Origin of the sequence: Variovorax sp. SRS16 (assembly GCF_901827165.1) — a bacterium.
Taxonomy (GTDB): Bacteria; Pseudomonadota; Gammaproteobacteria; order Burkholderiales; family Burkholderiaceae_C; genus Variovorax.
Map to the genome: position 1 here is coordinate 391,516 of NZ_LR594669.1, position 53,953 is coordinate 445,468.

Consider the following 53,953-nt stretch of genomic DNA (forward strand, 5'->3'; position numbering starts at 1 on the left):
CTCGCGGTATTCACGCACCACTATCTGCATGCGAAGAACCAGCAGCCCGTTGCGTGGGACGACACCGCGCACCGGCGATTGCGCGAGCTGTCTCCCGTGCGGCCATTGCGCGCCGGCGCGGAGGAGATGCGCTGATGAATTTCACCCATCGGCCGAAGACTGGCCTTTCAACGGAGCCCTCCTTGTCATCCAAAGCCGCCCGCGTCGCACTTTCTGTTTCGGCCGCTGCCCTCGGGAGCATCGCGGCCTACTGGACGCTTCTTGCGACACGCCAGGGACAGATCCTGTTCGACGCGCGCAAGCATCCCGTCGTCCATCTGTCCGACGACTTCTCCACCTACTCCCACGCGGTGCCGGGCGGGATGGTGCGCGGCTATGTCTACCACCCGCAAGGCGAGGACGCGCTGCAGGACCTCTTCATCTATTTCGCGGGCCGGGGCGAGGACGTGCGCGCCACGGCCCAGGCGCTGCACTGGCTGCCGGAGGGTTTTGGCTTCGCTGCGGTCAACTACCGCGGCGTGGCCGACTCCGAAGGCCATCCCTCCGAGCTGGCCTCCGTCACGGATGCGCGCCAGCTTGCCAGTCACTTGCGCCGGGCCTTCCCGCAGGCGCGGCTGCATGTGGTCGGCCGGAGCCTGGGGACGGGCGTGGCCATCCAGCTCGTCGCGCGACAGGACTTCGCGAGCCTGCAGCTGGTCACGCCCTACGACTCGATGCTGGAGGTCGCCAAGCGGCGCTTTCCGCTGGTCCCGTTGTCCCTTTTGCTGCGGCATCAGTTCAACTCGCTGGCCCACTGCCAGGACGTGGCGGCGAAGACCCAGGTGCTGCTGGCCGAACAGGACGATGTCGTGCTTCCAGAGCGCTCGCAAAAACTGATCGATGCGTGGCCCACGCCGATCTGCGTGCAGACGATCGCCGGCTCCGACCACCGCGGCATCATGGGCCTCGAAGCGACCTGGCTCCATCTCGTCGACTTCGCACTGAGCGCGATCCTGCCCGAGCCGCTGCGCGAGGTGGGCACCTGAGCGCCATGCGCCTCGCCGCAAAGTCATTGAGCCATGGACGCCCGCACGCAGTCGATGAAGGGCGCGAGCAGCGGGCTGTCGAGATCGCTGCGCCAGCAGACCGCGACGTCGAAGCCGTCCTTCACGTCGAGCAGCGGCTTGAACACCAGTCCCGGCGGGCTTCCCAGCGCGGCGCAGGCCGGCAGGATGGCCATCCCTTCGCCCGCCATCACCAGTGCGAGCGCCGAGTGCACGGTCTCGACGCGGTGCGCGATCTGCATCGTGATGTGATGGCGCCTCAGGAGCGTCGCGACGACCGAGCTGTCGGCGCTCTCGGCGAAGGTCGGCAGGCTGATGAGCGTGCCGCCCTGCAGCTTCGCGAGCGGTATGGCGCGCAGCCGCGCCATCGGTGATCGTGCCGGCATCGCGACACGCAAGGGCTGCGTTCCCACCACCGATGCGGCGATGCCGGCGCGCTGGATCGGCGGCATGCACAAGGCCACCGTCACTTTCAGCTCCGCGATCAAGGCCTCGTAGGTGAGCGTGCTCATCTCGACGAACTGAAGCTCGACCTCGGGCATGGCACGCCGCAGTTTCGGCACCAGCTGCGGCAACAGCGCATAACCCAGCGCGAACATGTAGCCCACGGTGAGCCGGCCGCGGCGTCCCGCGGCCACTGCCCGCGCGGCCTCGAAGCCGTCGTGCGCCAGCGCCAGGGCTTCTCTCGCGCGTGCCAGCAAGGCGCTTCCTGCGTCGGTCAGCTGCATGCCGCCGGACACGCGCCGGAACAGCTGCGCGCCGAGCTGCGATTCCAGGTTGCGGATCTGCACCGACAACGGCGGCTGCGCCATGTGAAGGCGCTGCGCCGCCTTGCCCACGCTGCGCGCATCGGCCACGGCGACGAAATAGCGAAGGCTGCGCAGGTCCATCGACCCATACTAGTTTCATATGCGTTTGTTGTATATGAGTATTGGACCGCAGCCATCGCCCGTGCCAATCTGCGATCCGTGCGGACCGATGGTCGGGCCGCAGCAGCAAGGATGAACGCGCATGAGCGAAGAGTTGTGTTTCCTGTCCGCGACCACCCTGCGCGAACGCATCGCGCGCCGCGAGCTCTCGCCGGTCGAGGTGACCCGGGCCGTGCTCGAACGTGCCGAGCGCCTTCAGCCGGTGCTCAATTGCTTCATCACCCTGTGCGGCGACGAGGCCATGGCCCAGGCCCGCAGCGCCGAAAAGGCCGTGATGCGCGGGGACGCTCTCGGTCTTCTGCACGGTGTTCCCTTCACCTGCAAGGACCTGGTCAACACGCGCGGCGTTCGCACCACCTTCGGCTCCCTCCTGTTCGAGCACAACGTGCCGACCCAGGATGCCGAGGCGATCGCGCGCCTGCGGCGGCAAGGCGCGATCCTCGTGGGCAAGACCACCACCTCGGAGTTCGGTGCGAAGTGCCTGACCGACGCGCCGTTGTTCGGCCGCACGCGTAATGCCTGGAGCGCCGCCCACACCAGCGGCGGCTCGAGCGGCGGTGCTGCGGTCGCGGTCGCCGCGGGGATCGCGCCCATCGGCATCGCCACGGACGGCGGCGGCTCGACGCGCATCCCGGCCTCCTGCAACGGCGTGGTCGGCCTGAAGCAGAGCAACGGCATCGTTCCCCACAGCCAGGTCGAGGATGTGTTCGGCAACCTGACCTACGTGACGCCGATGACACGCGATGTCGCCGACACGGCATTGATGCTGCAGGCCATGGCCGGCGAAGACGCATCGGACCCGTGGTCGATCGACGTGCCGGTGCCCGACTACCAGAAAGCGGTCAAGCTCGATGGCGATCTTCGCGGCAAGCGCGTGCTGTTCAGCGCCGCGCCCGAAGGCCGCATCGTCTCGGCCGAGGTCGGCGCGGCCTTCGAGGCCTCGCTGGCGCACCTGCGCGCGCTCGGCGCGGAACTGATCGAGATGCCGCCGACGAATTTCAACGTCGAGCCGCTCTGGCGCACCATCAACCACACGGTATGGCGCGCCAGGTTCACCGAGATGGCCGAGGCCTGCCCCGAGCGGCTCAGCCCGTCGCTGCTGCAGCAGCTGGCGCTCGCCACGGCGGTGAGCGGCGCCGACTACCAGCGCGCGATGTTCGAGCGAACGCAGTTGTTCCGCCGCGTGCAGGCGCTGCTGCGCGACAACGACCTTCTTGCCATGCCGACCCTGTCGCGAACGGCACTGCCGATCGACCAGGACCTGTTCGGCACGATCGACATCGATGGCCGCGTCTTCCCTGAAGTCCGCGCCAACTGGTTCCCGTGGACCATGCCGTTCAACCTCACCGGGCATCCCGCGATCAGCCTGCCCAGCGGCTTCGGCCAGGGCGGGCTGCCGATCGGCATCCAGCTCGTGGGGCGCTTCCGTCGCGAGCCCGAGCTGTTGCGGGCGGCTTCGTTGCTGGAGGCAGCCCAGGGCTTGCTGTCGCGCCGGCCGGATCTGGGGTGACCATGAGACATCGCACCTTCACTGCATTCAGATCCTTCGGCATCGTCTGCATGCTGGCCGCCGCGCTGGCGTCGCCCGGCCCGGCCGAAGCAGCGGCCAACATGCCCGTCAAGCTGGTGGTCGGCTTCCCGCCCGGCGGTGCGCTCGACATCCTGGCGCGGGCGATCGCCGACCAGATGCGCATCGCCAGCGGCGAGCCGGTGCTGGTCGAGAACCGGCCCGGCGCATCGACACGCATCGCCATCGAAGCCGTGAAGCGCGCCAGCCCCGATGGCCGAACCATCCTGCTGGCTTCGAGTGCGCCCTTCGTGATCTTCCCGATGACCTACCGGCATCTGAACTACGACGTCGACCGCGACTTCATTCCGGTCGCGCAGCTGGTGGATGTGCCGACCGTGGTCTCGACGGCCGCGGACCAGCCCTACAAGACGCTGCCCGAGTACGTGGCCTGGGTCCGCAGCCATCCCGGTCAAGGCAGCTTCGGCATGACCTCGCTGGGCGGCGCCCTGCACTTCTCGGTGCTGGGCATGTCCAGGGCGATCGGCGTGCCGCTCGTCGCCGTGCCCTACAAGGGCGGCGCGCCGCTGGCGACCGACATCATCGGCGGCCAGATTCCCATCGGCACCGACGCCCTGGCCAGCCAGCTCGAACTCCACCGCGCGGGCAAGCTCCGCATCCTCGGCGTGTCGGGCCTGCGGCGCAATCGCTGGCTGCCGGAGGTGCCGACGCTGAAGGAGTCGGGCATCGATGCCTTCGACCATGCCAATGCGTCCTACGGCGCCTACGTGCCGGCGGGCACGCCGCGCGAGGTGGTCGAACGCCTCGAGCACCTGTTGATCGCGGCGGTCGGCAACCCGCAGGTCCAGGCGCAGCTCGCGCGCATCGGGCTCGAGCCGGTGGGGCTGCCCGGCGCCGAGCTGGCCAGCTCGATTCGCGCGGAGCGCGTCTTCTGGCGTCCGATCGTCGAATCGTCCGGCTTCAAGAGCGACGACTGACCGGTCCCTTGTCCATCCCCAAAGGAGCTACGCGATGTCGAATGCACACAACCCCATCCGATCGGCGCCGGCGCATGCGCCGCACAACGCGCGCCGGTACCGCGCGACGCGACGCGTCCTTGCAGGCATGGCCGTGTCGTGGCTCTGCATGCTGCAGGCGAGCGCGGCGCCCTATCCGGCGCATGCCGTCACCCTCATCTCCGCCTTCCCGCCCGGCGGCATCGTCGACATCATTGCGCGGCGCGTCGCGCAGAGCCTCTCGGAGCGCCTCGGCCAACCGTTCATCGTCGAGAACAGGACGGGTGCGGCCGGCAGCATCGGCTATGCCTACGCCGCCCGCGCCAACCCCGACGGCTACACCCTCGTGCTCGCCAGCGGACCGACCACCATGGCGCCGCCGAACGACAGCGCGCTGGGCTGGAATCCGCTGACCAGCTTCAGCGCGATCGGCATGATCGGCACCATCCCGCAAGCCATCGTGGCGAGTCCTGCGGTGCCTGCGCACGATCTGCGCGAATTCGTGCCCTACGCCAAACAGCAGGGCGACCGCATCAACTACGGCTCGCCCGGCCTGGGCACCACGCCCTTCTTCACCATGGAGCTGCTCAAGAGCCAGCAGGGTCTTGCGATGACCCACATCGCCTACCGCGGGCAGCCCGACGTGATGGTCGACCTGATGCGCGGCGACCTGGCCCTCACGTCGGTCACCGTGCCGCTGGTGGTGGCGAACGTGCAGAAGGGCAAGATGAAGGCGCTGGCCGTCACCTCCAGGACGCGGGTCCCGGCCTTGCCCGACGTGCCCACCGTCTACGAACAGGGCATGCCGGATCTCGGCATCTCGAACTGGTTCGCCCTGCTCGGGCCGGACCATCTTCCGCCCGATGTCGTGGCGCTGCTGGCGAAGAGCCTGAACGACGCACTGGCCACGCAGCAGATGCAGGCCGGCCTCGCCGAGATCGGCCTGATCACGCAGACCGCATCGCCGGCCGAGACGATGACCTTCGTCAGGAGCGATCTCTCCAGATGGATCGCGATGATGTCGAAGGTCTCGGCGGCGGAAGCCACCTCCAAAGCAAAAGGAATGAAATGAAGAGTGCCAAGCCTCAAGACGAACGCGCGCGCCCTGCCCCGCCCGGCATGTCCGCCGACGAGTGGCGCCTGCGATGCGAGCTGGCGGCCTGCTGCCAGCTGACCGATCTCTATGGCATGTCGGACCTGGCGTCCACGCACATCTCGGTCGCCCTGCCCGGGCCGCAGCACCATTTCCTGGTCAATCCGCTGGGCACTTTCTTCGACGAGATGAGCGCCTCTGCCTTGCTCAAGGTGGACTTCGAAGGACGGGTCGTCGAAGGCGATGCGAGCGCGCTCAACCCGGCCGGCTTCATCATCCACAGCGCGATCCACCGGGCCCAGACCGATCTGGTGTGCGTCATGCATTCGCATACGCGTGCCAACAACGCGGTGGCGATGCAGGCCCAGGGCCTGCGCCCGCTCAGCCAGAAGGCCTGCGTGATGCTCGACTTCCTCGGCTATCACGACTACGAAGGCGCGGCGCTGGACGAAGACGAGCGCGACCGGCTGGTCAGGGATCTGGGGCCCGAGGGCCGGGTGCTGATCCTGCGCAATCACGGCGCGCTGACCGTGGGCCGCAGCGTGGGCGAGGCCTTCTGCTGGATGCACCGGCTGGAGACGGCCTGCAAGTACCAGATCGACGGGCTCGCCGGCGGCGTCGCGCTGCATGAACTGTCGGACGCGACCATCGCACACACGCGCGCACAGGGCCGCAGGATGCTGGCCGGCGGCGGCTTCCTCGAATGCGGCAAGTTCGAATGGCCCGGTCTGCTGCGCAAGCTCGAGCGCGAGCGCGGGAGTTCCTGGCGAAGCTGAAGCGCGGCCCGCACCGCGCGCCGGGCGCTAGGCCTCGCGTGCGCGGTTCAGTGCCGTCAGCCGTTCGGCGGTCGCCGTCGACTGCAGCGAGGCCTCGTAGGCCGCGCGGCCCGCGGCTTCCGACCAGGTGCCGAGCGCCAGCGCGTCGATGTGCTGCTTCATGGATTTCACGGCGTCGCGCTCGCACAGCAGGATCGATTCGACGTAGGCCCGAACCCTGCCGTCCAGCGCTTCGCGCTCGACCAGCTCCGTGAGGTAGCCGATGCGCAGCAGCTCCTCGGCATCGATCGATTGGGCCGTCAGGAAGATCTTCTTCGTCGCCGCAGGTCCGATGCGCTCGACGAAGCGGCGCAGGCCGCCGGGATAGTAGTGCAGGCCGAACTTCGCGGCCGGCATGAAGAGCCGGCTGCCGTGCACGCCGATGCGGAAATCGCAGCTCATCGCCAGGTCCGTGCCGCCGCCATACGCGCTGCCGTTCATGGCGCAGATCGTGGGAATGGGCAGGCGCTCGATCTGGTCCAGCATGTCTTCGAAACGCTGGTCGAGCCGCGAGCTGATCTGCGTGAGCGTGTAGCCGGCGCAGAAGGTCTTCTCGCCGGTGCCGGTGAGGACCAGCACGGCAACGTCGGGATGCTTGCCGATCTCCTGCAGATGCTGCGACACGACTTGCGGATCGTCGGCATCGATGCGGTTGTGTTCGTCGGGACGGCGCAATGTGAGGGTCGCCACCTTGCCCTCGATGGACAGCGTCGGACTGCCGGCACCGCTCATGCCGCCCCCTTGCCGGCGTCTTGCGCGACGACGCCCTCGCGCGCCAGCGCGTCGATCTCGGCCTGGTCGTAACCGTACTCGCGCAGCACCTCGAAGGTGTGCTGTCCCAGCAGCGGCGGCGCGCTGCGGATCGACCGGCCCTGCATCGCCTCCAGCCGGATCGGCGAGCCCACCTGGCGCAACGTGCCGAGCTCGGGATGCTCGACCTCCTCGACGAAGCCGCAATGCTGCACCTGCTCGTCGGCGAACACATCGGACAGGTCGTTGATCGGACCCGCGGGAATGTCGGCATCGATGAGCATCCGCGTCCAGGCCGCGCGGGTGCGGGCCTTGAGCTTGTCTTCGATCAGCCGCTTCAGTTCGTTGCGATGCCCGATCCGGGCCGCGTTGCTGGCAAAGCGCGGGTCGTCGACCAGCGCAGCCAGATCGAGCAGCGCGCAGAGTTTGCGCCACATGTCGGTCGTGGCGGGCGCGATGTTCAGGGGGCCGTCCGCCGCCTCGAACACGCCGTAGGGCGAGATCACCGGATGCGTGTTGCCGGCCAGCCTGGGCACTTCGCCGAGGCTCAGGAAGCGCTGCCCCTGCACGCTCAAGAGGCCGACCAGCCCGGCCAGCAGCGAGGTCTCCACGCGCTGGCCGCGGCCGGTGCGCTGGCGTTCGTTGAGCGCGGCGAGCACGCCCATCGCACACCACATGCCGGCCGTCTGGTCGCCGATGGCCACGCCGACGCGCATCGGGCCGGACTCCTCGGAACCCGTGACGCTCATGAGGCCCGAATAACCCTGCGCGATCTGGTCGAAGCCGGGCCGCTGTCCCGCGGGGCCGGTGCGGCCGAAGCCGGTGATGCCGGCGTAGATGAGGCCGGGGTTGTCTTCGACCAGGCTGTCGTAGTCGAGGCCCATCGACTCCATCGCGCCGACGCGGAAGTTCTCGGCGATGACATCGGACCGGCCGGCCAGCCGGCGCAGCAGCTGCAGCGCGCGAGGGTCGCGGAAATTGAGCGCGATGCCGCGCTTGTTGCGATTGCCGCTCAGGTAGTAGGCGCTCGTGCCGCGATCGAAAGGACCCCAGTTGCGGATCATGTCGCCGGCCAGCGGTTCCACCTTGATGACGTCGGCACCGAGGTCGGCAAGGATCATCGTGCAGAAGGGCCCGGCCAGGGCGCGGGTCAGGTCGAGCACGCGGATGCCGGCGAGCGGAAGTTGGGCTGAAGCCATGCGGGTCTCCTGGAAAAAGACTTGTATTCGAACGCGCTCGAGTCTATATTGCATACAACCGTTATGCAATATTGGAGTCCAATGAAAAAGCCCAACATCCTCATGATCATGGCCGACCAGCTCTCGGCACCGGTCCTCCCCTTCCACGGCAACACGGCCGTCAAGGCACCGCATTTGCAGGCGCTGGCCGAGCGCTCGACCGTGTTCGACAACGCCTACTGCAACTTCCCGCTGTGCGCGCCGGCGCGCTTTTCGCTGCTGGCCGGACAGTTCGCCACGCGCATCGGCGCCTTCGACAATGCGTGCGAGTTCGAGGCCTCGACGCCGACGCTGCCCTACTACCTCGGCGCCCAGGGCTACAAGACGATCCTCGCCGGCAAGATGCACTTCGTCGGGCCGGACCAGAAGCATGGCTTCCAGGAACGGCTGACCACCGACATCTACCCGGCCGACTTCGGCTGGGCGGCCGACTGGAAGGAAGGCGAGTTCAGCTTCTATTCGCCCGGCCACAACCTGAGCACGGTCGACGAGAGCGGCGAATGCTTTCGCAGCCTGCAGCTGGACTACGACGAGGAAGTGGAAGCGAAATCCGTCCAGCGCCTGTACGACCTGGCGCGCGACGACGAGCAGCCCTTCTTCATGTGCGTGTCGTACACGCATCCGCATCCGCCCTTTCACATCCTTCCCGAGTACCTGGCGAGGTACAAGCGCGAGGAGATCAATCTGCCGACGGTCGGCGACATCCCGATGGAAGAGCGCGACATGCTCAGCCGCTGGATCCAGTTTTCCCACGGCCTGGACAAGCAGACCGCGAGCGAGGAACAGATCCTGCGCGCGCGCCATGCCTACTACGCGATGGTCAGCTACATCGACGACAAGGTGGGCAAGCTGCTGGAGACGCTCCAGCGCACCGGCTTCGACGACAACACGATCGTCGTCTTCACCTCCGACCACGGCGACATGCTGGGCGAGCGCGGCATGTGGTTCAAGCGCGTGTTCTTCGACTGGTCGGCCAAGGTGCCGATGATCGTGCGGCAGCCCGGCAACGCCGGCGGCCGCCGCATCGCCGAGCCGGTGTCGCACGTCGACCTGCTGCCGACGCTGATGGACTTCGCCGCGGACGGCAAGACGCCCGAGTGGGTGGAACCCGTCGATGGCAGGAGCCTGCGGCCGCTGGTCGAAGGCGCGAGCGAGCGCGACGATGCGAGCGCCTTCGTCGAGTACACCGCCGAGGGCGTGACCGGCCCCTGCTGCATGCTGCGGCGCGGCCGGTACAAGTACGTCTACACGCATGGCTATCCCGACCAGCTGTACGACATGACGGCCGATCCCAAGGAGCTGCGGAACATCGCCGCGACCTCGCCCGAACTCACCGCGGGCCTGAAGGCCGAGGTCTTCGCGCGCTGGGATGCGGACGACATCAAGCGCCGCGTGCTGGCCAGCCAGGCGCGCCGCCAGTTCATCAAGGACTTGCCCGATGCGATCCAGCCGGTCTGGGACTACCAGGCCAGCGTCGACGACACGAAGCGCTTCGTGCGCCGCGGCAGCGCACGGATCATCAAGGTGAAGAAGCGCTGGCCCGTGGTGACGGACATCGGCAGTTGATCGCCAGCAAGGAGCCCCTCATGGACACAGAGATCCTCCATCCCGACACCGATCCGAAGCAGCTCGCTCACGCGCTCAGCGGATTCAACCTGATCGACGGCAAGCTGGTTCGCGCCTGCTCGGGCCAGACCTTCCCCGTCGTCAATCCGGCGACCGGGCTGCCGATCGGCACGGCCGCTTCGAGCGATGCGAAGGACATCGCCCTCGCCGTCGAGGCGGCGCAGCGCGCGCAACCGGCATGGGCGGCCATCGCCGCGCGCAAGCGCGGCATGCTCGTCGCGGAATGCGCGCGCCTCCTGAATGCCCACGTGGAGGAACTGGGTCGCCTGGTCGCGCTGGAAACCGGCAAGGCCCTTCGCACGGAAAGCCGCGTCGAAGCCTCGGTGGTCGCCGATGCGCTCCAGTTCTATGGCGGGCTCGGCTCGGAACTCAAGGGCGAGTCGGTGCCCTTCAGTCCCGAGATGCTCACCGTGACGACGCGCGAGGCGATCGGCGTGGTCGGCGTCATCATTCCGTGGAACGCGCCGATGATGCTGATGGCGCTCAAGATCGCACCCGCGATCGTGGCCGGCAACTGCGTCGTGGTGAAGTCCGCGGAGGAAGCGCCGCTGGCCGTGCTGCGGGTCTGCCAGATCCTCAATCAGCTGCTGCCCCAGGGCGTGCTCAACATCGTCTCGGGCTTCGGCCCCGAGTGCGGCGCGCCGCTCGTGGCGCATCCCGGCGTGGGCAAGATCACCTTCACCGGCTCGGTCGAAACCGGCCGGCTGATCGCGAAGGCGGCCGGCGACAAGCTCATTCCCGTGACGCTCGAGCTCGGCGGCAAGAGTCCGATGATCGTGATGGACGATGCGGACCTCGACCGCGCCGTGGCGGGTGCGGTGGCCGGCATGCGCTTCACGCGCCAGGGCCAGAGCTGCACCGCGGCCAGCCGCATCTTCGTGCATGAGCGCGTGCACGACGAATTCGTGGCCAAGGTCCGCGCGAAGGTGGACGCCATGAAGATGGGCGATCCGCTCGACGAGGCGACCGACATCGGAACCCTCATCTCCAGGGAGCAGCGCGACAAGGTGCTGGGCTACGTCGAAGCGGGCCGCGTCAGCGCCGGCGCATCGGCCATCGAATGCTCGGCCCTGCCGTCGGACGATGCGCTGCGCGACGGGCTCTTCGTGCGGCCCGTGCTGTTCACCGGCCTCGGCAACGACAGCCGGCTGGCGCGCGAGGAGATCTTCGGACCGGTGACCTGCTTCATCAAGTTCTCGCGCTACGAAGACGCGCTGGCCCAGGCGAACGACAGCGACTTCGGCCTGGCCGCCACGATCTGGACGCGCGACCTGAAGACCGCGCTCGATGCGAGCCGCCGGCTGCAGGCGGGCTTCGTCCAGATCAACCAGAACATCGTCGTGCAGCCCGGCCTGTCCTACGGCGGCGTGAAGCAGTCGGGGCTCGGACGCGAGGCCTCGCTCGAAGCGATGCTGGACCACTTCACCCACAAGAAGACCGTGATCTTCAACATGCAATAGCGCAGCCCCTGCGCCTACAAGGAGACAAGACCATGACGACCATCGGATTCATCGGACTCGGCAACATGGGCATGCCCATGGCGTCGAACTTGCACCGTGCGGGCCATGAGGTCCGCTGCTTCGACACCAGTGCCGCCGCACTTGCCGAGGCGGCCGAACGCGGGATGTCGCCGTGCACCAGCGTCGCCGCGGCGATCGAGGGCGCGCAGTGCGTGGTGTCCATGCTGCCGAGCGGCCGGCATGTGCTCGACGTGCTGGTGACGCCGCAGGATCTGCCCTACGCGCCGGGCTGCGTGGTCATCGACTGCTCGACCATCGACATCGCCTCGTGCGCGGCGTTTCACCAGGCCTTGTCGCGGCGCGGCATCGCCACGCTCGATGCGCCGGTGTCCGGCGGCGTGACGGGCGCTGCCGCGGGCGCGCTCACCTTCATGGTCGGCGGCACCGAGGAGGGCTTCGCACGCGCGCTGCCCCTGCTTCAGGTCATGGGCAAGAACGTGATCCATGCCGGAGACGCCGGCGCGGGACAGGCGGCCAAGATCTGCAACAACATGATCACCGGCATTTCGATGGTGGCGGTCGCGGAGGCGCTGAGTCTGGCCAAGCGGCTGGGACTCGACCTGCGCAAGTTCTTCGACATCGCCTCCACCTCCTCGGGTCAATGCTGGTCCTTGACGAGCTATTCGCCCGAGCCCGGGCTGGTCGCCAGTTCGCCTTCGAACCGCGGCTACGAAGGCGGCTTCGCATCGGAACTCATGCTCAAGGATCTGCGGCTGGCCGAACAGGCCGCGATCGCCAGCGGCGCCCCCGCGCTGCTGGGCGGCGCCGCGGCCTCGCTGTATGCGATGCACTGCCAGGCCGGAAAGCGGCGCCTGGATTTCTCGTCGATCATCCAGATGATGGACGACCGCCCGGCGCGGGCGGCCGTCTGAGCGCAGCGCGAGGAACCATGCCATGAACCGCATCGCACGCGCCTTCTCCAGCTTCGCACTGTGCCTGGGCCTGCTGCACGCAGGCCTTGGCATCGCCCATGCCGCCGGTCCGGGCAAGCTCATCATCGGCTATCCGCCCGGCCAGTCGGTCGACATCATCGGCCGCCTGCTGGCCGACCGCTTGAGCCAGACCACGGAGCGCAAGTGGATCGTCGAAAGCATGCCGGGCCAGTCCGGCAGCATCGCGCTGGCGGCCGTTGCGCGCATGCCCGCGGACGGCAGCGTGATGACGCTGTCGGCATCGGCGGCGCTGGCGGGCAATCCCTTCCTCTACACGAACGTGAGGTACGACCCCATCAAGGATTTCGAGCCGATCGGCCTGATGTACGACGCGCCCCTGCTGCTGCTGGTCAATGCCGCGCTGCCCGTCAAGTCGCTGCCGGAATTGCTGGCCTATCTGCGCGCCCATCCCGGCCAGCTCAGCTACTCGTCGCCGGGCAATGGCTCGGTCTCGCACCTGGCGATGAGCGAGCTGCTTCGGCGCAGCGGAACGTCGATGACGCACGTGCCCTACCAGGGCGCATCGAAGTCGCTGGCCGATCTGGCGGGCGGCCAGGTGCAGGTCTCGTTCGATGCGATCGCGGCGGCCCAACCCTTCCTCGCCTCGGGCAAGATCCGGGCGATCGCGATCAGCTCGAAGGAACGCGTTGCGGTGCTTCCCGACATTCCGACCGTGTCCGAAAGCGGCATCGAAGGCTTCGACATGGTGCCCTGGGTCGGCCTGCTGGCGCCTGCCGGCACGCCCCGGGATGCCGTCGACAAGCTCAGCGTCGAGCTCGGCAAGATCGTGCAATCGGAGGACTTCTCCAGGCGCGTGGTCTCGCTCGGCGGGCGGCCGCGCACCGCACCGGCGGCCGAGTTCCGCAGCTTCCTGCGCAGCGAAGTCACGCGCTGGTCCGGCGTGATCAAGACCTCGGGCGCGAAGCTGGAGTGAGCGAATGATCCTGATCGCTTCCTCCGAGCGGGCGCGCGCGACGCGGCATGCGAGAACGCTGGCCAACGGGTTCTCGTTCCACCGCAGCGAATGGATGGAAGGCGGCGACGATGCGTCGCTGTCGCCGACCGTCTTCCTGGTCGAACAACCCGCCGGCGCGGTGCTCGCCCCGCACTTCCACATGCAGAACCAGTTCCAGATCGTCATGGCGGGCCACGGCAGGCTGGGCGCGCACGAGGTCGCGCAGGGCTCGGTGCACTATGCGGGCGCGTTCACCGGCTACGGGCCGGTGGTGGCCGGTCCCGAAGGGCTGAGCTACTTCACGGTTCGCGCCGTTCTCGAGACCGGCGCGAACTTCATCGAGAACGCGCGCGGCAGGATGGTCCGGGGTCCGAAGCGCCACGTGCAGGGGCCGCCGCTGCCGGCCGCGTCCGACGGCGAACTGGCCGCATTGCCGGCGCCGCGCAGCATGCACCTCATCGCCCCGCAGCCCGACCGGCTCGAAGCATGCGCCTGGTATCTGCCGCCGCACGCCCGCATCGATGCGCCGCCGCCCGCGCCCGGCGGCCAGTTCCACTTTGCGATGGCCGGCAGTCTGCGGCATGGCCCAGCGTGGCTCGGCGGCTGGGAGAGCCGCTACCTCAGCGCGCGCGAGCCTTCGTGCCGGCTCGAGGCCGGCCCGCGAGGCGCCCAGGTCCTCGTCCTGCAGATGCCCGCCAAGGCCGCGGAATACTGTGCTTGAAGAGGACGGCGAGGCCGCGCAGGCCGTGCGGTATAACGATGGCATGCCGACGTCGACCGCCAGAACATCCAAGAAGAGGGACGCCCCCGCACTTTCCGTCGAACAGGTGTGCGACAAGATCCGCAGTGCCATTCTGAGCGGCAAGCTGCGCCCCGGCGACAAGCTGACCGAGCAGGACCTGGCGGCGGAATACCGCGTCAGCCGCACGCCGATCCGCGAGGCCATCCGGCAGCTCGAGGTGGAGCGCCTCGTCTCGCGCACGCCCTTCGTGGGTGTCACCGTGACGCAGCTGCGGCCTTCCGAGATCATCGAGCTGCTCGACATCCGCGAGGTGCTCGAAGGCCTGGTCGCGCGGCTGGCCGCGAAAGAGCTTCAGCCTGAACAGCGCACGCGGCTGCGCAAGACTTTCGACCGGATGACGGCGTCCGCGAAGAGCGGCAACGTGGTGCAGTACCTGGACGAGGCGCTGGCGTTTCGCAGGATCCTCGTCGAATGCTCGCGCAGCGAGACGCTCACCCAGTACGTCATGGGCATCGAGAACCGCCTGCGGCTGGTGGGCAACCGGACCGCATTGATCCCGGGACGGATGCAGGCCGCGATTTCCGAGCACAAGAAACTGCTGCAGGCCATCGAGGCCGGAGAGGCGGAGGCCGCGGAGCAGTTGAACCGGGAGCGGATTCAACACATCCGCGCCGATGTCGAGAAGTCGTTTTCGTTCTCGGTTCTCTGAGGCCGGCGCCGCGGTCCGTCAGGCGACGAATTCCTTCAGCGCCGCATTGAAGGTCGCGCTCGGCCGCATGACGGCCTCGGTCTTCGCCGCGTCCAGCAAGTTGTAGCCGCCGATGTCGACCGGCTTGCCTTGCACGGCATTGAGCTCGCCGACGATCTTCTGCTCGCTGGCGGCCAGCGACCTGGCCAGCGGCGCGAAGCGGTCCTGCAGTTCCTTGTCCTCCGTCTGCTCGGCCAGCGCCTGCGCCCAGTACAGCGCCAGGTAGAAATGGCTGCCGCGGTTGTCGAGCTCGCCGGTGCGCGGCGACGGACCCTTGTTGTTGTCCAGCAGCATGCCGGTGGCGGTGTCCAGCGTGGCCGCCAGGATCTTGGCCTTCCGGTTGCCGGTCTTGATGCCGAGGTCTTCCAGCGACACGGCCAGGGCCAGGAACTCGCCCAGCGAATCCCAGCGCAGGTGGTTCTCCTCGACGAGCTGCTTGACGTGCTTGGGCGCCGAGCCGCCCGCGCCGGTCTCGAACATGGCGCCGCCGGCCATCAGCGGCACGATGGAGAGCATCTTGGCGCTGGTGCCCAGCTCCATGATGGGGAACAGGTCGGTCAGGTAGTCGCGCAGGATGTTGCCGGTGACCGAGATGGTGTCCTTGCCGCGGATCACGCGCTCCAGCGTGTAGCGCATGGCGCGCACCTGCGACATGATCTGGATGTCGAGGCCGCTCAGGTCGTAGTCCTTCAGGTAGGTCTCGACCTTCCTGATCAGCTCGGCCTCGTGCGGGCGGTATTCGTCGAGCCAGAACACCGCCGGCATGCCCGACAGGCGCGCGCGGTTCACGGCCAGCTTGACCCAGTCGCGGATCGGCGCGTCCTTGGTCTGGCACATGCGCCAGATGTCGCCCTGCTCCACGTTCTGCTCGAGCAGCACCTCGCCGGTCGCGAGGTCGACGATGCGGGCCACGCCGGCCTCGGGGATCTCGAAGGTCTTGTCGTGCGAGCCGTATTCCTCGGCCTTCTGCGCCATCAGGCCGACGTTGGGCACGGTGCCCATGGTCACGGGATCGAAGGCGCCGTGGGTCTTGCAGAAGTTGATCATCTCCTGGTAGATGCGGGCGAAGGTGCTTTCGGGCATCACGGCCTTGGTGTCCTTCAGGCGCCCGTCCGCGCCCCACATCTTGCCGCCCTGGCGGATCATTGCGGGCATCGAGGCGTCGACGATCACGTCGTTCGGCGCATTCAGGTTGGTGATGCCTTTGGCCGAATCCACCATCGCGAGTTCGGGGCGGTGCTCGTGGCAGGCGTGCAGGTCCTTGATGATCTCGTCGCGCTTGGACGTCGGCAGGCTCTCGATCTTCTCGTAGATGCTGCTCAGGCCGTTGTTGACGTTGACGCCGAGCTCGTCGAACAGCTTGCCGTGCTTGGCAAAGGCGTCCTTGTAGAAAATCTTCACCGCATGGCCGAAGACGATGGGGTGCGAGACCTTCATCATCGTCGCCTTGACGTGCAGCGAGAACATCACGCCGGTCTCGCGCGCGTCTTCCATCGCTTCTTCGTAGAACTTGCACAGCGCGTCCTTGCTCATGAACATGCTGTCGATGACTTCGGCGTCGAGCAGCGCCACCTTCTTCTTGAGCAGGATGGTCTGGCCGCTCTTGGTGACCAGGTCCATCTTGACGTCGCGTGCACGGTCGAGCGTGATCGACTTCTCGCCGGCATAGAAATCGCCGCCGTGCATGTGCGAGACGTGCGTGCGCGAGGCCGGGCTCCACTTGCTCATCGAGTGCGGGTGCTTGCGCGCATTGCGCTTGACGGCCGCCGGTGCGCGGCGGTCCGAATTGCCCTCGCGCAGCACGGGGTTCACCGCGCTGCCCAGCACCTTGGCGTAGTGCGAGAGGATCTCCCTGTCTTCATCGGTCTTGGGGTCTTCCGGAAAATCGGGCACCTTGTAGCCCTTGCCCTGCAGCTCGCGGATGGCCGTCACCAGCTGCGGCACCGAGGCGCTGATGTTGGGCAGCTTGATGATGTTGGTGTCCGGGAACTGGGTCAGGCGTCCGAGCTCGGCCAGGTTGTCTGGCACGCGCTGCGCCTCGGCGAGGCGCTCGGGAAACTCCGCCAGGATCCGCGCCGCGACGGAGACGTCGCTGGTCACGATGTCGATGCCGGCCGGCGCCGCGAAGGCCTTGATGACGGGGAGCAGCGAGGCGGTCGCCAGCAGCGGCGCTTCGTCGGTGAGGGTGTAGATGATCCTGGATTTCGCGGCAGTCATGGGTGTCCCTTGCGTGTTGAGGTGACGCCGGCGGGAAAAATGCGGCACGGCGCCGGAACCGGAGTGTGCCACCACGCGACAGGATGGGATCTCGGGCGTCCCCCAAGTCCCTGCATGCGCAGGGACTCGGCGGGGCGCGGATCAGGGACGCAGGATCCCCGCGCCCTCAACGCCGGTGATGCGACGGCGCGAGCTCGTACACCGGCGTGTCGGAGCCCAGGCCCCAGCACTTGCCGACCTTGTCGGCGATCTCGGGCGAGATGAGATCGGCCAGCCAGCCGTTCATCGAGCCATAGCCCGTCGCATAGACCAGCAGGTCGGCCTTGTGGTGGTCGATGCCGTTCTTCACCGCCTGCTCCGAATAGAGGCCGCCGAGTGCCAGTTCCATCAGGGAGTTCGGCCGAGCCGGAGGATCGCGGTCAGCCGGCCCCTGTGATCGAACAGCGGCGCCGTGGTGCAGGTCAGCGCGATATGCGTCGCGTCGAAATGCTCGGTCTGGTGGCAGGTCAGCGGCACCTGCTCGATCAGGCAGGTGCCGACACCGCAGGTGCCCGCGTGGGCCTCGCTCCTGGGCAGGAAGGATCCGCGCCGGAGGCGCCGCCGTCAGATGCCGAAGAACGCCTGCGCGTTGCCCCGCAGCAGACGCTGCCGGTCGTCCCCGCCAAGGAAGTCGGCGTCGCGAATCAGCTGGCCGATGCGCTGTTCGCCGAGCGGGAACGGATAGTCCGAGCCCAGCATCACGCGGTCGGTGCCCATCACGTCGGTCAGGAGGCGCAGTGCGCCCGGATCGAACACCGCGCAATCGACATGGAAGCGGCGCGCGTATTCGGACGGCAAGCGCGGGCAATCCTGACGCACGATGTCGCGATGCCGCCATGCGTTGTCGACGCGCCCGAGCAGGAACGCGAACCCGCCGCCGCCGTGCGCGAAGCAGATCCTGAGCGATTCGGGGATGCGCTCCATCGCACCCGACAGGATCAGCGACAGCATGCCCAGCTGCGTCTCCGCGGGCATCGCCACCAGCCACGGCAGCATCCACTTCTTCATGCGGTTGCCGCCCATCATGTCCCATGGATGCACCAGCACCGGGATCGATTGTTCGGCGCAATGGATCAGGAAGTCGACCAGTTGCTCATGGTCCAGGTCCTTGTCGCCGAGGTGGTTGCCGATCTGCACGCCGATGCAGCCCGCGGCCTTGGCACGCGAAGCCTCGGCGCAGGCGAGCGCCAGATCCTGCAAGGGCACCTGGGCCAGCGCCTTGAGGCGCTGCGGATGCGCGGCGCAGAAAGCGATCGCGCGGTCGTTCATGCGCGCCGCCCAATCGGCGGCCTTGCGGGCCTCCCAGGCGTAGCCGAACATCACCGGGGTCGCGCAGACGATCTGCGTCTCGACGCCCTGCTGGTCCAGTTCGGCGACGCGAAAGTCCGGATCCCACAGGGCCTGGTAGACCGGCCTGAAGGGCCGGTCCCCGACCATGATCTGTCCTTCCGAGCGGCCCGCCTCGACGGCGAGCCACGGGGCGCGCTCGGCATCGAAGGCATGGGCCTCTTCCCGCGTGATCGCGGGAAGGAAGTGCGAGTGCATGTCGATCATGACGCGCTTCCCATCGACGGCAGGCCACGGTGCCAGGCCTGGAAATCGCGGCCGGGATGCACCTCGCCGCAATGCGTGCAGCGGCGCGCTTGCTCGCTGCTGGCGTAGAAGCGCTCGTACAGCGGCGGCAGGTCGTCGACGATGCTCTGCAGCAGCACCTCGTGGCGCTGGATCAGGTGCCCGCAGTGCGCGCAGCTCCACTGGAAGGCGTCGACCTCGCCCGCCGGACGCTGGCGCTCGACGACCAGGCACAGGCTGCCGGCCTCGGGCCGCTGCGGCGAATGAAGGGTGTGCGGCGGCATGAGGAAGATGTCGCCTTCCCTGAGATCGACGCGTTCGTAGCGGTCCTGGTCCCAGAGCAGCAGATAGGCGTTGCCCTTGAACTGGTAGAAGAACTCCTCGACCGGATCGTCATGGAAGTCGCTGCGGCCGTTGGGACCGCCGACCACGGTGACCATGAAGTCGCCGTCCTTCCAGATCTGCTGGTTGCCCACCGGCGGCTTCAGCAGGTGTGCGTTGTCGTCCAGCCAGCGCTGGAAGTTGAGTGGGTATCCGTACTTGAGCATGAGGAACTCCTTTGACAGCGGTGATCGTCAATCCCGGGCTTTCTGCGGCTTGTAGGCCACGCCCTTGATCTCGATCAGCAGATGGGGATGCGGCAGCTGATGCACGGCCACCGTGGTGCGGGTCGGGCCGTCGTAGTCGAAGAACTCGGCCCACACTTCGTTGTAGCCGCCGAAGTCGTTCATGTTGACGAGGAAGGCCTGGGTCTCGACCAGATCGGACAGGTCCGCGCCGGCGCTCAGCAGGATGTCGCGGATGTTCTCGATCACGGCGCGCGTCTGCGCCCGGATGTCGAGCGCGGTCACGCCCATCGCGTCGACCGCGACGCCGACAAAGCTGTTGTCGGGCCGGCGCGAACTGGTGCCGGAGACGAACAGGAAATCGCCTGCGCGCTTGAGGTGCGGAAAGCGCCCGCGCGGGGTGGCCTTGCCGGCCACGACACGGGCTTCGCCGGCGGGCTTGTCCTGGGATGTCATGGCGTCTCCTGGGTCAGCGGGTTCACTCTTCGGCCTTGAAGTTGGTCTGGGCCGCCACCGCGCGCCAGCGTGCGATCTCCGACTGCTGGAATGCCGCGAAGTCGCGCCCGCCCTGGTAGGCGGGGCTCAGGTCCTGCTCGGCCATGAACTTGGTCAACTCGGGCGACTTCATCGCCTGGGCAACGGCCTTGTCCAGGCGAGCGACGACGTCGGCCGGCGTCCCCTTGGGAGCGAACAGGCCGTACCAGCCACCGGCGACGACGTTCTCGTATCCCAGCTCCTTCATGGTCGGCACCGACGGCATGCTCGGGTCGCGATGCGCGCCGGTCACCGCGATGATGCGCAGCGTGCCGTTCTTCACGTGCGGCATCGCGACCTGCGGCACCACGAAGCCGAGCTGCACCTGCCCGCCGATGAGGTCGGTCACCAGCGGCGCCGATCCCTTGTAAGGCACGTGCACCATCTTCAGCCCGGCCTTGCGGTTGAACATCTCGCCGGCGAACTGCGACGGCGTGCCGGCACCGAAGGATCCGAAGGCCGACTTGTCCGCGTGGGCCTTCAGCCAGGCCAGCAGCTCGGCCATGTTCGTGGCCGGCACCGATGCCGGCACCGTCAGCGCCAGTTCGAACTCGACCAGCCGCGCGATGGGCACGAAGTCGGCCACCGGGTCGTAGGGCAGCTTCTTGAACACCACCGGATTCATCGCCATGGTCTGGGCAAAGCCCATCAGCAGCGTATAGCCGTCCGGCGCCGCCCGCGCCGCCGCGCTGACGCCGATGTTGCCGCTCGCGCCGGCGCGGTTCTCGACGATGACGCTCTGCCCCAGCGCGCTTCGAAGCTGCTGGCCGACCTGCCGCGCGACGATGTCCGGCGTGCCGCCGGCCGGACCGGGGACGATCAGGGTGAGCGGGCGGGCGGGATAGGTTTCGGCCAGCGCGCTGGTGGCCAGCGCTGCGGCCAGCCCGGCCACCACGAGTGCGCGACGACGCGATATCGAGAACGATGTCATGAGAGAACCTTCAATGAATGGGGGAGAGCAGCCGGCTCAGCCGGCCACCTGGAAAGCCACGCTTGCGAGCGCGCCGGTACCGCTGCCGATGCGGCACTGCACATGAACGCCGGGCCGCAGCGCCTCGGCCGCGGTGGCGGCGCCGGCCATGATCAGCGAGCCTGCGGGCAGGCTCATCTGCGCGCCATGCAGCAGGCGCGAGGCCTGCACGATCGAGCGCAGCGGATGGCCGAGGATGGCGGCGGTCGAACCCACCTGCACGTCGCGGCCGTCGAACTGCATGCGCACGCCTGCGTTGGCCAGGGCGTCGAAGTTGCGCGACCAGGCGCCGACCACGAGGCCGGCCGACGAACAGTTGTCCGCCACCACGTCCTCGAGGCTGAACCTGAAGTTGCGATAGCGCGAGTCGATGATCTCCATCGCCGGCGCGACGGCCTCGATGCAGTCGGCCGCCTCCAGCGCGGTGAGCGGCGCGTCGATGGCCCTGCGGGTGACGAAGCACACTTCGGGTTCGACCCGCGGATGGATGTAGCGGCCGAGGTCCACCACGCCGCCGTCCTCCTCGACCATGGCGTCCGTGAGCAGGCCCCAGATCAGGCTGTCGACGCCCATCTGGATCATCTTGGCGCGGCTCGTGAAGCCGAGCTTGATGCCCTTGTGGCGCTCGCCGCGCTCGATGCGCCGCTGGATCGAGGCGCGCTGGATCTCGTAGGCCTGGGCGAGCGTGAACTGCCCGGACGGGAACTGTTCGACATCGTGCCGCGCATGCGCGGCGCCATCGAGCAACGCGGCCGCTTCCTGGACGGTGGTCATCATGCCGCCTCGCTCATCGTGGGTTCGGCATGCGTGTGCTGGTGCGCGGCCTTGTCGAGCAGGTCCAGCGCCACGTCGACGATCATGTCCTCCTGGCCGCCCACCATGCGGCGCCGACCGAGCTCCACCAGGATGTCGAAGGCCGACAGGCCGTAGCGCTGCGCCGCCGCCTCGCTGTGCAGCAGGAAGCTCGAATACACGCCCGCGTAGCCGAGCGCCAGCGTCTCGCGGTCCACCCGCACCGGCCGCACCTGCAGCGGGCGCACGATGTCTTCGGCCGCGTCGATCAGCCGGCGCACATCGCAGCCGTGGTTCAGGCCCATGCGGTCCACCGCGGCGATGAACACCTCCAGCGGCGCATTGCCCGCGCCCGCGCCCATGCCGGTGAGGCTGGCATCGACGCGGTCGCAGCCGTGCGCCAGCGCCACCATGCTGTTGGCGACGCCCAGGCTCAGGTTGTGGTGCGCATGGATGCCGGTCTGTGTCTCGGGCTTCAGCACGTCCTTGAAGGCCTTGAAGCGCTCGGCGATGTCGTTCATGTTCATCGCGCCGCCGGAGTCGACCACGTACACGCACTGCGCGCCGTAGCTCTCCATCAGCTTGGCCTGCTGCGCGAGGCCGGCCGGCGTGTTCATGTGGCTCATCATCAGGAAGCCGACCGTGTCCATGCCGAGTTCGCGGGCGTAGGCGATGTGCTGCTTCGAGATGTCGGCCTCGGTGCAGTGCGTGGCCACGCGCACGATGCGCGCGCCGGCGTCGTAGGCGGCGCGCAGGTCGTGCAAGGTGCCGATGCCGGGCAGCAGCAGCGTCGCGACCTTCGCATGCCTGAGCACGCCGGCGACCGCCTCGATCCACTCGATGTCGCTGTGGGCGCCGAAGCCGTAGTTGAAGCTCGAGCCGCGCAGGCCGTCGCCGTGCGCCACTTCGATGCTGTCGACGCGGGCTTCGTCGAGCGCGCGCGCGATGCGGCGGACCTGCTCCAGCGAATACTGGTGGCGGATTGCGTGCATGCCGTCGCGCAGCGTGACGTCGGACACGTAGATCTTCTTGTCGGATGTGGTCATGGTGTTCCCCTTCTTCATGCGGCGACGCGTGCAGCCAGCCGGCGGGCCGCCATGCGTTCGGCGGTGGCCAGCGCGGCGCTGGTCATGATGTCCAGGTTGCCGGAATAGGCCGGCAGGTAGTGGGCGGCGCCCTCGACTTCGAGCAGCACCGTGACCTTGAGGCCCTGCGAGAGGCCGAGGCCGGGCACGTTGATGCGGCGATCGCCGTCGATGCGTTCGAACTGCACGTGCTGCTTGAGCCGGTAGCCGGGCACGTAGGCGGCCACGTCGGCCACCATCTGCCGCACCGACGCCGCGATGGCGTCCTCGTCCGCGGCCAGATCGGCCAGGCAGTACACCGTGTCGCGCATCATCAGCGGCGGCTCGGCGGGGTTGAGCACGATGATGGCCTTGCCGTGCGCCGCGCCGCCGACTTCGACGATCGCCCTGGACGTGGTCTCGGTGAACTCGTCGATGTTGGCGCGCGTGCCGGGGCCGGCGGACTTGCTGGCAATGGAAGCGACGATCTCGGCGTAGTGCACGGGCGCGACGCGCGAGACCGCGCGCACCACCGGGATGGTCGCCTGGCCGCCGCAGGTGACCATGTTGACGTTGGGCGCGTCCAGGTGCTGCTCGAGATTGACCACCGGCACGACATAGGGGCCGATGGCGGCGGGCGTGAGGTCGATCACCTGCACGCCGTGCGACTGCAGCGCAGCATCGTGGCGCGCGTGCGCGCCGGCGCTGGTGGCGTCGAAGACGATGCCGATGTCCTTGAAGCCGGGCAGCTTCAGGAGACCATCCAGGCCTTCGGCGGTGGTGGCCACGCCCATGCGCTGCGCACGCGCCAGGCCGTCGGACTGCGGGTCGATGCCGACCATGGCCTGCATGGACAGATGGCGTGCGTTGCGCAGCACCTTGATCATCAGATCGGTGCCGATGTTGCCGGAGCCGATGATGGCGACCGGGATGCGGGAGTCGGGGTTCATGGAAGTGTCCGGAAGTTGCGAATCAGTGGCCGAAGACCGCGCTGACCGCGCCGAGGCCTTCGATCTGCGCCGTGAAGACATCGCCGGGCTGCACGGCCACCATCGGGCCCAGCGCGCCGGTCATCAGCACGTCGCCCGCACGCAGGGGCGTGCCGAGCCGCGCCAGGGTGTCCGCGAGCCAGACGGCGGCGTTCAACGGGTTGCCCAGGCAGGCCGCGCCGGCACCGACCGACACCGGTTCGCCGCGGCGCTCCATCGTCATGCCGCAGCCGGCCAGATCGAGCCGGCCGAGCGACACCGGCCGCGTGCCGAGGACGAACAGGCCCGACGACGCGTTGTCCGCCACGGTGTCGGCCAGCCGGATGTCCCAGTTGGCGATGCGGCTGCCCACCACCTCGATGGCCGGCAGCGCATAGGCCGTGGCGGCGATCAGGTCGGCCACCGTGTGCTTGCCGTGCGGCAGATCGCGTTCGAGCACCAGCGCGATCTCGGCCTCCGCCTTGGGCTGCATCAGCCGCGACGCCGCGATCTCCTCGCCGTCGCCCACCGCCATGTCGGCGAACAGCGCGCCGAAGTCGGGCGAATCGACACCGAGCTGGCGCTGCACCGCGACGGAGGTCAGGCCGATCTTGCGACCCACCAGCCGCGCGCCGCCGTCGATGCGGCGCTGCGTGTTGAATTGCTGGACCTGGTAGGCGGCCGTGAGCAGGTCCGCTCCCGCCGCCAGTTCCGCGAGCCGGTCGCGCACCGGCGCGATGGGTTCGCGGGTGAGTTCCGCCTGCCAGAGCTGGTCGGCGATCGATGTCAGATGCGGGTCCACTGCACAACTCCTCGGGGCATGAATGAAAGAATCTCGATCCGGGCGCGGCTCAGACCGCCACGCAGATGTTGGTCGTCTCGGAATAGAAGTCGAGCGAGTGGCGTCCGCCTTCGCGCCCGATGCCCGACAGCTTGGAGCCGCCGAACGGCGTGCGCAGGTCGCGCGAGAACCAGGTGTTGATCCACACGATGCCGACATGGAACCGGCGCGAGACGCGGTGCGCACGCGACAGGTTGGTGGTCCACACGCAGCCCGCGAGTCCGTACGGCGTGCCGTTGACCCGGCCGATCACCTCGTCCTCGCTGTCGAAGGGCGCGATGTGGCACACCGGCCCGAATACTTCCTCGCGCACGCAGCGCGCGTCGTCGGCCAGGCCGGTCCAGATCGTCGGCTGCACGAAGGCGCCGTTGTCGCGCTCGTCGCCGAACTTCGGCACGCCGCCGCCGGTGACCACCGTCGCGCCTTCCCGCACCGCCAGCGCGTAGTACGACAACACCTTGTCGCGGTGCTCGTGCGAGATCAGCGAGCCCATGAAGACGCCGGGCTCGTCGGGCCAGCCGATCTTCAGCGCCTCGGTCCTGGCCTTCATCGCGGCGACGAACTTGTCGAAGATCGGGCGCTCGACATAGACGCGTTCCGAGCACAGGCACACCTGGCCCGAGTTGGAGAAGCTCGAGCGCACGACGCCTTCCACGGCGGCGTCGAAGTCGGCGTCGGCGAATACCACCGCGGCGTTCTTGCCGCCGAGCTCGAAGGAGATGTCCTTCACGCCATCGGCCACCGCCTTCATGATGGCGGCGCCGGTGCGCGACTCGCCGGTGAAGGTGACGGCATCGACATCCGGATGCCGGGTCATCGCCTCGCCGGCCGAGCCGGGGCCGAAGCCGTGCACGAGATTGAACACGCCGGGCGGCACGCCGGCTTCGTGGAAGGCCTCGGCCAGCAAGGTTGCCGACGAAGGCGTTTCTTCCGATGGCTTGACGACCATGGTGTTGCCGCAGATGAGCGCCGGGCCCGCCTTCCAGGTCATCGACAGCAGCGGCAGGTTCCACGGGCAGATGCTGGCGATCACGCCGAGCGGCTTGCGCACGGTGTAGTTCATCAGGTTCTGGCCGCTGGCGAGACGGGTTTCGAAGTAGTCGCCATGCGCCACCTTGCCGAGGTCGGCGAAGGTGCGCAGGTTGGCGACGCCCCGGTAGACATCCAGCGCCCTGGCCTGCTCGACCGGCCGCCCGGTGTCGGCCACCTCGGCGGCGACGAACTCGTCGAAGCGCCGCTCGATGACATCGGCCACGCGATGCAGCATCCCGGCGCGCTCCTCGACGCTCATGCGGCCCCAGGGGCCGGCCAGCGCCTTGCGCGCGGCCTTGACCGCCCGGTCGACCAGCGCCGCATCGGCCTCGTGCACCTGGGCCAGCACCTTGCCGTGCAGGGGACTGACGTTGTCGAAGCGCTTGTCGGTGGAAACGAATTCGCCATCGACGTAGTTGCGCAGGGAACTCAGCGCAGGTGGCAGGGAAAAGGGTGTGGTCACGACAGACTCCGACAAGCAGGTCGCCGAAGTCTAGGCAGTCGATCTATTCTTGAATAATGATTTCTTCGGCCTGTGATATCGCCAATGGGAATACATCGAACTTCAGCCGAGCCCGCTGGGCTCAGTGCGAGCGATGAAATCGTCGGCTTGCATCGTGCAGCGCCGCCGCCGCGAGAATGCCGCCTGTCTCCACGACCCTTTCGAACAGCACCGACTGCTGCAGGCGAAGCCTGCGCACCCACGACAGGCTCGAATGCATGGTGCCCTGCTGCTTCGATACGCTCTCATCGCGAGAGACTGTGATCGCATTCTTCATGCGCCGCATTCTCGGATATCGGGTTTTCACTAACCTTCTTTTCTAAAAATGATCGCTAGTAATTATTGACATGCCATTTGGAGGGCGTGAAAATACTGAACGACGATCGGTTTTGAAACCTGATCGATGGATCCCCAGTCGGGCCGTCCGAACCTTGTCGGTATGGGCCGATCGCCAACCCCAGCAAACGGAGAACAGATGATGAACAAAGAGGCACTTGCCACAATGAATCCACGCCTGGTCGAGGTATTCGATGCGGCGGCGAACGCGCTGCGCAAAGTGGTGGTCGATCACCACGTCACGCATCAGGAGTACTGCCAGATGGTGGAGTTCCTGAACACCGTTGCCGCAGGCGGCGAGATCAACCTGATCTGCGACCTGATCCTCGAGGCCGCGGTGATGGAAGCGCATTTCGCGTCTTCGCGCGGCACGGCGTTCAACGCCGAAGGCCCGTACTACTTGCCGGATGCGCCCCGGTTGACCCTGCCCTACACCATGCCGATGCGGGCCGATGAGGTGGGACCGCCCATGGTCTTCTCCGGCACGGTCAAGGCGCTGGATGGCGCACCGCTCGCAGGCGCGTCGATCGAGCTCTGGCATTCCACCGTGGATGGGCTGTACAGCAATATCGATCCCGAGGTTCCTGAATGGCTGTTCCGGGGCCAGTTCACTACATCAGAAGACGGCGCATTCGACGTTCGGTCGATCCAGCCGTCACCGTACGAGATCTCTCGCCACGGGCCGGTTGGACGGATGCTGAAGGCGATGGGCCGGCATCAGTTCCGGCCGGCTCATCTGCACTTCAAGGTCAGCCATGCAGGCTTCGAGCCGTTGACCACGCAGATCTATTTCAATACCGATCCATACCTCGATTCCGACGCCGCCAACTGCGTTCACAAGAGCCTGGTGATCGAGCTGAATGAGGTCGCGGACGCGTTGGACATCGAAAAAAGCAGCATCGACGGACCCTTTGTGGCTGGCCACTATGAGTTCGTCCTGAGCCCGTCGGCGTAAGCAAGTCGACAGACATTCACTTTCATCAAGAGGTATCCAATGATCAAGCATATTGCGCTGTGGCGCCTGAAGACGCCGGCCGAAGGACAGTCCAAGGAATCCATATTCGCCATCATCAAGGAGGCGATCGAGTCGCAGCAGGCAAAGATTCCAGGCCTGACCGCTGCTGAGGTCGGCTTGAACTTCAAGGAGTCGGAGAAGGCGTTGGACGTCGCGATCTATACCGCGTTCGTCGATATCGCCGCGCTCAACGCCTATCACGCGCATCCGGTGCATCACCAGACCCGAGCCAAGGTGGACGCCTTTGTGGCATCGAGCGTCTTTGTCGACTACGAGGTGTAAGCCGGGTCGACAGAAAGATATCGGGAACGCAATGAGTACCAGGAAAAAACTACATGCCGAGATCGCCGGCGCCGGTATTGGCGGACTGACCGCCGCGGCGGCCTTGGCGCAACGCGGCTGGTCGGTCAGGGTGCATGAGCGTGCACCGGATCTGCGAGCGTTCGGCGCGGGCATCTATATTTGGGGCAACGGCCTCAAGGTGCTCAAGGCGATCGGCGCCCACGACGAAGCGGTGGTTGGCGCGCATGTCGGTCAGTCCTTCGAGACCCGAGACCATCTGGACGAAACGATGGAACGGATTCCGATCAATTCGGAGGGTGGTGCGCAGCTCGTCACGATCCTGCGCGAAACGCTGATCCGCTCGCTCACCAATGCGTGCCGGCGCGCGGGCGTCGACATCGCCACCGACTCCGCGGCCGTTGCCGCCACGCCCGAAGGCGAGCTGATTCTCGCGGATGGTACGCGCCACGCGGCAGACCTGGTCGTCGCCTCGGATGGGATCAACTCGCAGGTGCGCGACTCGCTCGGCTTGCTCGAATACCGCGTGCCCTTGCAGTACGGCGCGACTCGCATGCTCATCTCGAGAGATGACAACGACCTGCCTTGCGCCGCCGATCGCGACAAGTACATCGAGTATTTTTCTGGCACCCGGCGGATCCTGTACACGCCCTCCAGCAAGACGGATCTCTACGTGGCCCTGTGCTGCGAAGATGCCGACAAGGCGGCACTCGCCGTGCCGATCGACCAGGACCTCTGGAAGAAATCCTTCCCCCACCTGGGCCATCTGATCGAGCGCTTCGCCGATGCCGGACGCTGGGATTCCTTCGACCTCCTGAAACTCAGGAAATGGTCCAGCGGCCGCGTCGCGATTCTCGGCGATGCAGCGCATGCGATGCCGCCCTACCTCGGCCAGGGCGGCGGTTGTGCACTGATGAATGCGCTGAGTGTCGCGGTCGCCGCCAGCGAGAACCCACAGGACATTCCTCGCGCGCTGGCGCAATGGGAAAGCAGGGAACGTCCGCTCACCGAACACACGCAACACACCGCGCACATGATGGGCGCGATGAACAACTGGCCGGATGCGGTTCGATCGGACGTGCTGAAGATCGTGGGCCGATCCGAGCAACTGGCACGTGAACGCATGAGAACCGCAGTGCACATACCCACCGGCACCGAAGCCGAGCCGACCGACCTTCCGGTCGTTGCCTCGGCCTCGGCCGTCTAGATCAACCCAAGAACGGAGACATGACATGGATACGCTCAAGAGAAGATTCCTGGCCGCGCTGACAGGTCTCGCGCTATGTGCCGGAAGCGCCTGCTGGGCGCAGGCGGAAAAGCCGGTGCGAATCGGCTTTTCCATCGCCAAGACCGGCATCTTTGCGAATGCCGCGCCGTCGCAGCTCAATTCCTACGAGTTGTGGAAGGACACCGTGAACGCAGCAGGCGGGCTGGAGATTGGCGGAAAGGGCAAGCGACAGATCGAATTCGTCATGTATGACGACCAAAGCAACCCCGGGCAGGCGGCTCGCATCTACGAGAAGCTGATCACCCAAGACAAGGTCGACCTGTTGCTCGCGCCGTGGGGTACGCCCACGCATGCGGCGGTCGCGCCGGTGTTGGAGCGCTTCAAGTTCCCGATGATCGGCAACTCGGCGGCGTCTACCAAGCTGCGCGACCTCAAGCCGGGGTACATCTGGTTTGTAACGGCAGCTTTCCCCGACCGCGTCGCAAAGGAACTGGCGGTCATGCTGAAATCGAACGGTGTCAAGAGCGTGGCGTTGCTTACCAATGTGCTGCCGTACTCGAAGGAACTGAAGAACTTCCTCGAGCCGGCACTGAAGGAGCAGCAGATCAACGTGGTCGTCAATGTCGAGTATCCGCCCGACATCAAGGATATGACCGTGCAGCTGTCCCAGGTGAAACAGGCCCATCCCGATGCCATCCTGTCCCTGTCGTATCCCGGGGATTCGCCGCTGTATGCGCGCCAGGCGAAGGAACTCGGCCTCGACGCGAAGTTCCAGTTCCTGATGGTCGGCCCGGGCATGGACTTCTTTCCCAAGCTGCTGGGCAGCAGCGTCAACGGCGTGGTGACCATGGGGCACTGGGCGCCGTCGCTCAATGCCCGCAGCATGGATTTCTACCGCGCGTACAGCAAGAAATTCAATGAGAATCCGGACTACCTGGACTCTGCCGAGGCCTATGTGTCTTGCGAAATTCTCCAGCAGGCGGTAGCGAAGGCCGGGCTCGACAAGGCAGCCCTCCACGACGCGATCTCGACCGGCACCTTCGACACGATCTTCGGCGCCATCAAGTTCACCGGCGTGGAAAACCAGTCGACCAAGACCGGCTTTCTGCAACTGCAGAACGGTGTACCGCAACTGGTGTGGCCCCGCTCGGTTGCCGGCAACGCGCAGTTCCAGCCCAAGGTCGGCTGGTAGACCCAGCGCCAGCGGCTGCCCCGCTATCGAAGTCAATCACGGGATGTGCTCATGAACACTGAACAATTGCTCCTTGCGACACTGACGTCCGGCACGATGTACGCGCTGATCGCGTTAGGCTTGAACCTGGTGTATGGCACGACTCGCCTTCTCAATATCGCGCACGGCGAACTGGTCATGCTCGGTGGATATGTGGCCTATCTCGGGTTCGTCTTCGCGGGGTTGAATCCGCTGGTTTCGGTGGTGCTGGCGGCGGCGCTGGGGGCGCTGGCGGGCAGGGTCCTGTACGGCGGCCTGCTTCGCTCCTTGCTGGAAAAATACCCGACGGTCGAGCAGCTCGAAGCCAATTCGCTGCTGATCTTCTTCGGCTTCTCCATCGTCGTCCAGGGCCTTTCCGCCTGGGCCTTCTCCCCGACCGCCAAGGCGTATCCCTATCTCGGCGACGTGGTGCATATCGGCCACGCGGTGATGACGCTCAACCGCTTGGTGGCCACCGTGATCGGCATGCTGTGCTGCCTCGGGATCTGGCTGTTCCTGTGGCGCCATCCCATCGGCCTTGCGATGCGCGGCCTCATCGACCAGCGCCAGGCTGCGCGCGTCGTCGGCGTCAACATAGACCGCGTGCAGTCGATGAGCCTGATGCTCGGCTTCGCCACCGCCGGCGTGGCGGGCGTGTTGATCAGCATGGTGGAGCAGATCACGCCGTACATGGGAGGGCCGCTGCTGATCGGCGCATTCGTGGTGGCGATCATGGGTGGTCTGGGACGCATCGGCGGCGGCATCGTGGCAGCGTTCGTGCTGAGTGCCGTCGAGACCTTCGGCGTCGCGCTGACCTCGTCGAGTTTCAGGTCGATTCTGCTGTACGGGCTGTTTGTCGCGATCCTGCTGCTGCGGCCCAAGGGTTTGTTCGGTCGTTCGGTCGCAGCGCGCTGAGGATGAAGATGTTGTCTCAATCAAATATGCGCCGCGAACTGATCGGCCTGTTGCTTCTGCTGTGCGCACTGGGCGGCGTTCCGTTGCTCGGCAACGACTACTGGACCGGCATCGGTTTCAACTTGCTCATGTGGATTGGACTGGCAAGCGCATGGGCTCTGTTCTCCGCATTGACCGGGTTCATTTCGCTCGGGCACGTCGTCTTCTTCGGTCTGGGCACCTATAGCACGGTACTGCTGTGGGAGCATCTTCCATTGTGGGTTGCGTTGCCGCTGTCCGGGTTGGCGGCAGCCGGATTTGCGCTCGTGATTGGCCTGCCGGTGCTGCGCATACGCGGACCCTACTTTGTGATTCTCACGCTCGGCATCGCCGAGCTGGTTAAAAACGTGGTCTTGATGGGCGAGTCGGCACTCGGGCAGGCTTCCAGGATTCTGCTGGGTGCGCCGTCGATGGACGTCCTGTTCTACTGGATGCTGGCAGGTGCCGCGACGGCGCTGGCCGCCGGGTATTTCGTGCGAAAGCGTCCGCGCTGGTGGCTGGGCCTGCGCGCCTTGCGTGCGAACGAGGAAGCGGCAGAAACGGTGGGCGTCCCGGTTGCGCGCATGAAGCTGATCACACTCGTGATGTCCGCGTTCATCGTGGGTGCGATCGGAGGAGTGGCCGCGCTGCGATCCACTTATTTCGAAGCGGGCCAGGCGTTCGACCCCATGATTTCCTTCACGATGATCGCGATGACCATCATCGGCGGCGGCGATTCGCTCAAAGGCCCGGTGCTCGGGGCCATCGGCCTGACCTTGTTGCAGGAAGTCCTGTGGGTGAACTTGCCGGAGCTCTATACCGTGATCCTGGGCATTCTGTTGGCGTTGTTCGTCTTGTTCGTTCCAGGAGGACTGAGCGGATGGCTGAGCAGGCTCTCGATGAAGCTCGGCCGCAAGGAATGCCCTGGCGCGGTTGCACAGGTCTCCGAGGCGGGAGGCCACCAATGAGTGCCCTGCTGGAATTGCGCAACGTCAGCAAGCGCTATGGCGGCGTTGCCGCGGTCAACAAGGTCTCGTTCAGCGTGTCGCGGGGACAATTTCTCGGGCTGATGGGAGCGAACGGCGCGGGCAAGACCACGCTGTTCAGCCTGATCGCCGGGAATCAAGGCATTTCGGAAGGCGAGATCCTGCTGCGCGGTCAATCCATTGTCGGCAAACGTCCCGACCAGATCTGCGCGCTCGGCGTCGCGCGCACCTTCCAGATCGTGCGTCCGTTCCGCGACATGAGCGCGCTGGAGAACGTGTACACGGCTGCGCTTTTCAACGTGCGCACGTCGTCGCCCGCGCAGGCCAGAAGCGCGGCGGAACGCGCGCTCGAAGTCGCAGGCCTGGCGAGCGTGAAAGAGTGCCTGGCGGGCGACCTGACCTTGTCGAAGCAAAAGCGGCTCGAACTCGCACGTGCGCTGGCCACCGGCGGCGAGCTGCTGTTGCTCGACGAGATCATGGCCGGCCTGACGCCCAGCGAGGTGGAGGAGATGCTGGTGACGCTCAAGGACATACACCGCGAGTTTTCACTCACCGTGATTTGCGTCGAGCATGTGATGCGCGCGCTGATGCGCTTGTCCGACGAGATCGTGGTGCTTCACTATGGCGAAGTCATGGCGCAGGGGCGACCGCAGGAGGTCGCGGACAACCCGGACGTCATTCGCAACTACTTTGGGGCGGCTTGAGACCATGCGCAAGAAAGACGTCATGCTGACGGTGAGTGGATTGCATGCGGGCTACGGCGCCGCACGGATATTGCATGGTGTGTCGATCCGGGTCAACGAAGGCTCGGTGACCGCGCTGATCGGCGCCAACGGCGCCGGAAAGACCACGCTGATGCGCTCGCTGTCCGGGCTGATACTGCCCACCGCCGGGAGCGTTGAGTTCGACGGTGCGGATCTGACCCGCAGCGATTCCTCGGTCCGTGTCGGCGCAGGGATGGCGCTGTCGCCGGAAGGGCGCATGGTCTTTCCTACATTGACCGTCGAAGAGAACTTGCGCCTGGGCGCCATTCACCGCCGCGCATGGACGCGTCACAAGGAACAGATAGAAAAGACCTATGCGATGTTTCCGCGTTTGCTGGAGCGTCGGCGACTGACTGCGGGCTCGTTGTCCGGCGGCGAGCAGCAGATGCTGGCGGTGGCTCGCGCACTGATGTCGCAGCCGCGCCTGCTGCTGCTGGACGAACCCACGCTGGGACTGGCGCCCGTGATTGCACACGAGGTGTTCGACATACTGAAGCAGCTCAGCGCGCAGGGACTGACACTGCTGATCGCGGAGCAGAACGTGCAGCGCACGCTCGAAATGGCGGACTACGCGTATGTGATCGAGCATGGGCAGGTGCACAGCGAAGGCCCTGGCCTGCAGCTTCTCGATGATCCTGCCATCAAGCACGCCTACCTGGGAATGTAGTGCTGCGCCGCCCGCGGGTCGCGCAGCGATTTTTTATCCACAACGGAGACACCATGCAACTCTATCGTCGTCAATGGCTCAAGCTCGTGACTGCTTCGGCAGCGCTGTCCACGCTGGGGGTCGGGCAGGCGCTCGCACAGCCCACGCAGGGAGGAAAGACCCGGTTGATTCTGCTGGGTACGGGCGGTGGCCCGACGCCGCTGCCGACACGCAACCAGCCGGCCAGCGTGCTGATCATCAATGACGAGCCCTATGTGATCGATGCAGGCAATGCCGTCGGGCGACAACTGGCACTCGCTGGCATCGGCTTGCAGCGCGTCGGGAAGATCTTCATCACCCATCACCATGACGATCACAACGCCGACCTGGGTACGTTGATGGGGCTCGCCTGGTCGAACGGTCGGTCCGCTCCGATCGACGCTTACGGGCCGCCCGGGATCAAGGACATGATCCAGGCGTATCTCGAGTATTTCAAGCCAAACACCGAGCTGCGGATGAAATATGACGGCCGCAACGTCGATCCGAAGACGCTTTTTCGCGGTCACGATACGCAGCCCGGCTTTGTGTACCAGGACAAGAATGTCAAGGTGACCTGTGCCGAGAACGCCCACTACCCGAATCACGGCCACGACGGTGCCGAGCATCATCTGTCCTATGGATATCGCTTTGAAAGCGCGGATCGCGTCGTCGTCTTCAGCGGCGATACGGCGGCGAGCGACGCTGTCGTCGCGCTTGCAAAAGACGCGGATGTGCTCGTGCATGAAGTGATCGACGTCGAGCGAACCACCGACCTGTTCACCAAGAAGTTCGCCGAACAAGGGCGGACGCCGGAAGAAACCAAGCGCGTTCTGAAGGCGGTCATCAGCATCCATACCTCGGTGGAAGAGGTGGGCAGGATCGCGAAGGCAGCTGGCGTCAAGACGGTGGTGCTCAACCATTTCGTGCCGGGCTTCGACCCGACGATCACCGACGACATGTGGGCCGAAGGGGTGCGCAAGAATTTCACAGGCAAAATCGTCGTGGGACGCGATCTGATGGAGATCTGAATCTGCCTTGGCTGTCGGGGGCAGGTTGTGCCCATTTGTGCAACTTGCTCCGGCGGACTTTCAACCTGGACCCCTGGCTCCCAAGACATCTTGTGCCTGAAGCCTTTACGCTGCAATCATGCCCCAAGTAAAAAAAGAAGATATTCGCGCCGCCATTCTCGAAGCGACGTTCTCCCTGGTTGCAGACAAGGGCTACGTCGGCGCTTCGATGACGCAGATCGCGCAGCGCGCTGGCATATCCAATGCAAACATCTATATTTACTTCGGCTCGAAGATTGACATCTTTTTCTCGGTATACGAGCGCTGGCTGAAAGAAAAGATCGGCCGGCTCGAAGAGCGAGTCCGGCTCGCGGCTGCGCCCAAAGACAAGTTCCGCACCCTCCTGGAAGGGCTGTTTCAGGAGATACCGAAACTCGACAATGGGTTTGCAAACAATCTGATCCAGGCCATCTCGACGATTGGACCGAACGATCCGTACCATCCGCAACTCCTCGAGTGGCTGAAGAGTCGCATCGAAGAGATGCTCAAATCGGCAATCCCCGATCTGCAAAAGGCAGCCGCAAAACGGCGACGGCTTGCTCACTTCATCATCATGGCATTCGATGGATGTGTCGTTAACTTCCGAGTCAATCCTTCGTCCCTGCCGGAGACAAAGCTGATCCTTGAGTTGACGGATCTCTTTCTGCAATAGAAAGAGGTCACCGAGCCACGAGCTCAGGCGTCGGAACCTCCGACGTCGTCGATGAAGCTGCACCTGGTATAGCCACTCGGCATACATCGACCCTTCGCTGGCGAAGCCAGCCAGGCTCAGTGGGAGCGATGAAGCCGGTGGCCGGCATCGTGCAGCGCCGCCAGGAGGCGCTGCGTGGCCGCGCTCGGGGCACGGTCGGAGCGGATCGTGTAGCCGACTTCGCAGAACGGACCCGGACCCTCCAGCGGCAGGATGCCGAGCAGCCCGGCCTGCGCGAAGCGCTCGGCGGCCGATTGCGGCATCAGCGCGACCACCGAGCTGCTCGCGAGGAGCCCGAGGTTGGTCAGGATCGACACCGACTCGACCACGCGCCGCGGCATGGCCAGCCCTTCTTTCTCGAAGAAGGACCGGACGGACGCATAGGCCACCGACTCCTGCGTCGGCACGATCCATTCGAGCGCATGCAGGTCGGCCAGGCGGAGCTTGCGCCGGCGCATCAGCGCGTTGCCCTTTCCGACCACCACGCACATGGCTTCCTCGTAGAGCGGTACATGCGTGAGTCGCGTGCGTTCGATCTCGTCGCGCAGCAAGGTGGACGCGCCGTCGGGCAGCACGCCGACCACGACGTCCAGCTCGCCGCGCGCCAGCGCCGGGAACAGGGTCGAGTTCGGTCCGACGCGCACCGTGATCACCACGTCGGGCACCGCTTTCCGCAGCCGCGTGATCGCCTCCGGCAGCAGCGTCGCCGAAGCGACGATCAGCGTTCCGACGACGACGTGGCCCGAGCTTCCCGTCTGCCAGCCGTTCAGGTCCTGCGCCATGTGGCGCAGCTCGGCCAGCACGGTCTTCGTGTGGCGCTCGAACAGGCTGCCGAACTCCGTCAGCACCACGCCGCGCTTGCTGCGCACGAACAGAAGCCCGTTCAGCTGCTGCTCGAGCTGATGGAGGGATTTGCTGACGGCCGGCTGCGTCAATGCCAGCTCGCGCGACGCCGCGAGAATGGAGCCTGTCTCCACGACCCTTTCGAACAGCACCAGCTGCTGCAAGCGAAGCCTGCGCGCCAGCGACAGGCTCGAATGCGGAGAACCCGGCGGGCTGGCCGTCGCGTCCGCAAGAGCCGGTGAAGTGGGTTTTTTCATGGCAGGATTCTCGGCGAACGCGGCAGCGGCGGGTTCGTCAACGAGGCCGGGCGTTCAGCCCAATGCCAGCTTTCCGATGCGCGCAACGATCAGGTCGTGCAGTGCCTGCGCCGCCAGCGAGAGGCTGCCATCCCGCCGCCTCACCAGGTGCACGGTGCGGGTGAGCGAGGGCAGCGGAAGCGGCCGCGTCGCCAACGTTTCGCGACGGAAGTGGAACAGCGTCAGGGCCGGCACCACGCTGATGCCGAGGCCCGCTTCGACCAGGCCCATGACCGTCGCCAGATGCTCGACTTCGAACACCGCGTTGAGCCGCAGCGGATGCAGCGCGGCATCCAGCGACTGGCGCACGCTGCTGTGGCGCGCCATCTGGATGAACGGCCAGGGCGCGATCTTCTTCATCGTGAGGCGCGTCTCTTTCGCCAGCGGATGGTCGACCCGGCAAACCAGATGAAAGCGGTCCGAACACAGCTTGCGGCTGCGCAGATCGCTGGCCGCCGCAGTGGCGCCCGACGCGGCCAGCGCAAAGTCCACCTCGCCGTTGCGCACCATGGCGACGCAGGCGTCGGACAGCGCGTCGCGCAGGTCGAGCGTGATGCCCGGCCACGCCGTCATGAACTCGGCGAACACCGCCGGCAGCCAGCCGGCTGCCAGCGAGGGCAAGGCCGCCACCCGCACGCGGCCCTTGCGAAGTTCGACGTGGCTCGCCAGGCTTTCGAATGCGCTTCCCATGTCCTCCAGCAGCCGGCGCGCGGAATCCTCGAACAGGGCACCCTCCGGCGTGAGGTGCACGCTGCGCGTGTCGCGGTCGAACAGGCGGGCGCCCATCGTTTCCTCGAGGGCCCGGATGAGCGCGCTGAACGCAGGCTGCGACAGGTGGCAGGTCTGTGCGGCGCGCGTGAAGCTGCGCTGATCGGCCAGTGCAACGAAGGCGCGAAGCTGCCGGGCGGAGAGGTCGGGATGCTTCATGGCGGTCGTGGTTGCTTATCCGTATTTTGGATCAGTCGATCCGAAGTTTCGATTTTACGGATTGGCCTCGGGCGCCTACAGTCCGCGCATGAACACGCCCCGACGACCCCCGTTGCTCATCGGCTGCGCGGCCGGCTTCTCCGGCGACCGGACCGACGCCGCCGGCCCGGTGGTCGACACGCTGATCGCGCGGCTGGCCCAGGGCCCCGCCGCACAACGCGCCTTTCTCATCTTCGAGACGCTGGCCGAGCGCACGCTGGCGCTGGCGCAGTTGCGCCGGCGCGCCGATCCCGAATCGGGCTACGAGCCCCTGCTCGACGACATGCTGCGGCCGGTGCTCGGGCGCTGCCTGGCGCACGGCATCCGCATCGTGAGCAACTTCGGCGCCGCCCATCCGCGCGCCGCGGCGCGCCACATCGCGCGCATCGCTCGCGAGCTCGGGCATGCCGTGCCCCGGATCGCCGTCGTCGAAGGCGATGACCTCGCGTCGCCGGCGCAGCGCGCACTGCTGCACGAGCAGCTCGGCGATCGGCTCGACGGCTTGCGCATCGTGAGCGCCAACGCGTACATCGGCGCCGAGCCGATCGCGGCCGCACTGGACGCCGGCGCGCAGATCGTGGTGTGCGGCCGCGTGGCCGACCCGTCGCTCACGGTCGGCCCGGCGATGTCGCACTTCGGCTGGCGAAGCGACGACTGGACCTCGCTCGGCCGCGCCACCATGGCGGGCCACCTGCTCGAATGCGGTGTGCAGGTGTGCGGCGGCTATTTCGCGGACCCCGGCTTCAAGGACGTGCCGGGCCTGGCGCGCGTGGGCTTCCCCATCGCCGAGATCGAGGCCGACGGCCAGTGCGTGATCGGCAAGGCCGACGGCACCGGCGGTCTGGTCAGCGCCGCGACGGTCAAGGAACAACTGCTGTACGAGGTGCATGACCCGGCCGCTTACCTGACGCCTGACGTGGTGGCCGACATCAGCGAGGCCGAGGTGCAGACGCAAGGCGACGATCGCGTTCGCCTCGTCGGGGTGCAGGGGCATGCCAGGCCGAGCCACTACAAGGTGAACGTCTGCCACGAAGGCGGCTGGCTCGCGGAGAGCGAGATCTCCTATGCCGGCGCCCGCGCCGAAGCACGCGCGAGGCTCGCGGCCGACATCCTGCGCAGCCGCCTGCCCGGCTTCCGCTTGCGCGTGGACCTGGTCGGCGCGCTCAGCCTCTTCGGCGACGACGCCGGGCGCGCACTGGCCGCGATGCCGGACTCGGGCGCGCGCGACGTGCGGCTGCGCGTTGCCGCGACCCATGCCGACCGCGGCGAGGCCGAGCGGCTCGGGCGCGAAGTCACGGCGCTCTACACCTGCGGGCCCGCCGGCGGCGGCGGTGTGCGCAGCATGCTCACGCCCCGGCTCAGCACGATCTCGTGCCTGCTGCCGCGCGACGCGGTGCCGGTGCGTTTCGAGATGGTGGAGGGATGACCATGGCCCACACCGTCCCGCTCTTTCGCGCCGCGCACGGGCGCACCGGCGACAAGGGCGATCGCTCCAACATCAGTGTGATCGCCTGGCATCCGGCGCTCTATCCGCTGCTGGTCGCGCAACTGACGCCCAACGTCATCGCCGACCAGTTCCGCTACCGCGCGCCCAGCCGGGTGCAACGCTTCCTGCTGCCGAAGCTGCACGCCATGAACTTCGTTCTCGACGCGGTGCTCGACGGCGGCGTCAACGACGCGCTCAACCTCGACACGCACGGCAAGGCGCTGTCCTTCCTGCTGCTCGATCTGCCGATCGATGTGCCGCGCGATCTCGAACACCTGCTCGCCGGACCTGCCGGGCGCTGATTCTTTTCTTGCTTCATTCCATCAGGAGACAACACCATGATCCGCTACCGCTCGCTGGCAATGGCCACCGCCATCCTGGCATCCGCAGCACCCCTGCTGGCGCAGGCACAGGGCTTTCCCGACAAGGCCATCACCTTCGTGGTGCCCTTCGCGGCCGGCACCGCGACCGACCAGATCGCGCGCACCCTGGCCAACGGCGTCGGGGCCGAGACCAGGCAGCCGGTCATCGTCGACAACAAGGCCGGTGCCAGCGGCTTCATCGCCTCGCAGAACGTGGCCAAGGCCGCGCCCGACGGCTACACCGTGCTCATCACGACCAACACCACGCACGCGGCGAACGAGCACCTGTTCAAGAAGCTGCCCTACGATCCGGTGAAGGATTTCGCGCCGATCACCGCGCTCGGCAAGGGCGGGCAGATCATGGTGGTGAGCCCATCGTTTCCGGCAAAGACCGTGGCCGAGTTCGTAGCGCTCGCGAAGAAGGAGCCGGGCAAGTACAGCTTCGGCAGCGGCAGCTCGTCGAGCCGGATGGCGGGCGAACTGCTGCAGCAGATGGCCGGCATCAAGCTGCTGCACGTCCCGTACAAGAGCAACACGCTGGCCGTGACCGACCTGCTGGGCGGCCAGATCAGCATGATGATCACCGACACCGCGACCGGCCTGCCGCAGGTCAAGGCCGGCAAGCTGCGCGCGCTCGGCATGTCCAGCGCCAGGCGATCGCCGCTCGCGCCCGACGTGCCGACGATCTCGGAGGCCGGCGTCAAGGGCTACGAGATGGGCTACTGGTTCGCCGCCTACGCGCCTGCGCGGACGCCGCCCGCGGTGGTGAAGCGGCTGAACGAGCTGCTGGTCAAGGCCGCAAGGAGCGACGCCGCCAGGACCGGCTTCTACGAGCCGACCGGCACCGAGGTGTACACCACTTCGCCCGAAGAACTGGCGAAGTTCCAGACCGCCGAATCGCAGAAGTGGGGCCGCATCGTGACGGCCGCGGGCATCGAAGCCGAGTAGAGGGCGCTAGGCGCGGGTGCGCCCGCCTACGTCGAGACCAGCTCGGACTTGCCGCCCAGGGCCACCCTGAACGCAACGAACGCCGTCAGCGCGGCCGCCAGCAGCACGGTCGTGGCCGAGCGCGCCGGATCGTCCCCCAGCGCGACCAACGACGTGCAGACGGCGCCGGTCGCCATCTGCGCGAAGCCGTAGAGGCCGGCCGCCGATCCCGTCAGCTGCGGGTTCACGCTGATGGCCTTGGTCAATGCAGCCGGGCTGGTGATCCCGGTTCCCAACGTGAACAGGAACATCCACACCAGGGTGCCGGCCACGTCGAGCCGCCCCAGCAGGACGGTGGCCAGCAACCCGGCAGCGCTGACGATGCTCAGCACATTGCCGGCCAGCATCAGGCGCTCGATCCCGATCTTTCCGACCATGCGACCGGTGAACGCGTTGCCGAAGCTCATCCCGAAGATGAGCAGGCCGAGGTACAGGCCGACCTCGTGCACCGGCCGATGCAGATCGGTGACGAAGATGAAAGGTGCCGCAGCGATGAAGGCATAGACGGCCGTCGTCGCGCACCCTCCTCCGAGCGCAAGGCCGACGAAGCGGCGCGAGCGCAGCAGCGCGCGGTAGTCGCTCGCCAGCGTTCCGATGCTCAGCGAGCGCCCGGGCGGCGCAGTTTCCGGCAGCAGCTTCCAGGTGATGACCAGTGTCGCTGCGCCCAGCGCCGCAGTGAGCCAGAAGATGGCGCGCCATCCCAGCGCCGTCGAGACGACGCCGCCGACCATTGGCGACAGTCCGGGACTGACCATGATCATCAGATTCATGAGCGCCAGCTGGCGCACCATGTCCTCCGAGTGTGTCGAATCGCGCACGATCGCCCGGCCCAGCGCCAGGCCCGCGCAGCCGCCGAACGCCTGGACCAGCCGCGCGCCCACCAGCGTGTAGACGCCGGGCGCCAGCGCTGCGGCCAGGCCGCCGGCCGTGTACAGCGCGAGCCCCGCGATCAGCATCGGCCGCCTGCCGAGGCTGTCGGACATCGGGCCGTAGAAGAGCTGTCCGACGGCCAGTCCGATGATGTAGAAGCTCACCGTCATCTGCATCTGGCCGACCGGCGCGCGAAGGTCTGCCGTTGCGTAGGGCAGCGCCGGCACGAACATGTGCATGGCCATCGTCCCGCTGATGGTGATGATGACCAGAAGCCAGAGCGGCGGGCGCTTCGCCGGGGCGAAGGTCATACCGACGCCTCTATCGACTCCGAGACCGCCTCGGAAATCCGCACGATCACCGCGAGCGCCGCTTCGAGTTCCGCAGCCGGAATGACGCTGAGCAGCCGCCGGCGCGCGTCAATGGCGACCTTCTCCACTTGCGCCACCACCACCTTGCCGCGCGGCGTCAGCGTGATCGTCTTGGCACGGCGATCCGCGCCCTCCTGCCGCTCGATGTAGGCGGCCGTCTGCAGGAGATCCAGCAGGCGCACGACCGAGGAACTGTCCAGCCCGAGCGACAGGGCCAGGTCCTTCTGGCGCAGCGGCTCTTTCGCCCGCGAGACATGCAGCAATGCGAGCCAGGTGGCCTCGGTCATGCCGAGCGGCTGCAGCTCGACATCCAGCGCGCGCCGCCACAGGCGTGCCAGTTGAGAGACGGCGGTGGGGAAGGAGTTTCGGACCTGGTCGGGGCGCAGCGCCATGCATTGGATGGTACATCAATTGATGACATGCCATCTTTTTCGGCCCACTACTCTCGGGCACGGCGGCCCGGATTCGCCGTGTCAGCGCAACGAGACGCGCGCCAGGGTTCGGATGAAGTGCGGCAGCTCCGGCGTCGGCCTGCGCGGCACCTTGGCCCCGTCGTCGTAGCGCCGCAGCCGCACCGCCTCGGCGGCAAAGGGCTTCTCGATGAAGCGGACCGCTTCCTCGGCCGAATAGACGCCGCCCTGCAGTTCGAGGCTGCGCTGCGAGGCGGGCGACAGCGTGCCGTGGTAGCCGGGATCCACCGCGCAAAGGTAGCGCTTGGCGTCGACGTGCAGGCCGATCGGCTCCAGCACCGCGGCCGGCAGCAGGTGGCGAAGAAAAGGCAGCGCGATGTACTGGTGCAGGTCGTCGCGCGCCGGCGGCGCGGGCCGGTCCGGCTCGGCCGCCAGCAGATGGCCGAGGTCATGCAGCAAGGCCGCGACGACGGTCTCGGGCGTTTCGCCGTTCGCCTCGGCGAGCTGCGCGCACTGCAGCGCATGGTCGAGCTGGCTGACCGCTTCGCGGCCGTATTGGCGCTGGCCGCGTGTGCCGAGCAGGCTGGCGATTTCGTCGACGGTCAATGGCACGGGCGGATCTCTCTCAGATGAAAAGCTTTCGGATGCGCGCGGACACGAGGTCGATCGCGCTCACGGTGACGACCACGATGATCATCACCGCGCAGGTTTCAGCGTACTGGAAGCCGCGGATGATTTCCCACAGCACGACACCGATGCCGCCCGCGCCGACCATGCCCACCACGGTGGCCGAGCGCACGTTCGACTCGAAGCGGTACAGCGCATACGAGATCCACAGCGGAATCACCTGCGGGATCACGCCGTAGATGATCTCGTGCAGCGCGCTGGCGCCGGTCGAGCGGATGCCCTCGACCGGCTGCGGATCGATCGCCTCCACGGCCTCGGCGAAGAGCTTGGCCAGCACGCCGGTGGTGTGCACCCACAGCGCCAGCACGCCGGCGAACGGGCCCAGGCCGACGGCGACCACGAACAGCATCGCGAACACCATCTCGTTGATGGCGCGGCCGCTGTCCATCAGGCGGCGCATCGGCTGGTAGACCCACCACGGCACGATGTTGGCCGAGGCCAGCAGCGCCATCGGCACCGCGGTGACGACCGCGAGCACCGTGCCCCAGAGCGCGATCTCCAGCGTGACCACCATCTCTTCCACGTACATCCGCCATTGCGTGAAGTTGGGCGGAAAGAACTCGGCCGCGTAGGTCGCCATGTTCCCCGAGTCGCGCCAGAGGTCGAGCGGCCGCATGTCGGCGCCCTTCCACGAGGCGACCAGGAGCGCCAGCAGGACGGCCCAGCCGAACTGCGCGGCCAGGCTGCGCCGCGGCGCCGCCATGACCGCGAGCGCGGGACGCGGGGTGAGAACGGTCGGCTGCATGGCCATGGCTGCGGTCGTGCGGTGCGGCGTGCGTGGCTCAGTTCAGGGCCGCGAGCTTCTTGTCGATCTCGGCGATGCGCGCCTTCTTGTCGTCCTCGCTCACGGCCGCGTCGGCTTCGAGCTTGGTGCGCTGGCCGAACAGGTCGAGCTGGCGGATCGGCAGCAGTTGCTTGTCGCTCGAGGCCTTGAAGCCCGAGAGCTTCGACAGTTTCATCAGCACTTCCTTCTCATGCGCGTCGGTCTTGCCGTAGTTGTAGAAGAAGTTCTTGATCTTGGTCTTGGTCGCCTCGGGCACATCCTTGCGCATGACCAGCGGGTCCAGAGGGATCAGCGGCGAGGTCCAGACGATCTTGATGTCCTTGAACTTCTCGGGGAAGTGCTCCTTGATCTTCTCCATGTTCTCGCTGTTGTTGGTCGCCACGTCGACCTGCTTGTTGGCCACGGCCAGCGCGTTGGCTTCGTGGTTGGAGCTGCGCGTGACCTTGAAGAGGGTCTTGGCGTCGAGGTGGTTCTTGGCGAACACGTAGTAGCCCGGAACGAGGTAGCCCGAGGTCGAGTTCGGATCGCCGTTGCCGAAGCTCAGGTTCTTGGCGTTCTTGAGCACGTCGTCGAGCGTGTTGAGCGGGCTGTCGCGGTTGACGATCAGGTGCGAGTAGTAGCCCTCGGTGCCGTCGGCATTGACCATCTGTGCGAACACCTCGCCATTGGCGCGGTCCACCGCTTCCATGGCCGACTTGTTGCCGAACCAGCCGAGCTGCACCTTGTTGAAGCGCATCGCCTCGATCACGCCGGCATAGTCCGATGCAAAGAAGGGGGTGATCTTCAGGCCGGTCTGCTTGCTCATGTCGTCGAGCAGCGGCTGCCAGACCTGCTTGAGGCTTTGCGAGGTCTCGGTCGAGATGATGCTGAAGTTGATGCTGTCGGCCTGCGCGAAAGCGCCTGTCATGCAAAAGCCGATGGCCACGGCCGCGCACAGTTTCTTGATCATGGAGAACTCCGAAGGTTGGGTAGGAAAAATCAGGCGGCCTGGGCCGCAGGCATCGGGCGCAGTGCCGACGGCAGCACGTGCACATTGGCGCCGTCCTGCGGCCGCATCGGCGGCGCGAGCAGTTCTTCGGCCTGCACGCCGTAGAGCTTGTGCAGCAGCGCCGACGTCAGCGCCGAGGCGGCACCGTCGAACACCACCTGGCCCTGGTTGAGTGCGACGACGCGCGGGCAGTACTTCATCGCCATGTCGACCTGGTGCAGCGAGACGATCACGGTGCAGCGGTCTTCGCGGTTGATGCGCGCGAGGATCTCCATCACGTTGCGCGAGGACTCGGGGTCGAGCGAAGCGATCGGCTCGTCGGCCAGCACGACCCGGGCGCCCTGCACCAGCGCGCGGGCGATCGCGGCGCGCTGCTGCTGTCCGCCCGACAGCGTCGAGGCGCGCTGCGCATGGCAGTCGGCGATGCCGACGCGCGTCAGCGCTTCGAGCGCGCGCACGCGCTCCTCGGCCGCGAACGCGCGCAGCCAGCCGCGCCACCACGGCGTGCGGTGCAGCGAGCCGACCAGCACATTCACCAGCACCGGCAGCCGCGCCACCAGGTTGAACTGCTGGAACACGAAGCCGACCTGCGCGCGCACCTTGCGGATGTCGCGGTGGATGCGCCCGCCCTGCTGCACGCGGCGGCCGTCGATCTCGACCAGCGACTCGCTGCCGCCGTCCGCGGTCACCAGGCCGGCGAGATGGCGCAGCAGCGTGGACTTGCCGGAGCCCGAGGCGCCGATCAGCGCCACCATCTCGCCGCGCTGCACATTGAGATTGACGTCGCGCAGTGCGTGCCGTCCGTTGGCGAAATGCTTGTTGAGCTGGCGGATGCGCAGGATGGTTTCCATGGGATTCCCAAGTCGTCTAGACAACAGGAGTCTGAAGAAGAGGCATGACCGCCCGTTGACAGGACGGCGACGTGCAGATGTCAGCGCGCGGAGCTCAGAGCACGCGCCGCCCTTCGCGCCAGACGCCGCGCACCACGGCGTGGCGCGCGCCGCCCGGAAGCTCGGTCATGCGCACCTGCACGAGGTCGGCGCGCAGGCCGGGCGCGATCGCGCCGCGGTCGGACAGGCCGGTGGCGCGCGCCGGCGCGCTCGTGACCGTCGCCACCGCCTGCGGCAGCGTGTAGATGCCGTCGTCCACCAGCCGCATCACCGCGCTCAGCAGGCTGCTCGGCACGTAGTCGGAGGACAGGATGTCGAGCAATCCGCGGCGTGCCAGTTCGGCGGCCGCGACATTGCCCGAATGCGAGCCGCCGCGCACCACGTTCGGCCCGCCCATGATGGTCGAGAGCCCGCGCTCGCGCGCCGCCCGCGCAGCCGCCATCGTGGTCGGGAATTCCGACATGCTGGCGCCTTCCGCATGCGCCTGCTCGACATGCGCGACCGTGGTGTCGTCGTGGCTCGCGAGCGCGATGCCGTGCGTGCGGCAGTAATCGACGAAGTGGCGGCGATGCGGCTCGGCATAGCGCGCCTGCTGCTCCCCGGCCTCGGCCACGCGGCGCTCGAACTTCTCGTGGCTCCAGCCCTTCTTGCCGGTGTAGTAGATGCGCGCGATCTCGATGTTCTCCCACTGGCGCTGGCCCGGCGTGTGGTCCATCAGCGAGAGCATCGACAGCCGCGGGTGCGCATGGAAGGGCTCGAACAGCGCGACCGTGTTGGGCGCCGGCAGCTCGCAGCGCACGTGCAGATGGTGGTCGGCGCGCAGCAGGTCCTGCGCGATGCAGGTGTCGAGCGTGCCGAGCACCTTGTCCCAGGTGCTGCCGCGCAGGCTTTCGGTGTCGGCCTCGCCGACGCCCAGCGCGTCGAACACGGTCGTGATGCCGGCCGCGGCGACCTCGGCATCGTGCGCGAGCAGCGCCGGCAACTCGGCCCACTGCACCTTCGGCCGCGGCATCAGGTGGCGCTCGAAGTTGTCGGTGTGGACCTCGACCAGCCCGGGCAGCAGGTAGTCGCCCTCCATGTCGATCGCCGACGCGACGGCGGTGCGGCCATGGTCGAGCCGCGCGATGCGGCCGTCGGCCACCGACACACTGCCCCGGACCATCTCCTGCGGCAGCACGATGCAGGCGTTGCTGAAAACGGTGTTGGCGTTCATCGGATCCTCTTGAAGTCTGCGACATTGACGCGGCGCGTGGCGACGGCGGCGCCGACCTCCGCGTCGTGGAAGATGCCGACCGTGGCCGCGCCGCGCGCAGTCGCCTCGCGGATCAGTTCGATCACGGTCTGCGTGTTGGCGGCATCGAGCGAGGCCGTGGGTTCGTCCAGCAGCAGCAGCGGCTTGGGCTTGATCATGTTGCGCGCGATGTTGATGCGTTGCTGCTCGCCGCCGGAGAAGGTGGCCGGCGGCAATTCCCACAGGCGCTCCGGGATGCGAAGGCGCGCGAGCCAGGCGCGCGCGGTCTCGCGCGCGGCCTCGATCGCGCCGGCGTCGTCGCCCGCGTCCTCGGCCAGCGGCTCGGCCACCACGTCGAGCGCGGCCACGCGCGGGATCACGCGCAGGAACTGGCTCACGTAGCCGATGGTGTCGCGCCGCAGGCGCAGCAGCTCGCGCGGCGCGACCTCGGTCACCTCGACCGCTTCGCCGCCCGCGGGCCGCACCGTGATGCGGCCCGCGCTCGCGCGGTAGTTGGCATAGACGAGCTTGAGCAGCGTGCTCTTGCCGAGGCCGGAAGCGCCGTCGAGCACCACGCATTCGCCGGCTGCGACATCGAGGTCGATGCCGTCGAACACCGAGAGTTCGAGCCGGTTCTGATGATGCAGGGTGAAGCGCTTGGCGACGCCGCGCAGTTGCAGCAGGGGCGGGTTCATGGCTGGAGCACCGAGGAAACGAGGAGCTGGGTGTAGGGATGCTGCGGATCGTCGAGCAGCTGGTCGGTGAGGCCGGCTTCGACCACGCGGCCCTTGTGCATCACCATCATGCGGTGCGCGAGCAGCCGCGCCACCGCGAGGTCGTGGGTGACGACGATGGCCGCCAGCTGCATCTGCCGCGTGAGTTGGCGCAGCAGGTCGAGCAGGCGTGCCTGCACCGACACGTCGAGGCCCGAGGTCGGCTCGTCCATGAACATCAGGCGCGGCGCGGTGACCAGGTTGCGCGCGATCTGCAGCCGCTGGCGCATGCCGCCGGAGAAGGTGCGCGGCGCATCGTCGATGCGGCGCGGGTCGATCTCCACGCGCTGCAGCCATTCGCCGGCCGTTGCGCGCAGGCGCCCGTAGTGCCGATGGCCGAGGCCCATCAGGCGCTCGCCGACGTTGGCGCCGGCCGAGACGTCCATGCGCAGGCCGTCGGCCGCGTTCTGGTGCACGAAGCCCCAGTCGGTGCGCGCGAGCAGCCGCTGCGAAGCTTCGCTCATCGCGAACACGTCCTCGAGGCGGCCGTCGCGCGTGAGGAATTCGACGCTGCCGCTGTCGGGCCGGCTGCGCGCCGCGACCGCATCGAGCAGCGTGGTCTTGCCGGAGCCCGATTCGCCGACCACCGCGAGCACCTCGCCGGGCCAGAGATCGAAGGAGGCGTCCTCGACCGCGACGCGCTCGCCATAGCGCTTGCCGATGCCACGCACGCGCAAGAGGGGATGGCTCACTGGAGTACCTTCGCGCAGCAGCGCTGCGGTATTCGCCTTCGGAACGGCCGGGCGGCTCATGACGCGACCTCCTCCAGCGGACCGATCTCGACGGCCGCCTCGGCCTGGCGCGTTCGGCAATGGTCGGAGTCGGAGCACACGTGCATGCGCGTGCCGCGGTCGTCGGTGATGATCTCGTCGAGGAAGCTGTCGGTCGCGCCGCACAGCGCGCACGGCGCGTCCCAGTGCTGCACTTCGAAGGGATGGTCCTCGAAGCTCAGGCTTTCGACCGACGTGTACGGCGGCACGGCATAGATGCGTTTCTCGCGGCCGGCGCCGAAGAGTTGCAGTGCAGGGTTCATGTGCATCTTCGGGTTGTCGAATTTCGGGATCGGCGACGGCGACATCACGTAGCGGCCGTTGACCAGCACCGGGTAGTCGTAGGTGGTCGCGATGTGGCCGAAGCGTGCGATGTCCTCGTAGAGCTTCACGTGCATGAGCCCGTACTCGGCCAGCGCGTGCAGCGTGCGGGTGCTTCGCTCGCGCGGCTCCAGGCGCTGCATCGGCTCGGGCACCGGCACCTGGTAGACCAGCACCTGGCCCTCGGCGAGCGGCGCCTCGGGAATGCGGTGGCGGGTCTGGATCAGCGTCGCCTCGGTCGTGCGCGTGGTGGTGCGCACGCCGGTGGTCCGCTCGAAGAAGCGGCGGATGTTGACCGCATTGACGGTGTCGTCCGAGCCCTGGTCGATCACCTTGAGCACCTCGCGCGGACCGATCACCGCGGCCGTCACCTGGATGCCGCCGGTGCCCCAGCCATAGGGCAGCGGCATTTCGCGCGAGCCGAAGGGCACCTGGTAGCCGGGGATCGCGACCGCCTTGAGGATGGCGCGGCGGATCATGCGCTTGGTGCGCTCGTCGAGGTAGGCGAAGTTGAAATTCTCGTCGTTCATTCTTCATCTCCGACGGCAGCCGGCGTCGCGGCGCGCATGCGGCGCACCAGCTCGAGCTCGGCCTGGAAGTCCACGTAGTGCGGCAGCTTCAGGTGCTGCACGAAACCCGAGGCCTCGAGGCTGTCGCTGTGCGAGAGCACGAACTCCTGCATCTGCGCCGGTGCCTTGATGGCCTCGCCGAGTTCGTCGGCACGCAGCGCGCGGTCGACCAGGCTCATCGCCATCGCCTTGCGCTCGCAATGGCCGAACGTGAGGCCGTAGCCGCGCGTGAACTGCGGCGGCTCGGTCTTGCTGCCGGCAAACTGGTTGACCATCTCGCACTCGGTGATCTCCATGTCGCCGATCGAGATCGCAAAGCCGAGCTCTTCGGGCTCGATCTCGAGCGCGGCGCTGCCGAAGCGGATCTCGCCGACGAAGGGATGGCTGCCCGCGTAGCCGCGCTGCGTCGAATAGGCCATCGCGAGCAGGAAGCCCTCGTCGCCGCGCGCGAGGTTCTGCAGCCGCGTCGCGCGGTCGGCCGGAAAGCGCAGCGGTTCGCGCGTGAGGTCCACCGGCGCCGGATCGCCGGGCGGCACGGGCCGCTTCTCGATCAGGCCTTCATGGTCGAGCAGGTCGACCACGCGCGGCACCGCGGCAGGCCCGGCGTCGTTGGCCGCATGCAAGTGATCTTTGCGTGCGGGCTCCTGGCCGGCGGCCAGCAGCGAGAAGTCGAGCAGCCGCTGCGTGTAGTCGTAGGTCGGGCCGAGCACCTGTCCGCCCGGCAGGTCCTTGAAGGTGGCGGAGATGCGGCGGTCCAGTTCCATGCGCGCGGTGGCCAGCGGCACGCTGGTGCCCAGGCGCGGCAGCGTGGCGCGGTAGGCGCGCAGCAGGAAGATCGCCTCGACCAGATCGCCCGCGGCCTGCTTGATCGCCAGTGCCGCGAGTTCGGGGTCGTACACCGAGCCCTCGGTCATCACGCGGTCGACCGCGAGCTTGAGCTGCTCGCGGATCTGCGCGACGCCGAGCTCGGGCGTCGTGCCAGCACCGCGGCGCTGTTCGGCGAGCAGGCGGTAGCTGGCGAGGATGCCGGCTTCTCCGCCCTTGACGGCAACGTACATCTCAGTTCTCCATCCGGATGCGCGTGGTGCGCGGGAGTCCCACGATCTGCCGCTCGGTGGCGAGGAACAGGTCGATGCCGCACGGGAAGGCCGCGTGCTCGGCAGCACGCTGCGCCACCAGCGCGTGGGCGGCCTGCGGCGCGAGGCCGACCGTCAGCCGCACCTGGTCGCGGATGCCGGGGCCATGCAGTTGCCAGGCCGCGCCGCCGGCCGCCGCGGCATCGTCGGCGAAGGCCGGCACTTCGAGCACGCAGGTCGCCGATTGGTCGGGGTAGGTGTCGCTGCCCTGGGCGAAGCCGTCGAGCGCGGGCATCTCGTCACCGGCCGCGACCCACGCGAACTGCGCCTGCGCCGGTTCGTCGACCAGCACGCAGCCGCAGTGGAAGCGCAGCCACGCCGCCGCGTCGCTGCCGGCCAGCGAAGGCGACAGCCAGAGCCTGCAATCGGGATCGAGCAGCGCCAGCAGCAGGGCCGCGGCCGCCGCATGACCGCGCGCGGGCACCTCGGCATCGTGCGGCACGTCGACCGGCCGGCCAGGATGCGACAGCGCCTGCAACGCCGCGCGGAACACGGCCTGGCTGCCGAGCGCCGGGTCGGAGAAACCGGCGCCGATGGCGGCGAGTTCGCTGGGGGTCATGCGCCCTCCTCCTCGTCCTCGCCCGCGCTGCCGGATTCGCGCGCCACGGTGAAGAACTCGACCTTGCTGGCCTGGGCGCGCGCACGTCGCGCCATGCGTTCGCGGGCCAGGTGCGCGCGCACCGGCGCCAGCAGACTGGCGTCGAGCACGGCATGCTGTGCCGGATCCTGCAGCAGCGCATCGGCCGTCGCGGCCAGTTGGGCATGCCGGTGCGAGCGGCCGAGCACGTAGGCAACGCCGACCGGCGCCTCGTGCTGCAAGGGCTCGGCCAGTCGGAGCGCGCAGCGCGTGACGGTGACTTCGCCGAGATTGAAGCGCTCGCCGTTGCCGCCGGCGCGGCCCTGGACCATCATCAGCCCGGTCTCCGGCGCGCGCAGCCAGCGCGGCGTCTTGCGTGCGTGCGCGCCGAGCGCGGGTTCGAGCAGCGCCATCGGCGCGCGCGCCAGCAAGGCCATCCACTGCGCGCGCTGCGGCGGCCGGTCGGCCGGATGGCTGTCAAAGGCATGAAACATGGAGGTGGTACTCTGCGAAAGTTGTATAGACAAATCGAACAACAGCCGCGAGCTTAGAACCGGGCCATGTAGCTTTCATGACAGCCATCACCTCACTCTCCGCATCTTCTTCCACCGCCCTTTCCGCGCCCGCCGTGCGCGACAGCTTCTGGATCCGCATCGCGGCCGAGCTGGCCGAATCGATCGCACGCGGCATCTATCCGCCGGGCCAGCGGCTGCCTTCGGAACATGCGCTGGCCGAGCAGTTCGGCGTCAACCGCCACACCATTCGCCGTTCGCTCGCGAGCCTGTGCAGCCAGGGCCTGCTGCGCGCGACCCAGGGCAGCGGCACCTATGTCGAGGACTTTGCGGTCGACCTCGTGCTCGCCAGGCGCACGCGCCATCACCAGAACATGGCGCAGGCAGGACTGCGCGGCGCGCTGCGCGTGCTCGACGCGCGCAACGTGCGCGCCACCGCGGCGCAGGCGCGTGCGCTGCGTGTGCCGGCGCGAAGCCCGCTGCTGTGCCTGCACGTGCTCGGCGAGGCGGAGGGCCAGCCGCTGCATGTCAGCGAGCGCTGCTTTCCGCTGCCGCGCTTCGCGGGTCTCGACGATGTGGTGCGCGAGACCGGCTCGATCACCGCGGGCTTCGAAGCGCGCGGCGTGGCGGACTACACGCGGCTGGAAAGCCGCATCACGGCGCAGATGCCCGAGGCCGCGGTGGCGGCCCATCTGCGGCAGACCGCGACGCGGCCGGTGCTCGCGGTCGAGAGCATCAATGTCGACACGGCCGGCGTGCCGATCGAGTTCGCGCTGGCCTGGTTCGCGGGCGACCGCGTCACGCTCACGGTGGCGCACGATGCGTGACAACCATCGCTATGCGGCGTACTTCGCGCCGGCGGTCGACGATGCGTGGTGGCGCGCAGGCAGCCGATGGCTGGGCCGCGATGCGGCGCAACGCCACGCGCTGCCGCAACCTCCGGTGCCCGGCCTTGCCGACGCGGTGCAGGCTCGGCTCACGCAGGCGCCGCGGCGCTATGGCTGGCATGCCACGCTGAAGGCACCGTTCAGGCTGGCGCCCGGCGTCGACGCGGGCGCGTTGCGCGAGCGCATGCGAGCGCTTGCCGCCGGCTTCGAGCCTTTCACCCTGCCGCCGCTCGAGGTCTGCCGGCTCGACGACTTCCTGGCGCTGGTGCCCAGGCCGATGAACCCGGCGATCGATGCGATCGCCGCTGCGTGCGTGAAGGGCCTGCAGCCGCTGGCCGCGGCGCTGCCGCCGGCCGAGCTGGCGCGCCGCCGCGCCGCGGGCCTCACACCGCTCGAAGATGCGCTGCTGCTGCGCTGGGGCTACCCGTTCGTGCTCGAGCGCTTTCGCTTCCACCTTTCGCTGACCGGCGCGTTGGGCGACACCGAGCCGTCCATCACCGAGGCGCTGGAGCGCACGGCCTCGGCATGGTTCGGCGACATGCCGGCATGCCGCTTCCAATCGATCGCGCTCTTCGCGGAGGCACAGCCCGGCGCGGACTTCGTGCTGATCGAGCACTTCCAGCTCGGCGCATGAACGGCGGCAAAGGAAAGGGTCGGCTCATCTACGTGATGGGTCCTTCGGGCGCCGGCAAGGACAGCCTGCTGGCCTGGCTGAAGGCGAAGCTGCCGCCGCAGGCCGATGTGCATTGGGCGCGCCGCACGATCACGCGACCGGTGCGGCCCGGCGACGAGCAGCATCACAGCGTGGATGCCGATGCGTTCCGGCGTTTGCGCGACGCGCAGGCCTTCGCGTTCCACTGGCAGGCCAACGGACTGCATTACGGCGTGCAGCACGTCGAGCTCGCGCCGCTCGCGGCCGGTCGCCGGGTCATCGTCAGCGGCTCGCGGGCCTATCTGCCGCAGGCGCTGGACAAGTTTCCGGCGCTGGCAGTGGTGCAGATCACCGCGAGCGTCGAGACGCTGCGCCACCGCCTGCTCGCGCGCAGTCGCGAAACACCCGAGGCGGTCGAAGCACGCGTGCGGCGCGCGCTCGCCTATCAGGCGCCGGCGCACGCGATCGTGATTCGCAACGACGGCACACTCGATGTCGCGGGCGCGGCGCTGTTGAGCGCATTCGAACGACTTTGATGCACCGCTCCGTGCGCGTGGCATGCGAAGGCTTGGCGGGGCACGTTCAGATGGCGGCCTGCTCGGCGGCGACGAAGAAACCAGAGCGAGGAATCGGCGCGTCGACTTCGTTTATCGCGAGTCTGGCGTCGCCCTTCTCCCGCCTTGCGGCGGACGCCATGAGGCCAGCCCAAGGTCCTCAAATAGAATCGAGGGGCGCGCAATGCGCCGGGCATTCGCCCTTCCCTTTCATCCATCAACATAGAAGAATCATGGCAACTGCAAAGAAGACCGCAAAGACGGCACCTCTCAAGAAGGCCGTCCCGGCCGCGAAGACCGCACCCGCCGCCGTCAAGCCGGTCAAGGAAACGTTCACGAAATCGGGACTGGCGAGCCATCTGGCCGAACAGTCCGGCGTCGAACCCAAGGCCGTGAAGGCCGTACTCGCCGCGTTGGAAACAGCCATTCTTGGCTCGATCAACAAGAAGGGCGCGGGCGAATTCACGCTGCCGGGTCTGCTCAAGATCGGTGTGCTGAAGGTGCCCGCCAAGAAGAAGCGGCGTGGCATTGACCCGTTCACGAAAGTCGAGCGCGAGTTCCCTGCCAAGCCCGCCACGGTGCGCATCAAAGCCCGCGCGCTGAAGAAACTGAAGGACGCGGCACTCTGATCGGCAGCGCTGCGTGCGTCTGACGCACGCGGCGGCCAGCCATTTCTCACGGGGGTCGCAGGAAGACGTTCGGCTGCGCGGAAAGTTCGCACCAGAACCGGACCGCCGAGGCGTGAAGTCGCGCATCAGGCCCATGCTCATGCTGCCGGGGTCCACAATGAGCGGAGAAAAGGCGG

At 67.3% G+C, this 53,953-nt stretch carries 60 protein-coding genes (1 of these 60 cut by a window edge); 29 read left to right on the forward strand and 31 right to left on the reverse strand.

The genetic code is table 11. The features are described 5' to 3' along the window. Together E5P2_RS36830 and E5P2_RS36835 are read left to right on the forward strand one after the other, a co-directional pair. Positions 1 to 135: the 3' portion of a tRNA-uridine aminocarboxypropyltransferase gene (locus tag E5P2_RS36830; protein ID WP_162572021.1), read on the forward strand. 636 nt of this gene lie to the left of the window's left edge; 135 of the gene's 771 nt are visible here — the last part of the coding sequence; its start codon lies off the left edge, out of view; it ends in the stop codon at positions 133 to 135. A 47-nt stretch (positions 136 to 182) separates the two neighbouring features. Next, a complete protein-coding gene (locus E5P2_RS36835) occupies positions 183 to 1,025 on the forward strand; it encodes an alpha/beta hydrolase (RefSeq protein WP_232077699.1) in 843 nt (280 codons plus the stop codon). Between the two features lie 23 nt (positions 1,026 to 1,048). On the opposite strand, the gene E5P2_RS36840 is transcribed toward E5P2_RS36835, so the two are convergent. Continuing rightward, positions 1,049 to 1,933, reverse strand: coding sequence for a LysR family transcriptional regulator (locus E5P2_RS36840; RefSeq protein WP_162572024.1), 885 nt, complete (start codon positions 1,931 to 1,933; stop codon positions 1,049 to 1,051). Positions 1,934 to 2,054: 121 nt separating this feature from the next. On the opposite strand from E5P2_RS36840, the gene E5P2_RS36845 reads away from it, so the two are divergent. From E5P2_RS36845 to E5P2_RS36860, 4 genes are read left to right on the forward strand one after another with little or no spacing between them, the layout of a single operon-like run. Further along, a complete protein-coding gene (locus E5P2_RS36845; protein ID WP_162572026.1) occupies positions 2,055 to 3,482 on the forward strand; it encodes an amidase in 1,428 nt (475 codons plus the stop codon). 2 nt (positions 3,483 to 3,484) lie between these two features. After that, a complete protein-coding gene (locus E5P2_RS36850) occupies positions 3,485 to 4,477 on the forward strand; it encodes a tripartite tricarboxylate transporter substrate-binding protein (protein WP_232081060.1) in 993 nt (330 codons plus the stop codon). 34 nt (positions 4,478 to 4,511) lie between these two features. Beyond that, positions 4,512 to 5,567, forward strand: a complete 1,056-nt coding sequence (locus tag E5P2_RS36855) for a Bug family tripartite tricarboxylate transporter substrate binding protein (protein WP_162572027.1) — start codon at positions 4,512 to 4,514, stop codon at positions 5,565 to 5,567. Then, complete coding sequence (locus tag E5P2_RS36860; protein ID WP_162572029.1) at positions 5,564 to 6,364, forward strand: class II aldolase/adducin family protein; 801 nt, start codon at positions 5,564 to 5,566, stop codon at positions 6,362 to 6,364. The genes E5P2_RS36855 and E5P2_RS36860 overlap by 4 nt, the downstream gene beginning before the upstream one ends. 27 nt (positions 6,365 to 6,391) lie before the next feature. On the opposite strand, the gene E5P2_RS36865 is transcribed toward E5P2_RS36860, so the two are convergent. Beyond that, entirely contained in the window at positions 6,392 to 7,135 is a 744-nt protein-coding gene (locus tag E5P2_RS36865; RefSeq protein WP_162572031.1) for an enoyl-CoA hydratase/isomerase family protein, read from the reverse strand. Continuing rightward, positions 7,132 to 8,352 (reverse strand): CaiB/BaiF CoA transferase family protein, encoded by a 1,221-nt coding sequence (locus tag E5P2_RS36870; protein WP_162572033.1) that lies wholly within the window; start codon positions 8,350 to 8,352, stop codon positions 7,132 to 7,134. Before E5P2_RS36870 ends, E5P2_RS36865 begins: the two co-directional genes overlap by 4 nt. A gap of 81 nt (positions 8,353 to 8,433) precedes the next feature. On the opposite strand from E5P2_RS36870, the gene betC reads away from it, so the two are divergent. The 6 genes from betC to E5P2_RS36900 are packed head-to-tail and all read left to right on the forward strand — an operon-like array spanning position 8,434 to position 14,875. Continuing rightward, positions 8,434 to 9,957 carry a choline-sulfatase gene (betC, locus tag E5P2_RS36875; RefSeq protein ID WP_162572034.1) on the forward strand — a complete coding sequence of 508 codons (1,524 nt, stop codon included), beginning with the start codon at positions 8,434 to 8,436 and terminating at the stop codon, positions 9,955 to 9,957. Positions 9,958 to 9,977: 20 nt separating this feature from the next. Beyond that, positions 9,978 to 11,477, forward strand: coding sequence for an aldehyde dehydrogenase family protein (locus tag E5P2_RS36880; RefSeq protein ID WP_162572035.1), 1,500 nt, complete (start codon positions 9,978 to 9,980; stop codon positions 11,475 to 11,477). 32 nt (positions 11,478 to 11,509) lie between these two features. Continuing rightward, the gene (mmsB, locus tag E5P2_RS36885; RefSeq protein ID WP_162572036.1) at positions 11,510 to 12,409 is read left to right on the forward strand and encodes a 3-hydroxyisobutyrate dehydrogenase; all 900 of its coding nucleotides are present in this window, start codon (positions 11,510 to 11,512) and stop codon (positions 12,407 to 12,409) included. A 22-nt stretch (positions 12,410 to 12,431) separates the two neighbouring features. Then, positions 12,432 to 13,403 (forward strand): Bug family tripartite tricarboxylate transporter substrate binding protein, encoded by a 972-nt coding sequence (locus tag E5P2_RS36890; RefSeq protein ID WP_162572038.1) that lies wholly within the window; start codon positions 12,432 to 12,434, stop codon positions 13,401 to 13,403. A 4-nt stretch (positions 13,404 to 13,407) separates the two neighbouring features. After that, positions 13,408 to 14,145, forward strand: coding sequence for a hypothetical protein (locus E5P2_RS36895; RefSeq protein WP_162572040.1), 738 nt, complete (start codon positions 13,408 to 13,410; stop codon positions 14,143 to 14,145). Between the two features lie 43 nt (positions 14,146 to 14,188). Continuing rightward, positions 14,189 to 14,875 (forward strand): GntR family transcriptional regulator, encoded by a 687-nt coding sequence (locus tag E5P2_RS36900; protein WP_162572041.1) that lies wholly within the window; start codon positions 14,189 to 14,191, stop codon positions 14,873 to 14,875. An 18-nt stretch (positions 14,876 to 14,893) separates the two neighbouring features. Here E5P2_RS36900 and E5P2_RS36905 read toward each other — a convergent pair whose 3' ends face one another. From E5P2_RS36905 to E5P2_RS36960, 13 genes are all read right to left on the reverse strand, one after another. After that, on the reverse strand, positions 14,894 to 17,131 hold the full coding sequence (locus tag E5P2_RS36905) for an NADP-dependent isocitrate dehydrogenase (RefSeq protein ID WP_162572043.1): 2,238 nt from the start codon (positions 17,129 to 17,131) through the stop codon (positions 14,894 to 14,896). Positions 17,132 to 17,297: 166 nt separating this feature from the next. Further along, positions 17,298 to 17,519 (reverse strand): hypothetical protein, encoded by a 222-nt coding sequence (locus tag E5P2_RS36910; RefSeq protein WP_232081076.1) that lies wholly within the window; start codon positions 17,517 to 17,519, stop codon positions 17,298 to 17,300. Continuing rightward, complete coding sequence (locus E5P2_RS38270) at positions 17,519 to 17,647, reverse strand: hypothetical protein (RefSeq protein WP_269475726.1); 129 nt, start codon at positions 17,645 to 17,647, stop codon at positions 17,519 to 17,521. Before E5P2_RS38270 ends, E5P2_RS36910 begins: the two co-directional genes overlap by 1 nt. Before the next feature lie 87 nt (positions 17,648 to 17,734). Continuing rightward, the gene (locus E5P2_RS36915; protein WP_162572045.1) at positions 17,735 to 18,724 is read right to left on the reverse strand and encodes an amidohydrolase family protein; all 990 of its coding nucleotides are present in this window, start codon (positions 18,722 to 18,724) and stop codon (positions 17,735 to 17,737) included. After that, positions 18,721 to 19,290, reverse strand: coding sequence for a 3-hydroxyanthranilate 3,4-dioxygenase (locus E5P2_RS36920; RefSeq protein ID WP_162572047.1), 570 nt, complete (start codon positions 19,288 to 19,290; stop codon positions 18,721 to 18,723). Before E5P2_RS36920 ends, E5P2_RS36915 begins: the two co-directional genes overlap by 4 nt. A 27-nt stretch (positions 19,291 to 19,317) precedes the next feature. Beyond that, a complete protein-coding gene (locus tag E5P2_RS36925; protein ID WP_162572049.1) occupies positions 19,318 to 19,764 on the reverse strand; it encodes a RidA family protein in 447 nt (148 codons plus the stop codon). A gap of 22 nt (positions 19,765 to 19,786) precedes the next feature. Then, positions 19,787 to 20,773: a Bug family tripartite tricarboxylate transporter substrate binding protein gene (locus E5P2_RS36930; RefSeq protein WP_162572051.1), complete on the reverse strand. Its 987-nt coding sequence runs from the start codon at positions 20,771 to 20,773 to the stop codon at positions 19,787 to 19,789. Positions 20,774 to 20,809: 36 nt separating this feature from the next. Then, positions 20,810 to 21,589, reverse strand: a complete 780-nt coding sequence (locus tag E5P2_RS36935; protein WP_443083586.1) for a 2-keto-4-pentenoate hydratase — start codon at positions 21,587 to 21,589, stop codon at positions 20,810 to 20,812. Beyond that, positions 21,586 to 22,650, reverse strand: coding sequence for a 4-hydroxy-2-oxovalerate aldolase (dmpG, locus tag E5P2_RS36940; RefSeq protein WP_162572054.1), 1,065 nt, complete (start codon positions 22,648 to 22,650; stop codon positions 21,586 to 21,588). The genes E5P2_RS36935 and dmpG overlap by 4 nt, the downstream gene beginning before the upstream one ends. Positions 22,651 to 22,664: 14 nt before the next feature. After that, a complete protein-coding gene (locus tag E5P2_RS36945; protein WP_162572056.1) occupies positions 22,665 to 23,618 on the reverse strand; it encodes an acetaldehyde dehydrogenase (acetylating) in 954 nt (317 codons plus the stop codon). A 22-nt stretch (positions 23,619 to 23,640) separates the two neighbouring features. Next, complete coding sequence (locus tag E5P2_RS36950; protein WP_232081061.1) at positions 23,641 to 24,438, reverse strand: 2-keto-4-pentenoate hydratase; 798 nt, start codon at positions 24,436 to 24,438, stop codon at positions 23,641 to 23,643. A 49-nt stretch (positions 24,439 to 24,487) separates the two neighbouring features. Beyond that, entirely contained in the window at positions 24,488 to 25,972 is a 1,485-nt protein-coding gene (locus E5P2_RS36955; RefSeq protein WP_232081062.1) for a 2-hydroxymuconic semialdehyde dehydrogenase, read from the reverse strand. Between the two features lie 121 nt (positions 25,973 to 26,093). Then, a complete protein-coding gene (locus tag E5P2_RS36960; RefSeq protein WP_162572058.1) occupies positions 26,094 to 26,288 on the reverse strand; it encodes a hypothetical protein in 195 nt (64 codons plus the stop codon). 198 nt (positions 26,289 to 26,486) lie between these two features. Here E5P2_RS36960 and E5P2_RS36965 point away from each other — a divergent pair, with 198 nt between their 5' ends. From E5P2_RS36965 to E5P2_RS37010, 10 genes are all read left to right on the forward strand, one after another. Then, a complete protein-coding gene (locus tag E5P2_RS36965) occupies positions 26,487 to 27,302 on the forward strand; it encodes a dioxygenase family protein (RefSeq protein ID WP_232081063.1) in 816 nt (271 codons plus the stop codon). Between the two features lie 39 nt (positions 27,303 to 27,341). Then, entirely contained in the window at positions 27,342 to 27,644 is a 303-nt protein-coding gene (locus E5P2_RS36970; protein ID WP_162572060.1) for a Dabb family protein, read from the forward strand. Between the two features lie 31 nt (positions 27,645 to 27,675). Further along, positions 27,676 to 28,869 (forward strand): FAD-dependent oxidoreductase, encoded by a 1,194-nt coding sequence (locus E5P2_RS36975; protein ID WP_162572061.1) that lies wholly within the window; start codon positions 27,676 to 27,678, stop codon positions 28,867 to 28,869. A gap of 25 nt (positions 28,870 to 28,894) precedes the next feature. Beyond that, complete coding sequence (locus tag E5P2_RS36980) at positions 28,895 to 30,082, forward strand: amino acid ABC transporter substrate-binding protein (RefSeq protein ID WP_162572062.1); 1,188 nt, start codon at positions 28,895 to 28,897, stop codon at positions 30,080 to 30,082. A 51-nt stretch (positions 30,083 to 30,133) separates the two neighbouring features. Beyond that, positions 30,134 to 31,015, forward strand: a complete 882-nt coding sequence (locus E5P2_RS36985; protein WP_269475727.1) for a branched-chain amino acid ABC transporter permease — start codon at positions 30,134 to 30,136, stop codon at positions 31,013 to 31,015. Between the two features lie 26 nt (positions 31,016 to 31,041). Continuing rightward, the gene (locus tag E5P2_RS36990) at positions 31,042 to 32,001 is read left to right on the forward strand and encodes a branched-chain amino acid ABC transporter permease (RefSeq protein ID WP_162572064.1); all 960 of its coding nucleotides are present in this window, start codon (positions 31,042 to 31,044) and stop codon (positions 31,999 to 32,001) included. Beyond that, positions 31,998 to 32,723 (forward strand): ABC transporter ATP-binding protein, encoded by a 726-nt coding sequence (locus E5P2_RS36995; protein ID WP_162572065.1) that lies wholly within the window; start codon positions 31,998 to 32,000, stop codon positions 32,721 to 32,723. The genes E5P2_RS36990 and E5P2_RS36995 overlap by 4 nt, the downstream gene beginning before the upstream one ends. A gap of 4 nt (positions 32,724 to 32,727) precedes the next feature. Next, the gene (locus E5P2_RS37000; protein ID WP_443083587.1) at positions 32,728 to 33,450 is read left to right on the forward strand and encodes an ABC transporter ATP-binding protein; all 723 of its coding nucleotides are present in this window, start codon (positions 32,728 to 32,730) and stop codon (positions 33,448 to 33,450) included. Positions 33,451 to 33,503: 53 nt separating this feature from the next. Further along, entirely contained in the window at positions 33,504 to 34,496 is a 993-nt protein-coding gene (locus tag E5P2_RS37005) for an MBL fold metallo-hydrolase (protein WP_162572066.1), read from the forward strand. Between the two features lie 118 nt (positions 34,497 to 34,614). Beyond that, complete coding sequence (locus E5P2_RS37010; RefSeq protein ID WP_162572067.1) at positions 34,615 to 35,187, forward strand: TetR/AcrR family transcriptional regulator; 573 nt, start codon at positions 34,615 to 34,617, stop codon at positions 35,185 to 35,187. A gap of 116 nt (positions 35,188 to 35,303) precedes the next feature. Here the strand turns inward: E5P2_RS37010 and E5P2_RS37015 are convergent, their stop codons facing one another. Both E5P2_RS37015 and E5P2_RS37020 read right to left on the reverse strand, forming a co-directional pair. Next, on the reverse strand, positions 35,304 to 36,326 hold the full coding sequence (locus E5P2_RS37015) for a LysR family transcriptional regulator (RefSeq protein ID WP_162572068.1): 1,023 nt from the start codon (positions 36,324 to 36,326) through the stop codon (positions 35,304 to 35,306). Positions 36,327 to 36,380: 54 nt separating this feature from the next. Continuing rightward, entirely contained in the window at positions 36,381 to 37,292 is a 912-nt protein-coding gene (locus tag E5P2_RS37020; protein ID WP_162572069.1) for a LysR family transcriptional regulator, read from the reverse strand. A gap of 88 nt (positions 37,293 to 37,380) precedes the next feature. Between E5P2_RS37020 and E5P2_RS37025 the strand changes: the two genes are divergently transcribed. The 3 genes from E5P2_RS37025 to E5P2_RS37035 are packed head-to-tail and all read left to right on the forward strand — an operon-like array spanning position 37,381 to position 40,127. After that, positions 37,381 to 38,757, forward strand: coding sequence for an acyclic terpene utilization AtuA family protein (locus tag E5P2_RS37025; RefSeq protein WP_162572070.1), 1,377 nt, complete (start codon positions 37,381 to 37,383; stop codon positions 38,755 to 38,757). Positions 38,758 to 38,759: 2 nt separating this feature from the next. Next, a complete protein-coding gene (locus E5P2_RS37030; RefSeq protein ID WP_232081064.1) occupies positions 38,760 to 39,119 on the forward strand; it encodes an AtuA-related protein in 360 nt (119 codons plus the stop codon). 36 nt (positions 39,120 to 39,155) lie between these two features. Further along, complete coding sequence (locus E5P2_RS37035; RefSeq protein WP_162572072.1) at positions 39,156 to 40,127, forward strand: Bug family tripartite tricarboxylate transporter substrate binding protein; 972 nt, start codon at positions 39,156 to 39,158, stop codon at positions 40,125 to 40,127. A gap of 26 nt (positions 40,128 to 40,153) precedes the next feature. Here E5P2_RS37035 and E5P2_RS37040 read toward each other — a convergent pair whose 3' ends face one another. The 13 genes from E5P2_RS37040 to phnG all read right to left on the reverse strand — a co-directional run bounded on the left by E5P2_RS37040 (position 40,154) and on the right by phnG (position 51,037). Beyond that, a complete protein-coding gene (locus E5P2_RS37040; protein ID WP_162572073.1) occupies positions 40,154 to 41,347 on the reverse strand; it encodes a multidrug effflux MFS transporter in 1,194 nt (397 codons plus the stop codon). Further along, complete coding sequence (locus E5P2_RS37045) at positions 41,344 to 41,799, reverse strand: MarR family winged helix-turn-helix transcriptional regulator (RefSeq protein ID WP_162572074.1); 456 nt, start codon at positions 41,797 to 41,799, stop codon at positions 41,344 to 41,346. The genes E5P2_RS37040 and E5P2_RS37045 overlap by 4 nt, the downstream gene beginning before the upstream one ends. Positions 41,800 to 41,880: 81 nt before the next feature. Beyond that, the gene (locus E5P2_RS37050) at positions 41,881 to 42,429 is read right to left on the reverse strand and encodes a phosphonate degradation HD-domain oxygenase (protein WP_162572075.1); all 549 of its coding nucleotides are present in this window, start codon (positions 42,427 to 42,429) and stop codon (positions 41,881 to 41,883) included. Positions 42,430 to 42,442: 13 nt separating this feature from the next. Beyond that, positions 42,443 to 43,249, reverse strand: a complete 807-nt coding sequence (gene phnE, locus E5P2_RS37055; RefSeq protein WP_162572076.1) for a phosphonate ABC transporter, permease protein PhnE — start codon at positions 43,247 to 43,249, stop codon at positions 42,443 to 42,445. Between the two features lie 37 nt (positions 43,250 to 43,286). Next, on the reverse strand, positions 43,287 to 44,237 hold the full coding sequence (gene phnD, locus E5P2_RS37060; RefSeq protein WP_162572077.1) for a phosphonate ABC transporter substrate-binding protein: 951 nt from the start codon (positions 44,235 to 44,237) through the stop codon (positions 43,287 to 43,289). Positions 44,238 to 44,266: 29 nt separating this feature from the next. Next, complete coding sequence (gene phnC, locus E5P2_RS37065; protein ID WP_162572078.1) at positions 44,267 to 45,127, reverse strand: phosphonate ABC transporter ATP-binding protein; 861 nt, start codon at positions 45,125 to 45,127, stop codon at positions 44,267 to 44,269. Between the two features lie 94 nt (positions 45,128 to 45,221). After that, entirely contained in the window at positions 45,222 to 46,379 is a 1,158-nt protein-coding gene (locus tag E5P2_RS37070; protein WP_162572079.1) for an alpha-D-ribose 1-methylphosphonate 5-triphosphate diphosphatase, read from the reverse strand. Then, entirely contained in the window at positions 46,376 to 47,092 is a 717-nt protein-coding gene (phnL, locus tag E5P2_RS37075) for a phosphonate C-P lyase system protein PhnL (protein WP_162572080.1), read from the reverse strand. Before phnL ends, E5P2_RS37070 begins: the two co-directional genes overlap by 4 nt. Next, on the reverse strand, positions 47,089 to 47,922 hold the full coding sequence (gene phnK / locus E5P2_RS37080; protein WP_162572081.1) for a phosphonate C-P lyase system protein PhnK: 834 nt from the start codon (positions 47,920 to 47,922) through the stop codon (positions 47,089 to 47,091). Before phnK ends, phnL begins: the two co-directional genes overlap by 4 nt. Next, positions 47,919 to 48,791 carry an alpha-D-ribose 1-methylphosphonate 5-phosphate C-P-lyase PhnJ gene (locus E5P2_RS37085; protein ID WP_162572082.1) on the reverse strand — a complete coding sequence of 291 codons (873 nt, stop codon included), beginning with the start codon at positions 48,789 to 48,791 and terminating at the stop codon, positions 47,919 to 47,921. Before E5P2_RS37085 ends, phnK begins: the two co-directional genes overlap by 4 nt. Beyond that, complete coding sequence (locus tag E5P2_RS37090) at positions 48,788 to 49,888, reverse strand: carbon-phosphorus lyase complex subunit PhnI (RefSeq protein ID WP_162572083.1); 1,101 nt, start codon at positions 49,886 to 49,888, stop codon at positions 48,788 to 48,790. Before E5P2_RS37090 ends, E5P2_RS37085 begins: the two co-directional genes overlap by 4 nt. A gap of 1 nt (position 49,889) precedes the next feature. After that, entirely contained in the window at positions 49,890 to 50,525 is a 636-nt protein-coding gene (phnH, locus tag E5P2_RS37095) for a phosphonate C-P lyase system protein PhnH (RefSeq protein WP_162572084.1), read from the reverse strand. After that, on the reverse strand, positions 50,522 to 51,037 hold the full coding sequence (gene phnG, locus E5P2_RS37100) for a phosphonate C-P lyase system protein PhnG (protein ID WP_162572085.1): 516 nt from the start codon (positions 51,035 to 51,037) through the stop codon (positions 50,522 to 50,524). The genes phnH and phnG overlap by 4 nt, the downstream gene beginning before the upstream one ends. Positions 51,038 to 51,114: 77 nt before the next feature. Between phnG and phnF the strand changes: the two genes are divergently transcribed. The 4 genes from phnF (at position 51,115) to E5P2_RS37120 (ending at position 53,777) form a co-directional block, all read left to right on the forward strand. Then, positions 51,115 to 51,882 carry a phosphonate metabolism transcriptional regulator PhnF gene (gene phnF / locus E5P2_RS37105; RefSeq protein ID WP_162572086.1) on the forward strand — a complete coding sequence of 256 codons (768 nt, stop codon included), beginning with the start codon at positions 51,115 to 51,117 and terminating at the stop codon, positions 51,880 to 51,882. Continuing rightward, entirely contained in the window at positions 51,875 to 52,576 is a 702-nt protein-coding gene (locus E5P2_RS37110; RefSeq protein WP_162572087.1) for a DUF1045 domain-containing protein, read from the forward strand. The genes phnF and E5P2_RS37110 overlap by 8 nt, the downstream gene beginning before the upstream one ends. Beyond that, complete coding sequence (gene phnN, locus E5P2_RS37115) at positions 52,573 to 53,130, forward strand: phosphonate metabolism protein/1,5-bisphosphokinase (PRPP-forming) PhnN (protein ID WP_162572088.1); 558 nt, start codon at positions 52,573 to 52,575, stop codon at positions 53,128 to 53,130. Before E5P2_RS37110 ends, phnN begins: the two co-directional genes overlap by 4 nt. 251 nt (positions 53,131 to 53,381) lie before the next feature. After that, the gene (locus E5P2_RS37120; RefSeq protein ID WP_162572149.1) at positions 53,382 to 53,777 is read left to right on the forward strand and encodes an HU family DNA-binding protein; all 396 of its coding nucleotides are present in this window, start codon (positions 53,382 to 53,384) and stop codon (positions 53,775 to 53,777) included. The last annotated feature ends 176 nt before the right edge of the window (positions 53,778 to 53,953 follow it).

What these genes read in the sequence shown, in the direction of transcription:
- E5P2_RS37015 (WP_162572068.1), bottom strand. Translation starts at nt 36,326, where the DNA reads ATGAAAAAACCCACTTCACCGGCTCTTGCGGACGCGACGGCCAGCCCG.
- E5P2_RS37120 (WP_162572149.1), top strand. Translation starts at nt 53,382, where the DNA reads ATGGCAACTGCAAAGAAGACCGCAAAGACGGCACCTCTCAAGAAGGCC.
- E5P2_RS36935 (WP_443083586.1), bottom strand. Translation starts at nt 21,589, where the DNA reads ATGATGACCACCGTCCAGGAAGCGGCCGCGTTGCTCGATGGCGCCGCG.
- E5P2_RS36900 (WP_162572041.1), top strand. Translation starts at nt 14,189, where the DNA reads ATGCCGACGTCGACCGCCAGAACATCCAAGAAGAGGGACGCCCCCGCA.
- E5P2_RS36845 (WP_162572026.1), top strand. Translation starts at nt 2,055, where the DNA reads ATGAGCGAAGAGTTGTGTTTCCTGTCCGCGACCACCCTGCGCGAACGC.
- E5P2_RS36865 (WP_162572031.1), bottom strand. Translation starts at nt 7,135, where the DNA reads ATGAGCGGTGCCGGCAGTCCGACGCTGTCCATCGAGGGCAAGGTGGCG.
- E5P2_RS36985 (WP_269475727.1), top strand. Translation starts at nt 30,134, where the DNA reads ATGAACACTGAACAATTGCTCCTTGCGACACTGACGTCCGGCACGATG.
- E5P2_RS36960 (WP_162572058.1), bottom strand. Translation starts at nt 26,288, where the DNA reads ATGAAGAATGCGATCACAGTCTCTCGCGATGAGAGCGTATCGAAGCAG.
- E5P2_RS36860 (WP_162572029.1), top strand. Translation starts at nt 5,564, where the DNA reads ATGAAGAGTGCCAAGCCTCAAGACGAACGCGCGCGCCCTGCCCCGCCC.
- E5P2_RS37085 (WP_162572082.1), bottom strand. Translation starts at nt 48,791, where the DNA reads ATGAACGACGAGAATTTCAACTTCGCCTACCTCGACGAGCGCACCAAG.
- E5P2_RS36880 (WP_162572035.1), top strand. Translation starts at nt 9,978, where the DNA reads ATGGACACAGAGATCCTCCATCCCGACACCGATCCGAAGCAGCTCGCT.
- E5P2_RS36840 (WP_162572024.1), bottom strand. Translation starts at nt 1,933, where the DNA reads ATGGACCTGCGCAGCCTTCGCTATTTCGTCGCCGTGGCCGATGCGCGC.
- E5P2_RS36895 (WP_162572040.1), top strand. Translation starts at nt 13,408, where the DNA reads ATGATCCTGATCGCTTCCTCCGAGCGGGCGCGCGCGACGCGGCATGCG.
- E5P2_RS36970 (WP_162572060.1), top strand. Translation starts at nt 27,342, where the DNA reads ATGATCAAGCATATTGCGCTGTGGCGCCTGAAGACGCCGGCCGAAGGA.
- phnF (WP_162572086.1), top strand. Translation starts at nt 51,115, where the DNA reads ATGACAGCCATCACCTCACTCTCCGCATCTTCTTCCACCGCCCTTTCC.
- phnC (WP_162572078.1), bottom strand. Translation starts at nt 45,127, where the DNA reads ATGGAAACCATCCTGCGCATCCGCCAGCTCAACAAGCATTTCGCCAAC.
- dmpG (WP_162572054.1), bottom strand. Translation starts at nt 22,650, where the DNA reads ATGACCACATCCGACAAGAAGATCTACGTGTCCGACGTCACGCTGCGC.
- E5P2_RS37025 (WP_162572070.1), top strand. Translation starts at nt 37,381, where the DNA reads ATGAACACGCCCCGACGACCCCCGTTGCTCATCGGCTGCGCGGCCGGC.
- E5P2_RS37030 (WP_232081064.1), top strand. Translation starts at nt 38,760, where the DNA reads ATGGCCCACACCGTCCCGCTCTTTCGCGCCGCGCACGGGCGCACCGGC.
- E5P2_RS36965 (WP_232081063.1), top strand. Translation starts at nt 26,487, where the DNA reads ATGATGAACAAAGAGGCACTTGCCACAATGAATCCACGCCTGGTCGAG.
- phnD (WP_162572077.1), bottom strand. Translation starts at nt 44,237, where the DNA reads ATGATCAAGAAACTGTGCGCGGCCGTGGCCATCGGCTTTTGCATGACA.
- E5P2_RS36980 (WP_162572062.1), top strand. Translation starts at nt 28,895, where the DNA reads ATGGATACGCTCAAGAGAAGATTCCTGGCCGCGCTGACAGGTCTCGCG.
- E5P2_RS37000 (WP_443083587.1), top strand. Translation starts at nt 32,728, where the DNA reads ATGCGCAAGAAAGACGTCATGCTGACGGTGAGTGGATTGCATGCGGGC.
- E5P2_RS36945 (WP_162572056.1), bottom strand. Translation starts at nt 23,618, where the DNA reads ATGAACCCCGACTCCCGCATCCCGGTCGCCATCATCGGCTCCGGCAAC.
- E5P2_RS36855 (WP_162572027.1), top strand. Translation starts at nt 4,512, where the DNA reads ATGTCGAATGCACACAACCCCATCCGATCGGCGCCGGCGCATGCGCCG.
- E5P2_RS36890 (WP_162572038.1), top strand. Translation starts at nt 12,432, where the DNA reads ATGAACCGCATCGCACGCGCCTTCTCCAGCTTCGCACTGTGCCTGGGC.
- E5P2_RS36870 (WP_162572033.1), bottom strand. Translation starts at nt 8,352, where the DNA reads ATGGCTTCAGCCCAACTTCCGCTCGCCGGCATCCGCGTGCTCGACCTG.
- E5P2_RS36920 (WP_162572047.1), bottom strand. Translation starts at nt 19,290, where the DNA reads ATGCTCAAGTACGGATACCCACTCAACTTCCAGCGCTGGCTGGACGAC.
- phnN (WP_162572088.1), top strand. Translation starts at nt 52,573, where the DNA reads ATGAACGGCGGCAAAGGAAAGGGTCGGCTCATCTACGTGATGGGTCCT.
- E5P2_RS36905 (WP_162572043.1), bottom strand. Translation starts at nt 17,131, where the DNA reads ATGACTGCCGCGAAATCCAGGATCATCTACACCCTCACCGACGAAGCG.
- E5P2_RS37010 (WP_162572067.1), top strand. Translation starts at nt 34,615, where the DNA reads ATGCCCCAAGTAAAAAAAGAAGATATTCGCGCCGCCATTCTCGAAGCG.
- phnH (WP_162572084.1), bottom strand. Translation starts at nt 50,525, where the DNA reads ATGACCCCCAGCGAACTCGCCGCCATCGGCGCCGGTTTCTCCGACCCG.
- phnK (WP_162572081.1), bottom strand. Translation starts at nt 47,922, where the DNA reads ATGAGCCGCCCGGCCGTTCCGAAGGCGAATACCGCAGCGCTGCTGCGC.
- E5P2_RS36930 (WP_162572051.1), bottom strand. Translation starts at nt 20,773, where the DNA reads ATGACATCGTTCTCGATATCGCGTCGTCGCGCACTCGTGGTGGCCGGG.
- E5P2_RS36910 (WP_232081076.1), bottom strand. Translation starts at nt 17,519, where the DNA reads ATGGAACTGGCACTCGGCGGCCTCTATTCGGAGCAGGCGGTGAAGAAC.
- E5P2_RS36995 (WP_162572065.1), top strand. Translation starts at nt 31,998, where the DNA reads ATGAGTGCCCTGCTGGAATTGCGCAACGTCAGCAAGCGCTATGGCGGC.
- E5P2_RS37110 (WP_162572087.1), top strand. Translation starts at nt 51,875, where the DNA reads ATGCGTGACAACCATCGCTATGCGGCGTACTTCGCGCCGGCGGTCGAC.
- E5P2_RS37035 (WP_162572072.1), top strand. Translation starts at nt 39,156, where the DNA reads ATGATCCGCTACCGCTCGCTGGCAATGGCCACCGCCATCCTGGCATCC.
- E5P2_RS37070 (WP_162572079.1), bottom strand. Translation starts at nt 46,379, where the DNA reads ATGAACGCCAACACCGTTTTCAGCAACGCCTGCATCGTGCTGCCGCAG.
- E5P2_RS36925 (WP_162572049.1), bottom strand. Translation starts at nt 19,764, where the DNA reads ATGACATCCCAGGACAAGCCCGCCGGCGAAGCCCGTGTCGTGGCCGGC.
- E5P2_RS36850 (WP_232081060.1), top strand. Translation starts at nt 3,485, where the DNA reads ATGAGACATCGCACCTTCACTGCATTCAGATCCTTCGGCATCGTCTGC.
- E5P2_RS37020 (WP_162572069.1), bottom strand. Translation starts at nt 37,292, where the DNA reads ATGAAGCATCCCGACCTCTCCGCCCGGCAGCTTCGCGCCTTCGTTGCA.
- phnL (WP_162572080.1), bottom strand. Translation starts at nt 47,092, where the DNA reads ATGAACCCGCCCCTGCTGCAACTGCGCGGCGTCGCCAAGCGCTTCACC.
- E5P2_RS36990 (WP_162572064.1), top strand. Translation starts at nt 31,042, where the DNA reads ATGCGCCGCGAACTGATCGGCCTGTTGCTTCTGCTGTGCGCACTGGGC.
- phnG (WP_162572085.1), bottom strand. Translation starts at nt 51,037, where the DNA reads ATGTTTCATGCCTTTGACAGCCATCCGGCCGACCGGCCGCCGCAGCGC.
- E5P2_RS36915 (WP_162572045.1), bottom strand. Translation starts at nt 18,724, where the DNA reads ATGATCGACATGCACTCGCACTTCCTTCCCGCGATCACGCGGGAAGAG.
- E5P2_RS36975 (WP_162572061.1), top strand. Translation starts at nt 27,676, where the DNA reads ATGAGTACCAGGAAAAAACTACATGCCGAGATCGCCGGCGCCGGTATT.
- E5P2_RS37090 (WP_162572083.1), bottom strand. Translation starts at nt 49,888, where the DNA reads ATGTACGTTGCCGTCAAGGGCGGAGAAGCCGGCATCCTCGCCAGCTAC.
- E5P2_RS37040 (WP_162572073.1), bottom strand. Translation starts at nt 41,347, where the DNA reads ATGACCTTCGCCCCGGCGAAGCGCCCGCCGCTCTGGCTTCTGGTCATC.
- betC (WP_162572034.1), top strand. Translation starts at nt 8,434, where the DNA reads ATGAAAAAGCCCAACATCCTCATGATCATGGCCGACCAGCTCTCGGCA.
- E5P2_RS37045 (WP_162572074.1), bottom strand. Translation starts at nt 41,799, where the DNA reads ATGGCGCTGCGCCCCGACCAGGTCCGAAACTCCTTCCCCACCGCCGTC.
- phnE (WP_162572076.1), bottom strand. Translation starts at nt 43,249, where the DNA reads ATGCAGCCGACCGTTCTCACCCCGCGTCCCGCGCTCGCGGTCATGGCG.
- E5P2_RS37005 (WP_162572066.1), top strand. Translation starts at nt 33,504, where the DNA reads ATGCAACTCTATCGTCGTCAATGGCTCAAGCTCGTGACTGCTTCGGCA.
- mmsB (WP_162572036.1), top strand. Translation starts at nt 11,510, where the DNA reads ATGACGACCATCGGATTCATCGGACTCGGCAACATGGGCATGCCCATG.